This is a genomic window from Vreelandella vilamensis (assembly GCF_031451755.1).
Taxonomy (GTDB): Bacteria; Pseudomonadota; Gammaproteobacteria; order Pseudomonadales; family Halomonadaceae; genus Vreelandella; species Vreelandella vilamensis.
The window spans coordinates 1-53,688 of record NZ_JARWAN010000025.1; the positions used below are offsets into that span (position 1 = coordinate 1).

The window sequence follows — 53,688 nt, forward strand, 5'->3', positions numbered from 1 at the left end:
CGATACGTCGTTCGATAGCCTCAACGCGCCCACCATGCAGACGTAAAGCGCTAAATAATGGCCCTACCACTGCCGCGATGAATGAGGCGGGCTAACGCATCGCCTGACAGGCCCGAAATTGAGCGCTGGGGAGGCCGCAAAAAGTCTTGCATTTCATCGCTGCCTCGGTATCATACGCGCCACTTGCCCAGATGGCGGAATTGGTAGACGCGCTAGCTTCAGGTGCTAGTGTCCTTATGGACGTGGAGGTTCAAGTCCTCTTCTGGGCACCAATCATTGACGTAACAGCCCTTCTGTTTTATCGATTATTGGTGTCAACGCAAGGTTTGTGTTCGCCCAGGTGGCGGAATTGGTAGACGCGCTAGCTTCAGGTGCTAGTGACCGTATGGTCGTGGAGGTTCAAGTCCTCTCCTGGGCACCACGCGAACACAAATAGTGAAGAACTCTCTAAGATCGTATGTCTTATGCCCAGGTGGCGGAATTGGTAGACGCGCTAGCTTCAGGTGCTAGTGTCCGTATGGACGTGGAGGTTCAAGTCCTCTCCTGGGCACCAAGATATTTAGTCGCTCTTCGTTATCAATGCTTTCTTATTATTAATTCCTCCCTTTCAAACTGTTCTTTCGACTCATCCCCCCCACTATTACGATCACGCATAGAAAAACGCGACCATCCAGCGCCGCGCTTGTGATATCTATTTTTTGAGTTTATTGAAACCGTCCCGGCCGATTTGCTACTTGCTCGATAGCCCAACCCTGCGTTTGAACCGCCCCCTCTAGCGCCGATTCACGCGTGGTCGAAAGTTCATGGAAAAAGTCAAGCCCAGTGCGGGCTTCCACCTCGTCGATGGATACCAAGTAGTCGTCTAACGGCTCATTCCCCTGTACGTTCTGCGGCATGATAAAAGCCAGAGCCCTCGGGGACTCGGGGTGCGGTGAGACAATAATCTTGTAGAACGCTTCGGGTATCTCGACAAAGCCGACCCGGTTAAGCGCGTTATCCATAAAGTTTTCGGGATAAATCGGGCCTGTCACCACTTGCAGGCGATCATAACGTGGCGCGAAGTGATCCATTACCGCTTCTTCCAAACGCTGCCAAAGCTGTCGGTTTAAGTTTGGCCTCTGCGGCGACATGTTACTCATCAAAAACGTATCAACTTGCGCGCCACGCCCATGTACCGCGGCGATAGCGTAATTGGGCGCTAAATGGCCGCGATCATAACCGCTACCGGAGTAACTATCGGTGCCAATCGGCCAAAGAGTCCGCCAATCCGCCTTAAACCCGGGGCGAGAACCAATACTGGCATCGTCTACCGCTTCCACTTGATAGCTGACCCATAGCGCCCCCGCCCGCACATCGGACCACCCGACTAAATACCCCTCATTACGCAAAACACGATGAAACGAGGTCGGGGTCAAGCTTTCCCAGCTGGGCACTCCCATCCACGCATAGTCATCCCGATGCTGGCGCTCCTGATATTGCCAAAGCCCAGACCCCACCAGCACAAAAAGCAACGAAACGCCTACGCGGCGCCCTTGTCGACGCCAACGCAAAAACGACATACCCAAATGGCGACACTCCCTATGACGAAACAAAAAGACGCTATCACGAAACAACAAAATGTCTGGGACTTAGACACCCAGCATGAACTCACGTAAAACGATCGTTTGTTTCCTATCACCTAACGACGCAATATGCCTTACCATCCGAGCGAGAACATTGTCTCAAGGTCGTGGCGAGAATGAACCTGCATCGCATTGAGGGTTTCAGTGTCGCTAATCCCCTCAACGGTGTTTAAGCGTTCCGTCACCAGATCCGCCAGGCTTTCAAAATCGCGGGTGCGCGCAATGGCGACCAAATCGTAACGACCGCAGGTCGAATAGACTTCACTAATGCCTTCAACATCGGCTAAACGCTCTGCCACGGCCTTGACCTGGCCCTTCTCGGTATTGATTAGAATTACAGCATTTTGCATTTCACGACCTCACTTGCGCACAGGAAAGTTATCAAAAAAAGAAGCATTTTCAGAAGTATAACAGCGCCCTGCCAAGCCGCGTAACCTTGCAAGAAAGCCGTCTTTCGGATACCGCGCGTGGCGAATTGTCGCTACCACGCTAAGGTTATTCGCACTCTTAAGCGCCTTACGCTAACATAAGGTTGAACTCCGCTAAGCAGGTCTTGTCGGAGATTTGAAGAGGTGGAAAACCACCCGATCACCGTGACCAAACGTCAGACCGTGACAAGAAGGAGATATCATGGCTAATTATAGTCGTCGTGACTTTATGCGTAATAGCGTGCTTGGCCTTGCTGCTTTGCCGCTGGGTGCGGGCATCCTGTCGAAAACAGCTTTTGCCCAAGACCTGCCGCGCCTAGATCCGGCATCTAGCAACGCTCAAGCGCTTAATTACGTTGAAGTCGCCAGCGAAGCTAGCGATCACCCGGCTTATGAAGAAGGTGAACGCTGCGATAACTGCATGTTCTATACAGCAGAAAACCAAGGCTGCCAGCTATTCCCGCAGAACAGTGTTGAGCCGGCTGGTTGGTGCCAGTCCTGGACGTCAGCAGGTTAAAAATTAGCGCGAATATAACGCTAAACACAAAGAAGCCCGCCTATGCGGGCTTCTTTTTTTAAAAGCCTCGTGTTTAGAAAGCAAAAACCGTCATTTTCTCTCTTTATTCTTTTTGTTCCTGCGCATCTTCAACCGGCCAATGGTAACGACGCATAATACGTCCTTCTTGCAACGACACCAGCTGCACAGGGAATCCCCACAGCTGATGCAGATGACGCACCACCGGATAAACGCTACGCGCAAGCGGTCGGCGGCTGTCTTGAATATGATGCAAAATAAGCGAACGGTCGCCGCGAATCGCCGCTTTAACTACTTGAATATTGGGCTCGCGCACCGATAGCGCATACTGCGTCGCTAACGCCTCGCGCACACGGCGATAACCGCGCTCGTTATGAATGGCCGCTACATTCAGCATCTCTTCTTGGTCATCATCCACCACCATGAACAGTTTGAGATCGCGCATGACTTTGGGTGATAAAAACTGCTGAATAAACGATTCATCTTTAAAGTTACGCATGGCAAATTCCAACGTTTCTCGCCAAGAACTTCCCGCCATGTCCGGAAACCACTGGCGATCTTCTTCCGTTGGCGCTTCACAGATACGTTTGATGTCCATAAAGATCGCAAACCCCAGCGCATAGGGATTGATACCGCTGTAATAGGGACTATCAAAATCAGGTTGATAAATCACCGCCGCATGCGACTGCAAAAACTCCAGCATTAACCCTTCATCTACCTTCCCCTCATCGTATAAACGGTTCATCAGCGTATAGTGCCAAAAGCACGCCCAACCCTCGTTCATCACCTGGGTTTGCCGCTGAGGATAAAAATACTGCGCCAATTTACGGACGATACGCACAATTTCACGCTGCCAAGGCGCGAGAAGCGGCGCGTTTTTTTCGATGAAGTAAAGTAAATTTTCCTGCGGTTCCGGCGGGTATATGCCACCGGCGTGAAGTCCCAGCGGGTCGTCCTCCTGCGACAGCGAACCCGGCAGCGGCTCGCTGTCGTCGGGGGTATCCGGAATGGTTCGCCACAGCAGGTTCACCTGGGTTTGCAGATATGCTTCGCGCTCCCCTTGGCGCTTAGCCTCTTCTTGTGCAGAGATAGGCGATGGTCGTTTGTAGCGGTCCACACCGTAGTTCTGCAGGGCGTGACAGGCATCCAACAGCTGCTCGACCGCCGTCACGCCATGACGCTCTTCGCATTTGGCGATGTACTGACGCGCAAACACCAGGTAGTCGACGATGGAGTCTGCATCTGTCCACGTGCGAAACAGGTAATTCCCTTTAAAAAACGAATTGTGCCCGTAGCAGGCGTGGGCCATTACCAGCACCTGCATCATCAGCGTGTTCTCTTCCATGAGATAGGCAATGCACGGGTTGGAATTAATCACGAGTTCATACGCCAATCCCATTTGTCCGCGCTTGTACGCCTGCTCGACGGCCAAAAACTGCTTACCAAAGGACCAGTGGTGATAACCCACCGGCATGCCGACGCTGGCGTAAGCATCCATCATCTGCTCAGTGGTAATGATTTCCATCTGGTTGGGGTAGGTATCCAAACGATACTCGTCGGCAAGCTTTGCAAGCTCAGCGTCAAAGCGTTCCAACACGGCAAAATTCCAGTCAGAGCCGGTCGCGATGGGTCGGTGTTTGTTACTCCCAAGAGTACTCATCAAAACCTCCTTACCCAGCTTGGCTCAAGCGACGCTTGAATAGCTCGCGGAACACCGGGTAGATTTCACCCGCTTCGACAATCTTGCGCATGGCGAAACGCTCGGGAAATTGTGCTGCCACGTTTTCATACTCTTGCCACAAGGATTGATGGTCATGCGGCGTGATTTCGACGTAGGCGTAATACTGCAGTTGCGGCATTAACTCTTTGACCAGCAACTCGCGACAAGTGCCGGAATCATCGTCCCAATTATCGCCGTCGCTTGCTTGGGCCACATAAAGGTTCCACTGGTTCGGCGGGTAACGCGCTTCGACAATGTTGTTCACCAGCGTCAAGGCGCTAGACACGATAGTGCCCCCGGTTTCGCGGGAGTAGAAAAACTCCTCTTCACTGACCTCGCGAGCCGTGGTGTGGTGGCGCACAAACACCAGCTCCACTTTTTCGTAGTGTTTCTCCAAAAAGAGATACAGCAGCAAAAAAAAGCGCTTGGCGATATCTTTATGGTGTTGTGTCATCGAACCGGACACATCCATCACACAGAACATCACCGCTTTGCTGGAAGGCTGCGGCTGCGCTTGCAACTGGTGATAGCGCAAATCGTACGTGTCGATGAACGGCACGGCTTCAATGCGCTTTTTCAGCCGCTCGATTTCCGCTTTCAGCTCGCTGATCCGGGCCGGGTTGCGTAACGCCGGGTCTTTTCGCTCTTCTGCGGTTAGCGCCGCTTCTGCTTCTCTCAAGGCACGCTTAATCGGTGCGCGCATGGCGATACGCCGGGCGTAAGCCTCACGCATCGAGCGGGTAATGCTAATCCGCGACGGCACGCCCTCGCGCGCCAAGCCTGCCCGCACCATCTTGACCTCTTCCAACGATTTCAGCGGTTTGCGCTGCAGATGAGGCAGCTCCAAGCCATCAAAAACAAACTCCAGAAACTCTTCCCGGCTTAAGGTAAAAGCGAATTCGTCCATGCCTTCGCCCTGATTGGACGCCCCCCCTTCGCCTGCGCCACCACCGCCACCCTGACCGTCGGGGCGGCGAATTTTATCGCCCTCAACAAACTCTTTGTTGCCTGGCGCAACAACACGCCTCTCCCCGCCGTGCCCGTGCTGAAACACCGGCTCGGAGATATCTTTGGCGGGAATCGAAATCTTTTCGCCACGCTCCATATCGGTGATGGAACGACGATTAACTGCCTCCTCCACCGAGCGCTTGATATGCTTGCGATAACGCTCCAAAAAGCGCTGCCGGTTGACCGCACTCTTGTGCTTGGCGTTGGGGCGTCGATCAATAAAGTAGGTCATACGACCTCCTAAAACTGGCATCGAGCTTAAAACACGAAACCGCGTCTACTGCGATTTGCGTACACGCAGGTACCATTCGGAAAGCAGGCGCACCTGTTTTTCGGTGTAGCCGCGCTCTTTCATGCGTTCAACAAAATCTTCGTGTTTTTTCTGGTCGGATTTCGACGCCTTGGCGTTGAATGAAATCACCGGCAGCAGCTCTTCGGTGTTGGCGAACATCTTGTGCTCGATCACGCCTTTGAGTTTTTCATACGACTGCCAGCTCGGGTTCATGCCGTTGTTTTGCGCCCGCGCTCGCAGCACAAAGTTGACCACTTCGTGGCGGAAATCTTTGGGGTTGGAAATGCCCGCCGGCTTTTCGATTTTCTCCAGTTCTTCGTTAAGTGCCTGACGATCCAGCAGCTCGCCGGTTTCGGGGTCGCGGTACTCCTGGTCTTGAATCCAAAAATCAGCATAGACCACGTAGCGATCAAAAATATTCTGGCCATACTCGCTGTACGATTCCAAATACGCGGTTTGAATCTCCTTGCCGATGAAGTCGACGTAGCGCGGCGCCAGGAACTCTTTGATAAAGCCCAAGTAACGCTCAAACACTTCAGACGGCAGCTGCTCGCGCTCCAACGCTTGCTCCAGTACATACAGCAGATGCACCGGGTTGGCGGCCACTTCGGTGCTGTCGAAGTTGAATACTTTGGAGAGAATTTTGAACGCAAAGCGGGTCGAAAGCCCTTCCATGCCTTCGTCCACGCCCGCTGCGTCGCGGTACTCTTGAATCGACTTCGCCCGCGGGTCGGTGTCCTTCAAGTTTTCGCCGTCGTAAACCCGCATCTTGGAGTAGATGCTGGAGTTTTCCGGCACTTTTAAGCGCGAAAGTACCGAAAATTGCGCCAGCATGCGCAGCGTATCCGGCGCGCAAGGGGCATGGCGTAGCGAGGAGTCTTCCAGCAATTTTTGGTAGATTTTGATCTCTTCGGAGACGCGCAGGCAGTAAGGCACCTTGACGATATAAACCCGGTCGAGAAAAGCCTCGTTATTGCGATTATTGCGAAATGCCTGCCACTCGCTTTCGTTGGAGTGGGCGAGAATGATGCCGTCAAACGGGATCGCGCCCATGCCTTCAGTGGGGTTGTAATTGCCTTCCTGCGTTGCCGTGAGAAGCGGATGCAGCACCTTGATTGGCGCTTTGAACATCTCGACAAACTCCATCAGCCCCTGGTTGGCACGGCAAAGCCCGCCGGAGAAGCTGTAAGCGTCGGGGTCATCTTGGGAGTAAAGCTCCAGCTGGCGGATATCCACCTTGCCCACCAGCGACGAGATATCCTGGTTATTTTCATCACCCGGCTCGGTTTTGGAAATGGCGATTTGATTCAGTCGCGACGGATAAAGCCGCACCACGCGAAACTGCGAGATATCGCCGCCGTACTCTTTCAACCGTTTGGCCGCCCAGGGCGACATCACGCTCTTTGAGTAACGATGCGGAATACCAAATTCTTTCTCCAAGAGTTCGCCATCTTCCTCCGGCGAGAAAAGCCCCAGCGGTGATTCATATACGGGTGAGCCTTTAATGGCATAAAACGGCAGCCGCTCCATCAGAAGCTTCAAGCGCTCGGCAAGCGATGATTTACCCCCGCCTACCGGCCCCAGCAGGTAGAGGATCTGCTTACGTTCCTCTAGCCCCTGCGCCGCGTGACGATAGTAAGACACAATCTGCTCAATGGCCTCTTCCATCCCGTGAAATTCGGCAAAGGCCGGATAGCGGCGAATAACTTTGTTGGAAAAAATCCGTGAAAGCCGAGGGTCTTTTGCCGTATCAATGACCTCAGGCTCACCAATTGCTTCCAACATGCGCTCTGCGGCGCTGGCATACGTATGGGGGTCGCGTTTACACAGCGCCAGGTACTCTTCCAAGCTCATGTCTTCTTGCTGAACACGGGCGAAACGGTCTTGAACGTGGTCAAAGATGCTCATGGAACTCTCCTATAGCCCAGACTCGAAAGCGACAAACCCAGCGAGTGAATACGCTCCCAAGTATCGCTCTATCAGCTTAGCCAGCATTAGCGGAACGTGATGAGATTCCCTTCAACGCAGTGCTAAGTGAACGGTTACTAACGCTTAAGAGAGGCCAATAGGTGAATAAGTTGCGTTGAATGTGATAGTGCACATTGAACGCAGCACCGCCCCACCATGCGGCGACGCGAGTCAGGTGGGGAGTTTTACGTGTCCAAGGTCGCGCGTATATCGGCCAAAAGCTGATCCAGCAATGCCGTTGACGTATTCCAAGCGCATACAAAGCGAGCGCCACCCGCCCCAATAAAGGTATAGAAGGTCCACCCTTTAGCTTTCAACGCTTCAATAGCGCTCAGCGGCAATTCAACGAAGACGCTATTGGCTTCGACGGGAAACATCAGGGATGCGCCGGGCAAATCCGCCAGTCCATCCGCCAGGTAGCGCGCCATCGCGTTGGCGTGCGCGGCGTTATGCCACCACACATCATTTTCCAAAAGCCCAAGCCAGGGTGCGGCGATAAAGCGCATTTTGGAGGCGAGTTGCCCTGCCTGTTTACAGCGGTAGGCGAAATCCTCGGCGAGGTCACGGTTGAAAAACAAAATGGCTTCGCCAAAGGCCAGCCCGTTTTTGGTACCGGAAAAGCACAGCGCGTCAACGCCGACTTGCCACGTCAGCTCAGCCGGCGTGGCATTGAGCCCCACGCAGGCATTAGCAAAGCGGGCACCGTCCATGTGCAGGCGCAGATCATATTTATCCGCCATGGCGCGAATGGCAAGCAGCTCCTCACGGGAGTACACCGTGCCGACCTCGGTTGCCTGCGTGAGCGAGATCACTTTAGGCTTGGGGTAATGAATATCGCTGCGCTTAGTCACCAGCGCCTCGATTCCCTCTGGGGTTAGCTTGCCGTTAGCCCCAGGAGAGGTAAGCAGTTTCGCGCCGTTAGAGAAAAATTCCGGCCCGCCGCATTCGTCGGTTTCAATATGCGCCAACTCATGGCAAATCACACTATGGTAACTGCGCCCCATGGCGGAAAGCGCCAGCGAATTGGCCGCCGTGCCGTTGAAGACAAAAAACACTTCACAATCGTAGTCGAACATCTCGCGAAAGCGGTCCGCCGCGAGAGCTGTCCAGCGATCATTGCCGTACGCCAAGTCATCCTCGTGGTTGGCCTTCAGCAGCATTTCCATTGCCTCCGGGCACATACCAGAGGTATTGTCACTGGCCAAAAAACGCGGGATACACTCTGACGTCATGGGCAAAATCCTTATTATCTGAAAATGACTCGCGCCAGCTGGTTACCGAAAACGCGAACGGCTCCCCAATGAGAGACTGCGCAAAGAGAGCCGCGTTTTAAGCCTAGCGCGCTTTGTCCGTTGACGTCATCTGTGCACTGGCTTTTACATGGCCGCCGCCAAGCGTGTGCCTTGATCAATCGCCCGTTTGGCATCGAGCTCGGATGCCTCGTCGGCCCCGCCGATGACATGCACGTTGACCCCGCGTTGCTCAAGCGGCACCAACAGTTCACGCACCGATTCCTGCCCCGCACAAATGACGATCGTATCGACCGCCAAGGTCTGCGGCGTCTCTTCATGGGTAATATGCAGGCCATTGTCGTCGATGTTGACGTACTCGCACCCGGCCAGCATCGTCACACCATGCTGCTTGAGCGAGACGCGATGCACCCAGCCGGTGGTCTTGCCCAGGTGCTTGCCCGGTTTTGAGGTTTTGCGTTGCAACATGGTGACCTCGCGGGGCACCTGCGGCGGCTCGGGCACTTTGAGACCGCCACGCTGGCTAACGTTTAAATCCACGCCCCATTCGTCGCACCAAGCCGCGAGATCCAACGCCGTCGCTTCTTGGGTGACCAACAGTTCGGCCACATCGAAGCCAATGCCGCCCGCGCCGATAATCGCCACTTTATGGCCCACGCGCTCGGGCTGGGTAATCGCCTCGGCGTAAGACAGCACCTTGGGGTGGTCAGCACCCGGCAGCGCAAGCTCACGCGGCCGCACACCGGTGGCGAGCACGACGTCATCAAAATCCGCCAGTTGACCCTCGTTCGCCGCGGTATTGAGGCGTACCTCCACCGCGTACTTATCCAGCATCACGCGGAAGTAGCGCAGCGTCTCGTTGAACTCCTCTTTGCCAGGAATCTTACGCGCGAAGTTAAACTGCCCACCAAGCTCGGCATTGCGCTCAAATAGCGTCACCTGATGGCCACGGCTGGCAGCGCTAACCGCCGTGGCTAACCCCGCCGGGCCACCCCCGACCACCGCCACGCGCTTGGGCGCTGCGGCAGGTTCTAGGGCGAACTCGGTTTCATGACAAGCGCGCGGGTTCACCAAGCAAGAGGTCAGTTTGCCCGCAAAGGTATGGTCCAAACACGCCTGATTGCAGGCGATACAGGTATTGATCTCGTTCGCCTTACCGCGTTGGGCCTTAGCCACCCACTCAGGGTCGGCCAAAAACGGCCGCGCCATGGACACCATGTCGGCATGGCCCTCTGCCAGCACGCGCTCTGCAACCTCGGGCATATTGATACGGTTGGTGGTAATCAGCGGAATCTGCACCTCGGCGCGCAGTTTTTGCGTGACCTGCGTAAACGCTGCCCGCGGCACGCTCGTCACGATGGTGGGCACGCGTGCTTCGTGCCAGCCGATACCGGTATTGAGCGCATCTGCTCCGGCGGCCTCAATGGCTTTCGCCAAGGTCACCACTTCGTCCCAGCTGCTGCCTTCATCGACCAAATCGATCATCGAGAGGCGGAAAATCAGCGCAAAACGCTCGCCCACCGCTTCGCGCACTCGACGCACGATCTCGACGGCAAAGCGGCTGCGATTGGCGAAACTGCCGCCCCATTGATCCTCGCGATGATTAGTGCGGCGGCAAAGAAACTGATTGATCAGGTAACCTTCCGAGCCCATGATTTCCACGCCATCGTAGCCCGCTGCCTTGGCCAACCGCGCGCAGCGCACATAATCGTGAATCTGCTGCTCAACCTCGTCGCCGCTGAGCTCGCGGGGGGTAAAGGGGTTAATCGGCGCTTGAATCGGCGACGGCGCGACTAATTCCGGCGAGTAGGCGTAGCGGCCGGCGTGCAAAATCTGCATGCACAGGTGCCCGCCTTCGCGGTGAACGGCGTCCACGACGTGACGGTGCTCTTCTAGCTGCGTCTCATTGGTGAGCGCATTGGCGCCCTGAAACACCGCGCCTTGGGCGTTAGGCGCGATACCGCCGGTGACAATCAGCCCCACGCCAGCTCGCACTCGCTCAACGTAAAACGCCGCCAGGCGGGTAAAACCTTCTGGCGCCTCTTCTAAATTGGTGTGCATTGAGCCCATTAGCACGCGGTTGGGCAGCGACAGCGGGCCTAAGGTGAGCGGTTGAAACAGGTGGGGGTAAGCGTTCATCACGGTCTCCTGACGAGAAAATTGATATTATTTGAACTCGATTTAAACAAGCGTATGACATCCAACGCGTGGCGTACACCCCTTGCTGTCTGACGCCAGACACGTCACATTACCCGGCTAACAAAATAGGTGACACGATGCCGCTCATTTACTTTTTACCGCCCCTGGCCACGGTGTTGATCTGGTCGGGCAATATGACCATCAATCAGCTTACCGTGGGGACGATTGCGCCAAGCAGCATTGCCTTCTTGCGCTGGCTGCTCGCGCTTTTGGTGTTAACGCCGTTTGTGCTGCCCGCCGCGTGGCGCTTCCGTGCGGACATCCGCCGCGAATGGCCAAAGCTTGCGGTACTCGGCATGCTCGGCATGGGGCTGTGGCAAGGGCTTGCTTACGTGGCAGCGGAAACGACGTCTGCCACTAACATGGGCATTTTAGCTGCCATGGTGCCACTGCTCACGGTGCTATTGAGCGCGCTCATTCTGCGTGAACCGCCAACGCTTGGCGGTATTGCCGGCGGTATATTGGCGTTTTTTGGTGTCACCGTACTCTTGGGACAAGGCAATCCGCTATCGCTTATGCGCCTTGAGGTTTCACCAGGGGATGCGCTGATGGTCCTTGCCGCCACCTGCTACGCCCTTTATGGCGTCATGCTTAAGCGCTGGCAAATGGGGCTACCGCCGTGGGTCATGCTTTATGCGCAAGTCTGCTTTGCGGTGCTGTTTCTTCTCCCGCCGTACTTAATCGGACCGATGACACCGGTCGACAGCCACAATGTTTGGCTGATTCTGTATGCGGGCATACCGGCTTCGATCATTACCACGTTTTTATGGATGCACGCCGTGCGCCAGATCGGCGCCAGCCAAGCGAGTATTTTCATTAACCTGATGCCACTTTTTAGCGCCGTGATTGCAATGGTGTTTTTAGCCGAGCGTTTAGCCGTTTTTCATGTCATGGGGGGGCTTTTGATTTTAGCTGGCGTCATCATGGCACAACGGTTAACCCAGCCGCTAAAACAGGTGTTTGCTACGCGGCGCATCAAGCGCGCTCAGCAGTAAACGTCCACCAATGTTACGATGGCGACAATGTTAATGATTAACGGGAACCCCTGATATGTCCTTAGAAGACCTGCATTTAAACCTGCGCAACTTAACCTCTGAGGATTACCCTCAGTTAAAAATGCTGATGGATGCTGTCTATCACGACATTGGCGGCGCCTGGCCAAAGCACACCATCGACAAACTGATTCAAGAATTTCCCGACGGGCAGATTGCGATTGAAGACGACGGCATCATTGTCGGCGTCGCGCTCACCGTGCAGGTGGATTACGACGAGTTCTCCAACCCACACAAATACGACGACTTGATCGGTCATCGCGAGACGATTCTCAATAATGCCGATGGCGACGCCATGTACGGGCTCGATGTATTGATTCATCCCGATTACCGTGGCTACCGTCTCGGCCGTCGCCTCTACGAGGCGCGTAAAGAACTGTGCCGCTCGCATAATATGCGCGCCATTTTGGCCGGCGGGCGCATTCCTGAGTATTACCAGCATGCTCACGAACTAAGCCCCGCGGAGTACATTGAAAAGGTCTCGCGCAAAGAGATTCACGACCCCATTCTCTCCTTTCAGCTTGCCAACGACTTCCAGGTCAAACGTCTGCTGCGTAAATACCTTCCTGAAGACGAGCAGTCCAAAGGCTACGCCACGCTACTAGAGTGGAATAACATCCTCTTTGAGCCAGCGGAAAACGTGCTGGATACCCGCCCAACGCAGGTGCGCGTTGGCGCCGTGCAGTGGCAAATGCGCGAGTTTGACTCGGTGGACGCAGCCCTTCAGCAAATTGAGTACTTTGTCGATGCGCTTTCTGACTATCAAAGCGACTTTGCCGTGTTCCCGGAGCTCTTTAACGCTCCGCTGATGGGCCTGCAAGACCGCGCCGCGCAGCAGGATCAAATGGGCGCAATCCGCTTTTTAGCGGGTTTCACCGATAAGTTTAAAACTGAGCTCTCGCGCATGGCGGTCTCCTACAACATCAACATTGTAGGCGGCTCAATGATCGAGGTGGGCGAGGATGACCGCCTCTACAACATCGCCTATCTCTTCCACCGCGACGGCAACGTTGAGCGTCAAGCTAAGCTGCATATTACACCGCAGGAACGTCGCGATTGGGTTATCGAGGGCGGCGACGATCTACAGGTATTTGATACCGACGCCGGTCGCGTGGGAATTTTGATCTGTTACGACGTCGAGTTCCCCGAGGTTAGCCGGCTGCTGGCTGACCAGGACATGGACATCCTGTTCGTGCCTTTCTGGACCGACACCAAAAACGGCTATTTGCGCGTGCGCCACTGCTCTCAGGCACGTGCCATTGAGAACGAATGTTACGTAGTGCTGTGCGGCAGCGTCGGCAACCTGCCGTCGATCGAGAACTTGGATATTCAGTACGCCCAGTCGGCAGTGTTTTCCCCCTCTGATTTCGCCTTCCCCCACGATGCGGTACTGGCCGAAACCACCCCCAATACCGAGATGGTACTATTTTCCGATCTCGATCTAACGCGCTTGACGGTACTGCGCGCCGAAGGCTCGGTGACCAACCTGAAGGACCGCCGTAAGGATCTGTTCGATCTGCGCTGGCGCGATTGGTCGTGGAAATCCGGCGCCAATCTCGACGATCAGTAACGAAACGGCGGCTAAGGCCACATAAGATGCGCGGGGAGGCGGCCTTTAGCATCGGGCACCACGCCTTCCTCGCGCAGCTTTTCCAACTGGCGCGCCGCCCCGCCGTGATCGGCCACGCGGCGAGTGGCTGAAATCACTCGATGCCACGGCAATGTGTGCCCTTCCGGCAGCTTGCGCATCGCCGTACCCACCATCCGCGGCGTAGCACCCTCGGTCATGGCCGCAATACGCCCATACGTGGTGATCCGCCCCTCAGGGATTTGATCCACAATGGTGTAAATCTGCTCAAGAAGCTCGGCGCGTGGCATAGCGGCCTCCTATCCTGCCTCGACGTTTTCATCGGCATCGCCTTTATCTACGCGACTCTCGCACAGCCACTGCCATAACCGTTCGGCTTCGTCGCTAACGTGGCGTCGGCTGGCCGTTAAACACTTGTTAGCCGCCTAAACATTGCAAAACAGCCTATCCGTTAGTATAAGTTGATGTACGTCATTCCCTACCCGCGGCTCTCTCTGCTCTCGGCCCTATGCGCTCGACTAACAGGCTTACGCTTATGCTGTTTCGCTGGTTTAGCTCTCGCTCTTCCTCTGGAACGTTCCCGGCTGCTGATTGGCACGCCGCGTGCCAACGCGTCGCGCTGCTGCGCTCGCTATCAGAAGAAGAAGCGGAACGCTTGGGCCAGCGTGCCTGGCATTTTCTTGCGCGCAAACGTATCACGCTTCACCCAGCGCTTGAAGAAACGCCTTTCGACCGTCCGGCGCAGCTAGTATTGGCTGGGCAAGCCTGCCTGGTGACCCTCGGGTGGAGCGAGTTTGAACACACAGATGCCTTTTCTAACGTGCATGAGATTGTTGTGCTGCCTGATGGCTTTACGCGCGATGTAGAAGAGATGGATGAATTTGGTGTGGTTCACGCCTATACAGACACCCGCGCAGGCGAAACCTCATACCAAGGCCCTGTAGTGGTCTCCTTCACCGATCTGATGCAAAGCGGCAATTTCAACGGTTTTAACGTCTTGATACACGAGTTCGCACATAAGTTGGACATGGGCAACTCCATTGATACCGACGGCTTCCCGCCGCTCCCCAGCAGCATCACGCCAGCGGAGTGGCACGGTATCTTTTCCCAAGTGTGGAATGATCTGCAGCGCTGTCTCCATGAGGGTCGGCCCACCCTGATTGACGATTATGCGGCAAGCCATCCGGGCGAGTGTTTCGCCGTATGCTGCGAGACATTTTTCTGCGACCCCGCTCGGCTCGCCGATGCGTACCCCGACCTTTATGGGTTACTCTGTCGCTACTTTAATCAGCAACCACTCACCAGGATGCACCATGCTTAAACCGCTTGGCGTTGGCCTTGCCGCGATTTTTTTGCTTACCGGCTGTACGGGTATTCCCTCCGGCACCGAGCCGGTTACGGGCTTTGAGCTCGACCGTTATCTCGGCAAATGGTATGAAATCGCCCGTTTAGATCATTCCTTTGAGCGCGGCCTTGATTGCGTGACCGCCACCTATAGCCTTCGCGATGATGACGGTGTTCGGGTCATCAACCGCGGCTATAACACACAAGAGCAAGCGTGGGATGAAGCCGAAGGCCGCGCGTACTTTACTGAAGATAAAACGGTTGGCCGGCTGAAAGTGAGCTTTTTTGGCCCCTTCTTCGGCGGCTATAACATCTTGGAGCTCGATAACGACTATCAATGGGCGCTCGTGGCCGGCCCCAACCGCGATTATCTGTGGATTCTCTCGCGTACGCCGCAGATGAAACCCGACACCGAAGCGCGCCTTCGCGAACGCGCCGCTGAGCTTGATTTCCCCACCGATAAACTCATCGACGTAGCGCACGGCGAGGCCTGCCCGTCAGCCTGATGTTACCTTTTTATCCAATTTATTTTATCTCAATGGTTCAGACAGTTTCATGGCGCAATAGCGCCATAGTGGCATACCTTTTCAAAGCCGATTCGTAATTTCATGCAATTAAAGTCCGAACCATTCTGGCGAAAAGAGGGCTCAATATCTTACAAACTGGTTTTACATTCGCTATTTTCACTCATGAGGTAACAAGAAAACTGCGTTTTCTTGACATCACCTGTTGCTTAACCCACTTTCATGGGGCGCCAACTTACTGACCCGCAAGAGCATCGGTGCCTTAGCGATTAGATAGCATTTACGGAATATGAGCCAAAAGGACACCTCATTGCGACTCACATGGGTATTAATACTATTGGCTTTATTGGTCCCCACCTCAGTAAGCGCGCTATCGCTGGATGAGGCGTTGAAGATCGCGCGGGCACAAGCCACATCCCTACAAACCCTCGCCGCTGAGACCCAACAAGCAGAAGCTACGCATCAGCAAACGGCACAAGCTTATCTTCCCACGATTAGCGCTGATGCTACCTGGTTGAAAGCGGACTCTTCCTATATTACCGGTGTACCGGTGCCGACACTGAGCTTCCCCCCTTCCACCGAACGCCGTGATTTTGGCCCGGTTGAGGGAACGTTGTCGGGTATCCAGGTAACGCAGCCGCTATTTAATGCTGATGCCCTTCAAACGCGTCAAAGCGCGGCATTAAAAGTAGACGCCCGCCGCTATGCAGAACGCTGGGGACAGCAAGCCATTCGCTTGGAAGTTTCTCGGCGCTATTTCAACGTCATCCGAGCGCAGCAGCGCGAGCACGCCGCCCTGATGTCGTTACGCGCGGCTCAAGCCACTACTCGGCTTGCCCATGCTAACTATCGCGAGGGCTTGGCCTCGCGTCTGGATACCGAACAAGCCGATGCTGAGCTCGCCGCTACCCATGCGCAAAAAGAGCAAGCACTCGCGGAAACGCACCAAGCAACACTCATGCTAAAAAGCCTGCTGGGTATGGCTCCACACCAGACATTGGCGCTCTCCAGTACGCTGCCTACGCCACCGCCTCCCGCAGAACTCGACGCTTCACAGGAGCGCCGCGACCTGCGGGCAAAAGAAGTAGCCGTCGATGCCGCACGCTCCGAGGTAAAAGCGTCACAAGCGCAGTGGCTACCTAACCTTAACCTAATAGCCCGGCAACAATGGCTTGAGGGTGATCAACCACTGAATACCAGCGGCGATGGCTGGCTCGTGGCGGTTAACCTTCAATGGATACTTTTTGATGGACTCGGTCGCGAGGGGCGAATCGCCGAGTCCCAAGCGAAAGCACACCAGGCTCGGGTGGAACTCGATGAAGCGCAGCGACGTATTCAGCAAGAACAAGCTATCGCGCTAAGCCGTTGGGAAGCGGGTTGGGCAGGTTGGCATGCTGCGAAAAAAGCCGAGCAAGCGGCAGAAAGTGCGACGCAACTGGCGCGCCGGCGCTATGAAGAAGGTTTAGGTTCCATGACCGAGCTTCTGATAACTCAGGCCCGGCTTGATCGACAACGCTTTGCCCTGATCAATGCGCGCTACCAAAGTATCCTTTCCAGTATGAACTACTATCTTCAGCACGGTTACGATCCCCTTTTGGCACTAGAGGAACATCCTCTATGAAGGCGTTATGGCGCACGGCCAGGCGCGTTGTGGCAGGACTACTCACGGTGGGTTTACTCACGGCTTGCTCCGATCAACCCCCTGCTCCCCAAACAAAAAGCGCCGCAATACCTAGCGTTGAAGTAGGCGAAACCGTTGCTTGGGACTACCCCGAAACCCGCCATCTTCCCGGCGTGGTAAGCCCCGCTAAAAGAGCCGTACTAAGCACCCGCGTCGCGGGTGCCGTCACGTCGGTTTTTGTTCAAGCGGGCGAACAGGCAAACACCGGCGAATTACTGGCCAGCGTCGACGCCAGGGAGGTAGACGCGGCCATTGCCGTAGCGCAAGAGAAGATTACAGCAGCAGAAGCCGCTGCAGCGCAGGCTCGTCTAAACAGCCAAAGACTGCATCGGCTTTACGCTGAAGATTTGATTGCCCGCGTGCGAACCGAGCAGGCAGACGTCAAACTCAAGGAGCTAGAAGCGCAGCTACAGACCGCCCGTTCAGAGCTTAAGGCACAGCAAGCGAATCTTAGCTACACGCGCATAACTGCCCCGTTCGACGGGTATGTCACCGAAACATTGGTGGATACAGGCACGTTTGTCGGCCCTGGCCAGCCTATGCTGGTGTTTGAACAACGGCGCCAACTACATATCGACGTACCCATTTCGCGTGAACAAGCGGCGGCGTTGGTGACCGGTCAAAAACTCTCAATACTGACGGATACTCACGATGCAAACACCCAGGCTCGCCTGATAAGCGTGATCCCCGCGCTAACAGATGGAGGCACCGGCCAGCGTCTTAGGCTTATTGTTGACGCCCCGCCCGCAAGTTTGTCGCCCGGCCAGGTTGTTACTGTACGCGTACCTACTCCGTCACTCGGGCAGCAGGGAGAAAACGCCATTCGGGTTGGGCTCCCGCAGGCCGCGCTGATCAGACGGGGACAGCTTACCGGCGTGTTGGTGGTCGATATGTCTAGGGAAAAGCCCACCCTGCAGCTGCGCTGGATAAAGACCGCGACACCACCTGCAGGCGTTGATGATCATATTCCCGTCATTCAGGGCTTGAGCGTGGATGAGAAAGTGGTACTAAATCCCGACCCTACGCTTAAAGATGGCCAAACGGTCTCTGTCCAACCCGCCGCCCAACGCCCTGGGGAGACATAATTTGCGCTTGGGACTCGCCGGCCATATCGCCAATCGTTTGCTCGACTCGCCGGTGGTGCCGCTTTTTGTGGTGGCCTGCTTACTGCTCGGCGGTTATGCCCTTCTCGTCACCCCGCGGGAAGATCGCCCCGACATCGACACGCCTACCGCGACGGTACTTATTCCCTGGCCAGGCGCTGGGGTAGAGCGCGTTGACGAGCAGCTGGCACGCCGAACGGCCAGTTGGGTGCGGGAAATCGCCTCGGTCGAGGAGATACGCAGTGCAAGCTCAAGCCACGCGGCCTTGCTCACGGTAGAGTTTGTCGCCGGAACCCCCAAAGCGGAAGCCTTCTCTGAGCTAGAAGAAATTTTCCAAGCCCGTGCCGAGGAACTTCCCCAAGACACCACGCCGCCGCGAATTAATGTCTTCGGCGAGAGTCGTCTCGTGGTTTTTTTAGCCACTCTCAGTAGTAAAACCGTAAGCTTTGGCGGGCTAGAGGACATCGCGACGGAACTCGCAGCCAACCTTGAGCGAGTGCCCGGCGTACGCAGCGTCGAGTCCTTTGGCGGTGAACGCGCAGCCATTGAGGTGCTGCCGAAGCCGACAGAGCTTGCCGCCCGCGCTATTCCCTTGAACCGGCTTGCGCAAGCAATTGCTGGGGCGAACCAACAGCTGCCTATCGGCCGACTCGAAAATCCGCCCACAACCGACCTTCAAGTAGGCATAACGCTTAATACGCTTGAACAACTCAGCCGCATCCCCGTCGGAGAAGGTGACACAGGGCCGGTGTACCTAGACGAAGTGGCCTCTATTGAAAACGGCCGAATTGAGGAAAACCAGGCGGTTTTACATTGGCAACAAGACCAATCGGCCCCTTTTCCGGCCGTTACGTTGGCAGTCACAACCCTTGAAGGTATGAACGTAAGCGATGTCACGCAAAACCTGCAGGAAAAAGTAACGCAGTTTTCCAACCGCTCTCTGCCTTCGGAAGTAGCGCTTTCGGTAAGCCACGACGCGGGCATTGACGCCACCCAGCGGGTTTATAATGTCTTGGTACAGTTGTTGACAGGCACTCTCGTAGTAGTTGGCATTATCTGGTTAGGGCTTGGCTGGCGCGCCGCGGTGGTAATCGCCATTATGATGCCCGCATCGCTCTCTATCGTGCCGTATCTTTACAACCGTTTCGACTTTACCCTCAATCCCGTGTCAATCGCGGCCATGATTCTGGCCATCGGTATTCTCTCTGACGACGCCGTGGTAATGCTGGAAAATGTTGCTCGCCACTTTCGTCGTGCGGGTGAGAAAAGCCGCGAACTCACGGTGAAAGCCGTTAACGAGGTGGGCAACCCAACCATTTTAGCGGATATCTTGGTGGTCGCGACGCTGCTCCCGACCGCCTATATTAGCGGCGAAATGGGCCAGTATGTCCGAGCCATTCCCATTGGTGCTTCAGCGGCGGTGCTGTTCTCACTGCTGGTTGCCCTCACCATAACGCCTTATTTTGGCTTACGTTTGCTCCGCGTCGAGGGGGATAAATCCCAAAGCCGCGCTGATAGCGATGAAAAGCAGCGCGAAGCCGTATGGGTCGGTTATTATCGCCGTTTGCTCTCAGCGTTTATTACTTACAATTCTCTGCGCTGGTTGTTTTACCTCATCTTGATGGCTTTACTGCTGGCGAGTTTATCGCTCATCGGTCTGCGTATCGTTCAGGTTGGGCTCACGCCTTTGTTAGATCGTAACGTGTTCGCGGTCAATATCGAGCTCCCTCCCGAATCAACGCTAAGCGAGTCGCTCACTGCCGCCTCGGCGCTAAATCGCCACCTCAAGGATATCCCGGAGGTCAAAGCCGTTACCCTGTATTCGGGTCTCGCAGCACCGATGATTTACCCACCTGAAGCGCTTACCTCGCCTGAGGAGAAAGCGCCTCGAGACCTAACCCTTCACGTTGAACTCGTTGAGGAAGAGCAGCGCGATCGCCAAAGCTATGAGATCAACCGAGAAATCGCGCATAACCTTAAGCGCTGGCTGGCGCCTTACGCCGGACAAGGCCACATTAGCCGCATTCCATCCGGCCCTAGTAGCGATCGGGCCATTACCGCGGAAATTTACGGCGCTGACCCCGCTAAGCGCCAAGCTACCGCAGACCGCGTTGAGCAATGGCTTAGCGAGCAACAGGGCATTGTATCAACGCAACAGCAAGGGGCGTCGCCGCTGCCTTTGCTGCACTTGGAGGTTAACCCTGAACGCGCCGCGACCTTCGGAGTGCTTCCCGCCGACGTGGCCCGCACCCTGGCACTCGCGATTCATGGCGAAACGCTGGGGAGCTGGTCAGGTATGCCCCATTCCCGCGAACCTATCCCGATCGTGTTACGCCTGGCCAAACCCGATCGAGTTAGCGAACAGGCCATCAAAAGCCTTTATGTCACAAGCGTTAATGGCCGCTCCGTCCCCCTGGAATCGTTAATGGACTTTCGCCCCACGCAAGGGGAGCAGGCGCGTTTTCGTCGAGGACTTATGCCGGTCACTACCGTATATGCCGATTTGGATCGCTCAGTCGCTCAACCGCTGACCGTACAGTTTGAGTCTCTGCGCGGCATCGGGGAGACAGAAATGGATATCCGCTGGCTTTCACCGCCCAACCAAGCCAGCGAGCCGGTGCTCTACTGGTCAGGCGAGTGGGAGATGACGCGAGATGTCTACCGCGACTTGGGCGTGGCGGGTCTTGCGGTCATGGTGTTAATTTACGTACTGCTGGCCGGCTGGTTCCGCTCCTATCGCTTACCGATCTTGATCATGCTGCCAATTCCGTTGGTGTTTATCGGTGTGATACCGGCGCATTGGGCTTGGGGCATCAATATTGCCGGCACCGGCATTCTCGGGGTCATTGCCCTCGGGGGTATCGTGACGCGCAACGCCATCTTACTGGTCGACTTTATTGAAAAGCGCCTCGATGAAGGCATGGCGTTAAAAGAGGCCGTCATCCAAGCCGGCGTACAACGCACTCGCCCTATCCTTTTGACCGCCGCCACCGTCATGTTTGGCAGCGGCGTACTTGTGTTTGAACCGTCGCTAAAACCGCTGGGTCTCACCCTGGCAAGCGGCGTTCTGATCTCCACCGTATTGACGCTAGTATTGATCCCGCTGCTTTATTTCCATGCCTTCAGCTGCAGATCTCAACAAGAGGACGGGCAAACCCATTAGCCGGTTTCTTCCTACTTGGGTCTGGACTTCAATCGTCTAAAATCCCGACCCGACTTTGACGAGTTGTGCCACTACGGCGCTATCGCGTCATGAAACTGTCCGAACCATTGCTACTTTATCCACTTCAGGAGAGCGACATGTCACAGCGTATTGCTGTCATAGCCGGTGACGGTATCGGTAACGAAGTCATGCCCGAAGGCGTGCGCGCCCTCGACGCCGCCGCCAAGCGTTTCAACCTTGATCTCGACTTTCATACCTTTGACTTTGGCAGCTGCGATTACTACCTCGAACACGGCCAAATGCTGCCGGACGACTGGTTTGAGCAACTGAAGGATTTCGACGCGCTCTTTTACGGCGCGGTGGGTTGGCCAGCAACGGTGCCGGATCACATCTCGCTGTGGGGCTCGCTTTTGCAGTTCCGCCGCCAGTTTGATCAGTACATCAACCTGCGCCCGTGTAAATTAATGCCGGGGATTAAAAGCCCACTGGCAGGCCGCGCGCCGGGCGATATCGACTTTTACGTGGTGCGCGAAAATACTGAAGGTGAGTATTCAAGCGTCGGCGGCAAAATGTTTGAAGGCACCGAACGCGAAGTGGTGATGCAAGAGACGGTAATGACCCGGACTGGCGTCGACCGCGTGCTGAAATACGCCTTTGATTTAGCACAAACGCGCCCGCGCAAAAAGCTTACCTCGGCGACCAAATCCAACGGCATCTCGATCACCATGCCCTACTGGGATGAACGTGTGGCGAAGATGGCGAAAAGCTACCCAGAGATCGCCGTGGATAAGTTCCATATTGATATTTTAACCGCCAATTTTGTGCTGCACCCAGACTGGTTTGATGTAGTGGTGGGTAGCAACCTGTTCGGCGATATTCTCTCTGATTTAGGGCCTGCGTGTACTGGCACTATCGGCATTGCGCCGTCGGCCAACATCAACCCGGAAGGCAACTTTCCGAGCCTATTTGAACCGGTCCACGGCAGCGCGCCGGATATCGCCGGCAAAGGCATCGCCAACCCCATTGGGCAAATCTGGTCGGGCGCGATGATGCTGGAACATTTGGGTTATAAAGCAGCGGGTGATGCGATGGTCACGGCCATTGAAGAAGTGCTCAGCGCAGGTGATAGCCAAGCTCTCACCCCCGATGTTGGTGGCCAAGGCACTACGGAAAGCCTGGGTAAGGCGATTGCAGAGCGTATCGCCGGATAACCCTATAAAAAAACCTCGCCGAGTTTTACCGGCGAGGCTTTTAGCATAATAAGCCCCAATAAACGGGTAATCAGTGAGCCAATTTTGCTGCTGTTTTCGCAACCAATTCGCCCTGAAAACGCGCAATTTTCAGCTCACGCTCATCCGGTTGACGCGCACCATCGCCACCGGCGATCGTCGCTGCGCCATAGGGCGTACCGCCACTTACCTTGGAGATATCGAACTGCTCATCAATGCCGTAACCGATGGGCACAATCACCATGCCGTGGTGGGCGAGCGTAGTCCAAGTGGAGGTAATGGTCTGCTCGTCGCCGCCACCAGTGCCCGTGGAGGTAAACACGCTCGCCACCTTGCCGCGTAGCGCACCACTTGCCCAAAGACCACCGGTTTGATCGAAAAAGGTACGCATCTGGCCTGCCATGTTGCCAAAACGCGTCGGCGTGCCAAAGATAATGGCGTCATAATCGGCCAGCTCCTGGGGCGTGGCTTCCGGGGTAGTGAAATCCTGCTTGCCGCCGGCATTTTTGAAGGCATCGGCTGACATGGTTTCCGGCACACGCTTAACGGTCACCTCGACGTTATCAACGCTTTTCGCGCCTTCTGCCACGGCGTGTGCCATGGTGTCGATGTGACCATACATGGAGTAGTAAAGCACCAATACCTTTGTCATCGTTAACTCCTTTACAGACGTTTTTATTGAATAAAATGTATGTGCTTTACAATAGCCAACCCACAAACAGATAAAAGCGAATGTTTTCGACAGAGAACATCGAATTACTTCACAGGAGCTTGCCATGCTGAGCGAATGGCTAGATTGGACGCTTGAAGGCGCACCGACGTCGCATCGCCAAGGCCCGCTTCCGTCGGGCCACTACACACTGCTCGCCCCTGGCGTGCTGGAGCTAACGCCGTTCACCCCTAGCGAAAACGCCCAGGCCTGCGTTTTCTCCGCGGCGATTCACGGCAATGAAACCGCGCCGGTCGAGCTTATCGGTGAGCTGCTCGCGCGCATTGAAGCCGGCGTGTTAACGCTGGGCGCCCCCGTGTTGGTGATACTCGGTAACTTGCCGGCGCTGCGTGCTGGTCAACGCTTTATCACGACCAATCTTAATCGTTTATTCGAGCGCGGTTTATCCGCCACCGGGCATGAGCCGGCTCGTGCCCGCGAGCTGATGGCACACGTGGATGCGTTTTACGCCCGCCATGCCAAGCTACCCCCGCTGCACTACGACATGCACACCGCCATTCGCGCTAGCCAATATCCGCGATTTGTGGTCGAGCCGTATGCTGACACCGCCACCGAGCCACGTCAGTGGCGCTGGCTTGCCGCCGCCGATATGCAAGCCGTGTTGCACCAACGCGAGCCAAGCGACACCTTTTCTCGCTACAGCAAGCACTATCACGGGGCGCAGGCGTTCACGTTTGAACTCGGGCGCGTCGCCCCTTTTGGTCATAATGACCTCGCCGCCTTGGCGCCGATGCTCGCACTACTCAGTGCATTAGCAAGCGGCCAAATCCCGGCGCAAGCCACACCCGAGCACATGGTATTTTTCCGCGTAGCACGCGAAATCAGGCGCCAAGCCGAGGATTTCCACCTCTGCTTTGCCGATGACACGCCGAATTTCACCGCCTTTGCCCCCGGCACGCTTCTTGCAAAGGACGGGCAGCAGGGAGACATCTACGTTGATGACACGCCCCTGCACGTGGTCTTTCCCAACGCCGACGTAGACATTGGCGCCCGGGCGGGCTTGTTAGTAACATCGAGCACACCCCCACATAACGAAAATCAATGATAGAATCGCCCCCTTTTTCGTGCCGGCTGCTATTTCACTAGAGTAACCGCGTTTGCTGAGCCGTCCCCGTTCTTGGCGCTCACATTTTTGGAGCCTATGTTCTTGGCGCTCACGTTTTAGAGCCAATGTTTTGGAGCCTCGCTATGGCCACAACGCCAATACCCCTTGAAGTGCGCAATATAAAAAAGCGCTTTGGCGAAACGGAAGTCCTAAAAGGGCTGTCTCTCCAAGCTCATAAAGGCGATGTCATCACGCTGATTGGCGCCTCCGGCTCAGGCAAAAGCACTTTTTTGCGCTGCATGAACTTATTAGAGCAACCCGACGAGGGTGATTTGATCGTTCACGGCGAAGAAGTGCGCTTTAAAACCACCAAGCGTGGGCGCGAGCCAGCTGATTGGAAACAGGTCGTGCGCATGCGCGCTCGGCTATCGATGGTGTTTCAAAGCTTTAACCTGTGGGCACACATGACGCTTCTGGAAAATATCATCGAGGCGCCGATTTACGTACTGGGTAAACCCAAACGCGAGGCCATCGAACACGCCAATGCGCTGCTTGAGCGGGTGGGGCTTTCTCACCGCGCTGACGCCTACCCGGCGCAAATGTCCGGTGGGCAGCAGCAACGTGGCGCCATCGCCCGAGCGCTGGCCATGGACCCGGAAGTCATGCTGTTCGACGAGCCGACATCCGCGCTTGACCCGGAACTGGTCGGCGATGTGCTCAAGGTCATGCACGACCTTGCCGACGAGGGTCGCACGATGATTGTCGTCACCCATGAAATGAGCTTTGCCCGCGACGTTTCAAGCCAAGTCATTTACTTGCATCAAGGCTTGGTGGAAGAGTCAGGGGCACCCGCCGATGTCTTAGGCAACCCGCAATCGCCGCGCTTAAAGCAGTTTTTAGCGCCTAAATACTGACAGCTAAATAACCACACGATTTGTGAGGCTCACCATGCTCGACCTTCACGGTTACGGCCCGCGTTTGCTTGAGGGGGCGGGGGTGACGATTTCGCTCGCCCTGCTCGCGTTGGCACTGGCGATTGTGCTGGGACTTGTGACCGCCAGTGCCAAAATGTCGCGCAGTTGGCTTGCGCACCATATCGCCACGTTTTACACCACGGTGATTCGCGGCGTGCCGGATCTCGTGCTGATGATGCTGCTGTTTTTTGGCGGCCAGATCGGCGTCAACGTCATCACTGACTTTCTCTATTATGAGTTTGATATCGATATCTTTATCAATATCAACGCCTTTGTCGCCGGGGTGGTGACCATCGGGCTAATTTTTGGCGCCTACATGGGCGAAACTTTTCGCGGCGCGTTTATGGCGGTGGATCAAGGCCAAATTGAAGCGGGGAAAGCCTACGGCATGAGTGATGCGCTGGTGTTTCGGCGTATTCGCTTTCCGCAGATGATGCGCCACGCTCTGCCTGGGCTTTCCAACAATTGGATGGTACTGCTCAAAACCACGGCACTCGTCTCGGTCATCGGCCTATCGGACATGGTTCGCATCGCCGCTGAAGCGTCGAAAGCCACCCGCGAGCCGTTTATCTTTATGATGACCGTCGCGGTGATTTACCTTTTAATCGCCAGCGTTTCCGAATGGATGTTTGCCCGCCTGCAAAAGCGCTATAACATCGGCTATGGGGAGGCGGACTAATGGAAGCATTGCTAAACCGGCTGGAAGCGCTGCTCGCCGAGAACAGTATCTTTACCCTGCAAACGCTCTCCTATTACGGCGAGGGGCTTACCACCACCGTTCAGCTCGTTTTTCTCTCACTGCTCATCGGGCTGGTTGCCGCGGTGCCGCTGGCCATTGGTCGCGGCTCCAAACGGCGCTTTATCAAGTGGCCCATTTTTACCTACACCTATGTGTTTCGCGGCACGCCGCTTTTAATTCAGCTGTATTTGATTTACTACGGTGTCGTGTTTGTCGATGGCATTCAGGAAACCTGGCTTTGGGTGATTTTAAAAGAGCCCTTCGTGCCTGCCTTAATTGCGTTCACCCTCAACACGGCCGCCTACACCACCGAAATTTTTCATGGCGCCATTAAAGCGACTCCCAAAGGGGAAATCGAAGCCGCTCGCGCCTACGGCATGTCCCCGGCGCTCACCCTGCGACGCATCGTGATACCCAGCGCTTTTCGTCGCGCCCTGCCCGCCTACGGCAACGAGGTGATTTTTATGCTCCACGCCAGCGCCATTGCCAGCGTGGTGACGATCATGGACCTTACCGGTGCCGCGCGTTTTGTTTATGCGCGTTTCTATGCCCCGTTTGATGCATTTTTGTTCGTCGCAGCTATCTATCTGTGCCTCACCTTTGCGATTCTCTACTTCTTTCGCTACTTGGAGAAAAAGCTACTCGCCCATTTGCGGCCCATGGGGTGATGCCCTTCCCTCGATCCCCTTCGACACGCTCAAGGTGATCGGTTTAAGGCTAACCCGGCGGTCGTTCGTGTAAAGCGGTGCGCGGTGCGCCGTTCGCGCTGAGCCTGTCGAAGCGTCTGTTCGTATGCTGGGCTTTGACTCAACGCAAAGCTCGGGTAAATTGATGATGCTCACCGTTAGGTGAACCCATTACTTTTGGAGAAATTTTATGAGTCACTTTATGCCAAGCAACACCGTGAAAAAAGTGCTGTCACTGTCCGTTCTCAGCTTAGCCGTTGCCGCTACCAGCGCCCAGGCGCGCGATTACGATGAGATCCGCATCGGCGTGGACGTGCCTTACGAGCCGATGGAATACCGCACGCCTGACGGTGAGTTGACCGGTTTCGATATCGATCTTGGTAACGCCCTATGCGCCGAAATCGGTATTCAGTGCGAATGGGTAGTGCAAGGCTGGGACGGCATCATTCCTGGCCTAATGGCCCGCAAATACGACGCTATCATGTCGTCGATGACCATCAATGATGAGCGCCGTGAGCAAGTACTCTTCTCTGAGCCATACTTCACACCGCCTTCTGCCTGGTTTGCGCCAGCAGGCAGCGCACTTGAAGAAACCACCGAAGCATCGCTTGAAGATCTCACCATCGGCGTTCAGCGCGGTACGCTCCAGGACAACTACGTCACCGACATGTACGGCAATGTGGCTAACGTCAATCGTTATGCCACCGCTGACGATATGGTGCTCGATATGGAAGCCCAACGACTCGACATTCTCTTCCTCGACTACCCGGTGGGCAAAGCAACGCTTCTCGACAGTGAGAACCGCGACTACAAAGTGATCGGCGAAATGATCACCGAACCGAAAGAGTACTTTGGCGATGGCTTTGGTATCGCCTTCCGCCAGCGCGATGAAGCACTCGCCGCGCAATTCAATGAGGCCCTTAACACGCTGCAAGAAGACGGCACTTACGACGAAATTCACCAGCGTTATTTCGGCGAAGAGTAAGTAACACACACCTCCCCAGCCCGCTGGGGAGGTGTGTTTCATAGAGAGCACTTCAGGCAAATCGCACTTTTTTTCAGCGACAACTTTCCTTACTTAGCCCACCCCTTATCAGCCAGAAATACCGGCATCTCAATGGCTGGCATAGGTCTTGCGTAAAGAAACCCCTGCGCCAAATCACAGCCCAACTCTTTCACCAAACGATGTTGATCATCTGTTTCAACGCCTTCCACCACCACCGTCAAATCAAGACAGTGCCCAACCGTAATGATGGCCTCCAAGATAGCCATATCACTCTCATTTTCCATGGCATGGTGAAGGAAGTTTGTATCAATCTTGAGGCTGCAAACGGGTAAATGTCGCAAATAAACCAGAGATGAATACCCCGTCCCAAAGTCATCAATGGAAATATTCACACCCGCCTGTTTCAGCCGCTTAAGTTGCCTTATTTGCTCCCCTTCAACACCAATCACTTCATTTTCTGTCAGTTCCACGCCTAATTGAGAAGGAGAGAGATCATGGTCATATAGTGTCTGCAGGATATAGTCGGCTAAGTGCTGATTGGTCAGTTGCCGACCCGATAAATTAATGTCAATGCGCACTCTTTCAAGCGCTGTCCCCTGCCAGGCTTTAAGCTGTCTGCAGGCCTTTTCAATCACCCAATCGCCAATACGATTAATGAGCCCTAACTTTTCCGCTATGGGAATAAAAACAGAAGGAGAAACCGGTTGTGTATTTCCATCAAAACATCGCAGCAAGGCCTCACAGGAGTGTATTTCCCCGTCTTGCAAATCAATTTGCGGCTGAAAATAAAGTTGTAGGTTGTCGGCATCGAGGGCGCGTCGAAGCAGTTCCGTCACTTCTTGATAATGAACTAGTCGATCATTAATATCTGAGGTGTAAAAACAAATGCTGTTTTTCCCCGATTCTTTCGCCTGGTACATCGCGGCATCAGCGTTGCCCATAAGCTCTACCACTGTTGAGCCATCCCCAGGAAACAGGCTCACACCGAAACTGGCCGTTACCTGATAACGAACGTCATCCAGAATAAACCCGCGATCTAGCACATTAATCAAACGCCGAAGGAGTTCATAAATACGCTCGTTTTCACCAAAATCAAATAACAACAATACAAACTCATCACCACCAAATCGGCTCAGTAGATCGCCACTACGAATTTCTTTTTTAAGACGCTCAGCAACCTCTCGCAAAAGATCGTCACCACAATGATGCCCAAGCGTGTCATTGATCAACTTGAAATTGTCCAAATCAATAAACACAACAGCAACTTCACTCTTCGGCCGTCGCTCTGCAACGGTAAGATACTTTGACAACTCATACTCCATTAACCTTCTGTTGGGCAATTGAGTTAAATCGTCAAAGTTTGCCATCCTATGTAGCTTTTCATTGGCCTTTTTTTGTTCTTGCAGGCTGATATCAATGCAAAACATTTCGTAGTCATCGGTATCTTGCCTAATCATCACATGGCTTGAATACACAGGGACCAGGTGACCATCTTTGTGCTCAAGCTCAATTTCCTCTGCGGGAATGCCAATATTGTTATGTATCCAATTTTGGTGAGCCGCAATGACGCCTTCGCGCATATGCTTGGGGATAATCAAGTCTTCCAGTAACTCTCCCTGTGCTTCTTCCCGGGTATAGCCATAAAGACGCCGGCTTGCTTCATTCCAATAAATGACTTCGCGTTTTTTGTTATAGCCTTGTACTGCGACCATTGGCAGGTTTTCAATCAACTCATAGAAATTCTGCACACTTCTTGAGTCAGCCATTAGCGGGTATGTATCGCTCTTCGTTGAGGAAAGAGGAGTTTTGTGGCCACGTTTTTCTGGCATTGTCTTGCCTCCTAGCATTTCCCCAGGAACCAATAGCCCATTAGGACCAACGGCCGAGCTGAGTCACATAGGACCGATTCTAGAAACTCTTTTACTTATCGTTTAATCCGGATGTCTTAAGATACACATACAGGCAAGCTTCGCAGATCAACCCCGTTGACGCTAGAGCCCTCACTAAAAGAAATTAGCAGTATGCCTAAAACATAGGCTGGCAAAGCGTTAACGCTAAGGCGTGGTATCCCGCTCGGCATCGCGCTGAAAATCATCGCGCATCTCGGGCTGATAACGGCACATGCGGTCACGTCCAGCGCTTTTCGCCCGGTACATAGCAATGTCCGCCTGTTTGAGTGCTTCTTCGTGATCACATTTGGCACTGTTGATACAGGTGTACCCGATACTCGGCGTAACATCGACCCAGCGGCTCTCCAGACGATACGGCGCGGAAAGCGCCAACTGCACACGCTCGGCATAAGCCATGGAGTGAGCCTCAATGACGGTATTGTCTAAAGCATTATCAAAACGCACGAGCAGCACAAACTCATCGCCGCTTAACCGCGCGGCAATGTCTTCCCCGCCGAGACAGTCATCCAGCCGGCGGGCGACTTGTACCAGCAAATCATCTCCGGCGGCATGCCCTAACGTATCATTGATCAACTTGAAGCGATCCAAGTCCAGAAACATCAGCATGCCACGGCATGGCGTTGGCGAATGCCATAGCGACTCAAGGCGCTCAATAAATAGCCGCCGATTAGGCATGTCGGTCAGCGCATCGTAGTAGGCTTGGCGGTAAATAATCGCCTCGTAGCGCTTACGCTCGGTAAAGTCTTCGATGATCGCCACGCCACCGACTTTCTCATCGCCCGCACTATGGACGGCATTGAAGAAGGCTCGCAAGGGCGTGCCCTGCTCAGCGTTGGGTAATACGTAAGTGCCTTCGTAGTAGCCTGTGCCCTGGGATAAGGCATCATGCACCCCTTTAGTCACGCCTTCGTCGGCTGAAGACGACAGCATGCAGTACCCCATCATCTGCCCGCGCTCCACGCCCAGAATTGTTAGCAACTTGTCGTTGCAGTCGGTCACTCGTCCATCGCAGTCAAAATGCAGCACCCCAAGGGGTGAATGGTTAAAGATCGAGCGGTAGCGGTTTTCACTCTCTAAGAGCATGGCTTCACGCGCTGCCATGCTAACGCGCAGGGCAATATTGTCGTGAATAATGCGGCTAAAGCGCTGGCTGGCCACCACGATGAGCCCCAAAAAAAGCACAAGCATTGTTCCAATCAACAGTGCCAGGGGCGTACCAAGCAAGAAAAACTGCACTAAAAGGGGCAGCATAATAGGCAGCACAAACCCAAGCGCCACCCACCACACAGCGGAAAGCGTAATCACGCCTCCTGCGGCAATACCCGCCATCACAATAGCAAGTGCCGCGACTTGGCTGCTGTGTTGCGGCGTAAACAGTAACCAGCTTCCCGCTCCCCACACGCAGCCAGCGGCGATGGCTCCGGCACTGAACCGCCACAGCCAGCGCTTGCATTGCTGCTGCATGACAGGCAGTTGATGGTAGCGGTACGCAATACCCAAACGGAGCGCAGACACCAAGGCCACTGCACCCAACCAGCCTAGCAATATCTCCGCTGACACGACCGGCCACATCGCGGCTACCAGCAAAATTGCCGCGATTACGCTAGTCAGCACCGGCTGCCAAAACTTGTCGTACAGTAGGCACACTTTTTCACTACGAAGCCGCTTGAGCGTGACATGGTGGTCACGGCGAAAATCACTGCGCAACCCTGACGCTGTCGCAGTGAATAAAGCGTTAGGCATACAAACTCCGTTTTTTATGCACTGACATCCGACGCTAATATTCGATCAATGCTTATTGTTTTATACCAAAAGCTAAAAGTTTTATACCAAAGACGATAGGCCTTCAGAAAAAATGTTTAAGTCGAACATCTCAGCCAAAACTTCTCATTCAAAACACATTAGACAATTCAAGCCGCCCCTCAGTCGGCTTGACCAGATAGTCAACTATGTTTAGCGCAAAACAGAAGCAAATGCCAACGACATGCTCGTTAGGGCACAAAATGAAAGGCAGGTGCCGGGGCATCGGGTAGCAAAGCCGCGCACGCCTGAACTCGGTTGAGCAATTCCGCGTGGCTGCTAGCCACGAGATTGATGTGCGCCAGCTTGCGCCCGGCCCGTTCACTCTTGTCGTAGCGGTGCAGGTGCGCGTTTTCGATACGCAGCACCTCGGCGCTTTGCGGCTCTCGGCCGATCACATTCACCATGCAGGTCGGCGCGATGGCACTTGTGTCACCCAGCGGCAAGCCTTGCACCGCGCGTAAGTGATTTTCAAATTGGCTGGTGACCGCACCGTTCATGGTCCAATGGCCGGAATTGTGGACACGCGGCGCCATCTCGTTGGCTAACAAGCTACCATCGCGGGTCTGAAACAGCTCCAGCGCCAGCACGCCCACATAGTCGAGCTCATCAAGCAGCGCGCGAATGTAATTATCCGCTGTCTGCTGTACCGCCGCGTCAAGGTCCGGAAGTGGCGCCACCGAGTAGCGCAAAATGCCGTCAACGTGCTGGTTTTCCGCCATAGGGTAGAACTTGACCTCGCCGTCACGGCCTCGCACAGCAATCATCGAGACTTCACGGGCAAAATCGACGAAAGCTTCAACAATGAGTTGCGTATGATTGATGCTAGCCCACGCCTCACGCGCCTGGGACGGCGTTTTCAGCACGGCTTGGCCTTTACCGTCGTAGCCTTCGGTGACCGATTTCGCCACCACTGGGCAGCCCAGCTCGCGGGCGGCAGCCTCTAGTTGCTCGGCGCTTTCCACCACACGATACGCCGGCGTGGGAATGTTCAGCCGATCAAACAGCGCTTTCTCTTCCACGCGGTTTTGGCATACCTCAATGGCACGACTGCTGGGGTAGACCGGTTTGTGCTTTTCGATTTCGCGCACAAGCGTGACCGGCAGATGCTCGAACTCGTACGTCACGACATCGACGTTAGCGAGAAACTCCGCTAAATGCTGGTTATCAGGGTCAATGATCACGTCACCGATACCGGCGCTCGGCTTGCCGGTGGTATCCAAAAAGGTGAAGCGGTTGCCCAGCGGATAACCCGCTAGCGCCAGCATACGCCCGAGTTGGCCTGCGCCTAAGACGCCAATATTCATAGTCGCCTCCTTTATTCTGCGTCAGGGCGCGGGTCAGGGTTATCGAGCACGGTGCGAGTTTGTTCCGCCCGGAATGCGTCGACGGCCTCGCGCACGGCGGGGTCTTGCAAGCCCACGATTTGCGCGGCCAGCAAACCGGCGTTGGTCGCGCCCGCTTTGCCAATCGCCAAGGTTCCCACGGCGATACCACCGGGCATTTGCGCAATAGAAAGCAGTGAGTCGAGCCCTTTCAACGCCTTCGACTCCACCGGCACACCCAACACAGGCAACGGCGTTTGCGAAGCCACCATACCCGGCAAGTGCGCGGCACCACCGGCACCGGCGACAATGACCTGTAGCCCTCGCTCAGCCGCGCCTTTAGCGTAATCAAACAGTAGATCGGGTGTGCGGTGCGCCGACACCACGCGCGTTTCATACGCCACGCCTAGCCGATCGAGCATGGCAGCGGCATGCTCCATGACAGGCCAATCCGATTTAGATCCCATAATCACCCCCACTTTGGGCGCGCTGTTTGACGACATTTTTGACTCCTCGGCGATTTTAACGCCACGTTAAAAATAAGGCCGATAGTCTACCAGAGCACACCCCCATGCGGGCGCTTTCAAAGAACATCAAATTTACCGCTCACAGGTATTGAAAAGCCTGACACTAAGCGGCATTGTATCGATGTCATTTCAGACCTGATGGAGCCTCATGAGTACGGCACGCTCATATGCAAATGCGGAATTGACTGACCCTCCGCGAAGCTGCCCTGACGAACTTGACGTCAGGGAGTTAGAAAAACGTACGCGTCTAATGCGTATTATTATCCGCCTTATCGCCGTCTCCGATCTCGGCAGCCGTGACATTGCTCGACGGGCGGGTCTACCGGTGCAGAAGGTCAGCGATCTTCTCGCCGGAAGACTTGAGCACCTTAACGTAGAAGAACTCTACGATTTGCGTCGCACATTAGAGACGGAGGCGCCACTGCATTAACGCGCCCTGAAAAAGAGCCCCTCATCGGGTAAAAGCCAACCGCCATGCGGTTGGCTTTTTTTGTTAGCAATCAACCTCTTACTCACAAGATTAAGGGAGCATTAAAAAACCCGGCATAAGCTATTGATGCGTATCAACTTTTGTCTACGTCACACCCCCTATCCTGAACGCTAACCCAACGTTTCACCCCGCAGAGCGATCCTCTGCAACGTTCAGGAGGCGCTATGGATCCCATCCGCCGCTCGCTACTTGGTCAACTCGCCCGCCTCAGTGCGGGAGCGGCATTCGTGCCGCTGGCAAGCGTTGCCCAAGCTGGCATTAATCAACAGCCGCTTCGCCGTGAAGGCGACCCCAATAAACGCTACGGCATGCTGATTGACCTGCGTCAGTGCATCGGTTGCCAGGCGTGTACGGTGTCGTGCCATATCGAAAACGACGCCCCGCTGGGTAAATTTCGCACCACCGTGGCGCAATATGAAGTCGAGAATCAAGAGAACGGCGAACTCGCCACCTTTATGCTGCCCAGGCTGTGCAATCACTGTGAGAATCCGCCTTGCGTCCCCGTTTGCCCGGTTGAAGCAACTTATCAACAGCGCGACGGCATCGTGGTAGTGGATAGCGACCGCTGTGTCGGCTGCGCCTACTGCGTCAACGCCTGCCCTTATGACGCCCGTTTTATCAACGATAAAACCCAAACCGCTGATAAGTGCACGTTCTGCGCTCACCGCTTAGAAGCCGGCTTATTGCCTGCGTGTGTTGAAAGTTGTGTGGGCGGCGCGCGGATCATCGGCGATATGCGTAACCCAGAAAGTCAGATTAGCCGCATGATCGCCGACTACCGTGATGAGCTGATGGTGTTACAGCCGGAAAAAAACACCGTGCCCCAGGTCTTCTATCTCGGTATGGACGAGCGCTTTGTCACGCGCCCGAATGCTGAGCCGGTTGCCTTAGAAGTGTTAGACCCACAAGGTCAGGAGATGGGCTATGAATTCCACCATTGAGCTACTCGCCCCACGCTACGATATCGCTTGGTACCCCTGGGCGGTGCAGTACTTTTTTATGATCGCGCTCTCCTACGCCACGCTGTGGCTCGCCGCTCCTGCGCTGGTGCTTGGCAAAAAAGCGTGGCTACCTACCGCGCGGCTGGCATTGTTAGCCTGCATCTCCACCACGCTTGTCGCCCCGGTGGCCCTGCTGGCGGATCTCCATCAGCCGCTGCGCTTCTGGCATTTCTACGCCTACGCCACGGACAGCTCGTGGATGTCGATTGGCAGCCTGATTCTGCCGCTTTATGTGGTTAGTGTGCTGGCCCTCACCTGGCTTGCTTGGCGCCCGGCGCTACAGGAAAGCCGTAACGCGCCGGGTATTCGCGGTTTTATCGCGCGCCTACTTGCGTTCGGCAGTGGCGCTACCCCACGTGCCTTAGTGGCCTTGGTTGGGCTTGTCGCTTTGCTGCTCTCCAGCGGCATCATGCTTTACACCGGCGCGGAACTTGCCATCGTCAAAGCGCGCCCGCTTTGGCATACCGCGTGGCTACCGCCGATGTTAGTGGCCACCGGTTTTATTACGGCGGCGGGGTTGCTTCTCGTGCTCAACCGGGTAAGCGGTATCCGCGAGCACGCCACAAACACACAAATGTTAAAGGTTTTATTAGGCGCCTGTGCAATTGCCGGACTGATAGCGCTGACCTGGTTGCTCGACGGTATCAATGCCAATGTTGGCTCGGTCGCCGCCGCACTGGAATCTGTTCGCCACAGCCCCTCTTGGCGTAATACCGCGCTATGGGGATTACTATCAGGGGTCTTATTGTTAGGTGTTGTGCTATGGATGCTAACGCGCCGTGGGGATCAGCAACGCTCGCTATTGCATTGGTCTTGGCTTGTGGGCCTCTTCGCCATTCACATGGGGTGGATGTTCCGCTGGGTGGTACTGATGGACGTACAAACCGTTGCGCGTCATAGCGCCGGCTTTCATCACTATGGCATTCCTGCCGGCTCATCCGGGCTGCTCGGCATTGTTGGCACCTTCGGCCTGTGGTTAGCGGCGGTTCTGGTCATTGACCTCTTTATCCCCTGGCGCCACGCACAGCAAGGCGGCCATGCCCCAGCTAACCCCGTTAACGATTCTGATCACGCTGCTGTCAAAGGAGCCGTCCACCATGGCTAAGTCTTCCGTGAATTCGTCACGTCGTCGCTTTCTTAAAGGCGCTGCAGCCGCTGGGGGCGCTGCCACCTTTGTTGCTGGTTACGCCGACCCGCTGATGAAGCTGGCCAAAGGTACCACCGGCAGCGCCGGGGAAACGCCCAACCACCCCATTCATGGCAACTCGCTTGCGCCGGAATATCGCGTCGACCTGGATAGCGGTGAGCTAACCCTCAACCCGGATCAACGCACCGCCTTTACCATTTGCTACGGCTGCACCACTAAGTGCGGCGTGCGAGTACGCATCGATAACACCAGCGATAAAGTGCTGCGTGTCGCTGGCAATCCTTACCACCCACTTTCTGCCGACGAGCAACTGCCCATGCGCACGCCGGTGGTTGATGCGCTGCGTAGCGTCAGCGCCTACGCTGATCAAGGCCAGACCAACCGCTCCACCGCCTGCGCACGCGGCAACGCCATGATGAGCCAGCTGGACAACCCCTTTCGTGTTGACCACTGCCTCAAGCGTGTGGGCGGCCGAGGCGAGCGACGCTGGCAAAAAATCTCGTTTGAGCAGCTGATCGAGGAGATCTGCGAGGGAGGCGATCTGTTTGGTGAAGGCCATGTTGACGGCCTGCGTGCTATCCACGACCACGACACGCTGATTGACCCGGAAAACCCCGAGTACGGCCCCAAGGCCAACCAGCTGATGGTGATGGAAGCGACCGATTACGGCCGCTCAAGCCTGCTCAAACGCTTCGCTTTCAACGCCTTCGCCACCCGCAACTACGGCCACCACGGCTCCTATTGTGGCCTGGCCTTTCGCATGGGCTCGGGCGCGGTAATGAACGATTTCGCCAAAAACGCTCACGTGAAGCCAGATATTCAGCATGCACGCTTTATTATGTACATCGGCACCGCGCCCAGCCAGGCCGGCAACCCGTTCAAGCGCCAAGGGCGGTTGATTGCCCAAGCGCGCGCTGCGGGCACGCTTGAATACGTGGTGATCGATCCCGGCTTGAATGCCGCTGCCTCGCACGCGGATGATCATAATCGCTGGGTGCCGATCACACCGGGTACCGACAGTGCCTTTGCCATGGGCGTGATTCAATGGCTATTAAATCACCAAGGCTATGCTAAGGCATTTTTAGAACTACCGGGTAAAGCCGCCGCCGATGCCGCCGGCGAGGCGACCCACTCCAATGCCACGCACTTAGTCATCGACAGCAAGGATCACCCCCGCCGCGGTCACTTTCTACGCGCCAGCGACCTTGGCCTGGCTGACGCCGGAAGCGACAATGACGCCCCCATGGTGATGACGGCTGGCGAGCTCACTAACAGCGAAGACGTGATGGCCGCCGAGCTTTTTGTCGATCGCGACGTCGCGTTGGCAGATGGCGAGCGTGTGCGCGTCAAAAGCAGCATGACCTTACTGCGTGACGCGGCGAACGAGTATGACCTTGCCACCTACGCCGAGCACTGTGGCATACCGGAAGCCACCATTGTCGAGCTGGCCACCCGTTTTGCTAAGCACGGACGCCGCGCTGCGGTGAACTGCCACGGGGGCATGATGTCCGGCAACGGCTTCTACGCCGCGTTCGGCGTGCAGATGCTCAACTTGCTGGCGGGCAATTACAACATGAAAGGCGGCAGCGCCGAAGGCGGCGGCTCCTTCAACGGTACCGGCGCAGGCCCGCGTTATGATCTGGCTAATTTTCCCGGCAAACGCGGCCCGCAAGGCGTTTTTCTCTCCCGCTCGCGCTTCCCCTACGAGAAGTCATCAGAATACCAGCGCAAAGTCGCCGCCGGGGAATCCCCCTATCCCGCCAAAGCACCGTGGCGCTCTTTCGCGCCGCCAACGCTCACCGAGCACTTGCCTTCAGCGCTTGACGGCTATCCTTACCCGATCAAAGCGGTGATTGGCTGCATGGCCAACCCGATCTACGGCCAGGCAGGGCTCGAAGCGCTGATTGCCGATAAACTCAAGGACCCCAAACGCCTCGGGTTATTCGTTGCGGTCGATGGCTTTATCAACGAGACCAATCGCTACGCCGACTACATCGTGCCGGACTCGGTAATGTACGAGGTATGGGGCTTTACCGGGGCATGGAAAGGCGCATTAGGCAAGATGACCACTGCCTGCTGGCCGGTAGTGGAACCGCGCCAGCAAAAAAGCGCCGAGGGCGAGCCAGTCTCGCTGGATAGCTTCTTTATTGCCGTCGCCAAGCGTTTGGGACTTGCCGGCTTCGGCGATGACGCCATCCCTGATGCCGAGGGTAACCTGCACCCGCTCAACCGCGCCGAAGATTACTACTTGCGCGCCGCGGCCAATATTGCCTTTCAAAACGACCCCCTGCCGGAAGCTGACGATGCCGATATTGCCCACAGCGGTATCGCGCCTTTGCTGCCCAAAATTGAGCGCGCTTTAAAGCCCGAAGAGCGCGGCCGCGTGGCTTATCTGTATGCGCGGGGCGGACGCTTTGAAGATTTTAACGATTACTTCAAAGGCGACCGGTTAACAAATGCCTGGCGCCGCACACTCTGCATTTACAACGAAACCGTGGGCACCAGTATCGACACCACTAGCGGCAAGCCTAATCGTGGTGTGCCCTATCACAGTCTGCCGCTTCTGGCGAACAAGCAGACTATGCGTGAAGTATTCACCGAAGAAGACTGGCCGCTGCTGGCGTTCTCATTCAAGTCGAACTTGATGAACTCCTACGCCATCGGCAACGAGCGGCTGCGTATGATCAAGCCTTATAACCCGGTAAAAATGCACCGCCAAGACGCCGAGCGCTTCGGCATCGCCCACGGTGACACCATTCGCATCGAAAGCCCCGGCGGTAGCGTGATTGGGCTAGCACTGGTGAGCGAAAGCGTGATGCCGGGTTCGTTAGGTATCGAGCACGGCTACGGCCACCGCGACCTTGGCGCCACGCCGCATGTGATCGACGGGGAGTCCCAGCCTGATATGCCGTGGATGCGCGCGGGGATTAATATCAACGATCTGGGTTTCAAAGACCCAACTCGCAACGTCGATGGCACCTGGCTTGAACCCATCAGCGGCGCCAGCGTGCGCCAGGGGCTGCCGATAAAAGTCAGCCGCGCCTGATGAAAGCGCAGACGCCTTAGCGGGACGCTAAGACAAACGGCTCCAGAACGCAGTTCACCTAATGCGCTCTGGGGCCGTTTTTTGTGCCGAGCCTTTGGCGAATAATGTTTTGAAAGCCATGCTTAAGGAGCAATAACAACCCCGCCCGAAGCCAAAACGATCACCACGGCCCACGCGGGCAGCTTCCACACGGTCAGCAGTAAAAACCCGGTCAGCACCAGCGCAAACTCGTACGAGCCGAGAATCGCGCTGGTCCATACCGGCTGATACAGCGCCGCGGCTAAAATACCGACCACCGCGGCGTTGGCGCCGCGCATCAACCCCAACGCAAAGCCTACCTGGCTGCTCGCCGGGCCCGGTAGAAACTGACACAGCGCGACCAGGTCGGCGTAGGCGCTTTCGCTCAGCCACTTCCGCCGCGCAACAAACTCAGTGCGGAAGTAACCCAGGTGCGCCACCGGCCCGCCAAAGGACGTTACACCCAGCAACAAAAACGCCTTAAAGACCTCGCTGAGCCGCGATGCCTGCATCCTTCAAACCCTTAATTGCGCAAATAAAAACGCCAGGTTAACCCTGGCGTTTGACAACCACATGACAACGTGACTCTTCGTTACCCTTTACTCTTCGATATCAGTCACTGCGCCGGTGCTAGCGGAGCTGACCAACTTGGCATACTTCGCCAATACACCGCGGCGATAACGTGGTTCTGGCTGCTTCCAAGCCGCGCGGCGGCGCGTTAGCTCTTCGTCGGAAACATCCACTTCGATGGTATCGGCCACCGCGTCAATAGTGATCGCGTCGCCGTCTTCGACCAGCGCCAGCGGGCCGCCTTCAAACGCCTCGGGCGACACATGGCCGACCACAAAGCCGTGGCTACCGCCGGAGAAGCGGCCATCGGTAATCAACGCCACGTCGCTGCCCAGGCCGCGGCCCATAATCGCCGAGGTAGGCGTAAGCATTTCGCGCATGCCGGGGCCGCCCTTGGGGCCTTCGTAGCGAATCACCACCACGTCACCCGCGACCACCGTGCCGTCGTTAATCCGCGCCTGGGCTTCTTCCTCAGAGCCAAACACCCGTGCCGAACCGCTGAAACGCGTGCCTTCCTTGCCGGTAATCTTAGCCACCGCGCCCTCCGGCGCTAAGTTACCGAACAAAATACGCAGGTGGCTTTCAGCTTTAATCGGGTTGCCTAGCGGCGCGATGATTTGCTGATCCAGCGGGTACGGCTCAACGTCGGCCAGATTTTCAGCCAACGTTTTGCCGGTAACCGTCAGACAATCACCATTCAGCAGCCCCGCCTCCAGCAGGATTTTCATCATTGGCTGAATGCCGCCAATCGCCACCAGCTCGCTCATCATGTAGTGGCCGCTAGGGCGCAGGTCAGCGAGTACCGGCACGCGTTTACCAATCTCGGTGAAGTCGGTAAGCGAGAGCTCCACATCAAGGGTGCGCGCCATACCGATTAAGTGCAGCACGGCGTTGGTCGAGCCGCCAAGTGCAATCACGACGGTAATCGCGTTTTCAAATGCCTGGCGAGTCATGATATCAGAGGGCTTGATATCGTTTTCCAGCAGCGCCAGCACGGCTTCACCCGCCGCTTGGCAGTCTTCACGTTTATCGCGGGAAATGGCGTTCTGCGCCGAGCTACCCGGCAGGCTCATGCCCAGCGCTTCAATGGCTGAGGCCATGGTGTTGGCGGTGTACATGCCGCCGCAGGAGCCGGGGCCGGGAATCGCCGTTTCTTCAATGTTTTTGAGTTCGATCAGGTCGATATCGCCGCGCGAGTGCGCGCCCATGGCCTCAAACACCGACACAATATCGGTATGCCCTTCGCCGGGCATGATGGTGCCGCCATAGACAAACACGCTGGGGCGATTGAGCCGCGCCAGGCCCATCACGCAGCCGGGCATGTTCTTGTCGCAGCCACCAATCGCCACCAGGCCGTCAAAGCCTTCGCAGCCCGCCACTGTCTCGATGGAGTCGGCGATCACTTCGCGCGACACCAGCGAGTACTTCATGCCCTCGGTGCCATTGGCAATACCATCGGAAATGGTGATGGTATTGAAAATCACGCCCTTGCCACCCGCCGCGTCAGCGCCGTCGCGAGCAAACTCGGCCAGCTCGCCAATGTGGCTATTGCATGGCGTCACCATGCTCCAGGTCGACGCAACGCCCACCTGAGGCTTTTTAAAATCGTCGTCGTTAAAACCTACGGCGCGCAGCATCGCACGGCTAGCGGCTTTACCGGGGCCATCAACCACCGCGGCGGAATGGCGGCGGGTATTATTCGACGGTTCAATCATGTGACATATCTCTCAGCTGTGTTAACGGTATCGGCATAGCTTGGCGATGCCATCACTTTCGCGCAAGACTAAAAGGGACATAAGTTCATTATTGCCAGGAACGTGCGTTACGAGGCAGATCAACGTGCGGATCGTAGGCTTCTAATAAATCACTTTCTGTCAGATTATCAGTATAAAGCACGAGATTCGTCCCTAACGGGTTTGCCAAAGAAGGAAACAGAACGCCTTTCGTCCCTTGTGCTAATGCCATATCGCCTAATAGCCAGCTCGGTGGCTCGATATGTTCATTGAACCAAAGCTTGCGCCAGTCGCAATAAAGTTCCTGCCAGAGGGAGTCCCATTGCATGCTATAACCGTTACGAAAATCGACAAGCTGAGTAACGCTTATTGTATAGCTGACGATTAGGCCTGGCGGCATCAAGGCAGACAGCTGCTTGTACTCGGCCAAGGCTGTTTGATCATCAAGCGCCAAATATACAGCAGCCATGCCGGGGCGGTTTAATCGACCACCATGCTCTCTCGCTCCAGCACCGCTAGTGGGCGAAAATGCCCATTTTGGCACATGCACACGATAGGCCTGAGTATTTAGCGCTGGCAGTACAATCATCCCACCACACCAGCTTGTAACGCTTTGACATACCGAAGAAGGTCATCGGCGCGGCCTTCGCTCACTAATTGCTCAGGCGTTTTATAATCAAAGGCACCGATAGGCTCATTGCGAAACCAAAACAACGCATCATGGAAGTCACCATTAATATCAGCCGCTGCACCCAATACCCTAAGTGCTTCACGAAGAAAGCGTTGAAGTTTCTCTGCGCCCTGCGCTCTATAGATGGTTGTGCGATGCACGTGCGCGTGACTGGCCAGCGTTTGAATATCCATGCTCAGCGCGCTGGCAAACAGCTTAGGGTTGATGAGCGGCTGGCGTTCTTCACGCGCGACACCTTTCAAGTCAGCAAGAAAGCGCGCAAAGGAGTCTGGGGCTTGATAGCCCATCGGTTCACTATGTGATTCTTCTATCGCTATTGTCATGACAAGCCTCCCGCTGCACTTATGCAACTAAAAAACAACTTATATTCATCATAGCAGTTAAAAGCCAAGAGGCTAATGCATTGAGCGTTGGCCAACCACTTATGGCACCATAGATCTAGCCACCACCACTGCCGTGAAGGAACCTCGTGCATGCCCGCCAATTCGCTGCTTTCGCAAACGCCGTTAACGCCCGGTTTTATGGTGGTTCACGGCAACCGCCTGGAAGATTTACGCGGGCTGGCGGTGGAGTGGATGCGCTTGCACCCGCTGGGGCCGCTGGAAAATGAAACCATTCTGGTGCAGAGCAACGGGATCGGGCAGTGGCTGAAATTGGCGCTGGCGGAAGACCCGGAAAATGGCGGCGCAGGGATCGCCGCGGCGCTGGACGTGATGCTGCCCGCACGGTTTTTGTGGCAGGCCTACCGCACGGTGCTGACTCACGTATCGGATAATGCAGACGCCGTCCCAGAAACCTCGCCGTTTGATAAGTCGCGGCTGGTCTGGCGGCTGTTACGCCTGCTGCCGACGCTTGCTGAGCAAGAGGTCTTTGCCCCGCTGGCGCAGTTTCTGGAAGTCGACCGTGACCAGCGCAAGCACTACCAGCTGGCCGAGCGGCTGGCGGACCTGTTCGACCAGTACCAGGTGTATCGCGCCGACTGGCTGGACGCCTGGGCCAACGGCGACGACGTACTGATTACCGCCAAAGGCGAAGCCCGCCCGCTGGAAGAACACCAGCGCTGGCAGCCTGCGCTGTGGCGCATTCTGCGTGAAGACGTTGCTGCCACCCAGGGCGAAGCAGGCCTCAACAGCAGCCGCGCCCAGGTGCATCGGCGCTTTTTGAAAGCCACCGAACAGCTTGACGGCCAGACCTGCCCACCGGGCCTGCCCCGGCGGCTGATGATTTTCGGCATCTCGTCGCTGCCCCAACAAACCCTGGAAGCCCTGGCGGCGCTGTCGCGCTGCTGCCAGGTGGTGCTCTGCGTGCACAACCCTTGCCAGTACTACTGGGCGGATATCATCGAGCACAAGGACTTACTGCGCGCCAGTCGCTACCGCCAGCGGCGCAAGTCCGGCATGCCGGAAGCGCTGGATGTGCTCGGCACCGGCGACGCCGTTGATGCCCTGCACCTCCACGCCCAGCCGCTGCTCGCCGCCTGGGGCAAACAGGGTCGCGACTACCTGCGCCTATTGGATGAACACGACGACACCGGCGACTACCAGACCCTGTTTGAGCAGCAGGCGCTGCGCATTGATATGTTCGAGCCGTTCTCAAGCGAACAGGGCTGCCTGCTGACACAACTCCAGGACGACATCCGCGAATTGCGCCCGGTGGCGGAAACAAAAAACCACTGGCCCGCGCTCGCCCCGGCAGATGACTCCCTGGTGTTTCATATTGCCCACGGCCCGCAGCGGGAAGTGGAGATTCTTCACGACCAGCTGCTGGCCGCCTTCAGCGCCGACCCCAATCTACGCCCGCGGGATATCATCGTCATGGTGCCGGATATCGACCGCTACGCGCCGCATATTGAAGCCGTGTTTGGCCAGCTCGCCAGCGACGACCCGCGCCATATTCCCTACACGCTTTCCGACCAAGCCAGCCGCCACCGCCTGCCGCTGATGATTGCGCTGGAAAAGCTGCTGCGCCTGCCGGAGCTACGCCTCTCGGTCAGCGACCTGCTGGATCTGCTCGACGTGCCCGCCCTGCGTCAGCGCTTCGGTCTGGAGGAGCGCGACCTGCCGGTACTGGAACGCTGGATGGAAGGCGCGGGTATCCGCTGGGGGCTCAACGCCAGGCAGCGCCAGACCCTGGAGCTACCCGGCGGGCTGAGCCAGAACACCTGGGCCTTTGGCCTACGCCGCCTGCTCTTGGGCTACACCGTGGGCGAAGGCGATGCCTGGCAAGGCATCGAACCGTTTGACGATATCGGCGGGCTGGAAGCGGGCCTGGCCGGGCCGCTGGCGACTCTGCTGGAAAAACTTGAAGCCACCTGGGAGACCTTCCGCCAGCCCACCGATGCCGCCAGTTGGGTGGCGCGGCTGCGTGGGCTTCTGGAAACCTTCTTCCTGACCGACGACGCTCAGGAAAGCGTGATGCTCACCAAGCTGGAAAACGGCCTACAGCAAATACTCGAAAGCAGCCGCGAAGCCCGGCTAGAGGAGCCGCTGCCGCTTTCCCTGGTGCGCGAACACTGGCTGGCGCAGATCGATGAGCACAGCCTTTCCCAGCGCTTTTTGGCCGGAGCGGTCAATTTCGCCACGCTGATGCCCATGCGCGCCATCCCCTTCAAGCGGGTGTGCCTGCTGGGCATGAACGACGGCGAATACCCTCGCTCCCAGCCGCCGCTGGACTTTGACCTGATGGGCAGCGACTACCGCCCCGGCGACCGCTCCCGCCGGGAAGACGACCGCTACCTGTTTCTCGAAGCGCTGCTCTCCGCTCGCGACCAGCTCTACATTAGCTGGGTCGGCCGCAGCCAGATCGACAATACCCCGCTGCCGCCCTCGGTATTGGTCGGCCAGTTGCGCGACCACCTGGACGCCGGCTGGCGCTTTGAACACGGCGCGCCGCTGCTGGATACCCTGACCACCGAGCACCCGCTACAGCCGTTCAGCCGCCGCTATTTCGAAGACAGCGCTGAGTCCGACCGACTGTTTACCTATGCCCATGAATGGCGCGACGTTCACGCCCCGAGAACGCCACCGTCTCAGCCAGAAAAGCTGCCCCCACTGGAAAACACCCCTGCTAGCCTATCCCTCGGCCAACTCGGCGGTTTTCTCCGCGAGCCGGTGCGTAGCTTCTTCAACACCCGGCTGGGGGTGTATTTCGAGCAGGAAGCCATCGCCGAGCTGGACGCCGAACCCTTCGCGCTGGATGGCCTGCAAAACTGGCAGCTGCAGGACCGGTTGATCGCCGCCCAGCGCCACGCAGTCGACAACGGCGAGCCGCGCTTGGAAGCGCTCGACGCCCAGCTGGAACGCTTTCAGGGCCAGGGCGTGCTCGCCATGGGGGCCTTTGGCGAGCGCATGCGCGAGTCGCTGGCCGAGCCCATGGATGACCTGTTCAGCGCCTACGAAGAAGCATTGGCCCAATGGCCCATCGCCTTACCCGCGCCTGAGCCCGTTCGCGTAGAAAGTGCCGATGGCATCGTGCTGGAAGATTGGCTCAACGAGCTGCGCCAGAACGAAGCGGGCGAACGCTGCCGCCTGCTACTACTCAGTAGCAGGCTGATCAGCCAGGGCATCGGGCGCGGCCAATACCGCTGGACCCACCTGCTACGCCCCTGGGTCGCGCACCTGGCGGGCAATCTCAGCGGCCCGATGACCACCCAACTGCTATCCAAGGCGGGTAACATCACGCTGGACCCCATCGCCTCCGACACCGCCCGCGCCCACCTGGAAACCCAGATGGCGGCCTGGCAAGCGGGCCTCAACGCCCCGCTGCCGCTGGCGCCCCAGGCCGCGTTTGCCTGGCTGACCAAACAAGGCACGCCCGAAATGGCAGACGAAAAAAGCCGGGAAAGCGACGCCTACGCCGCCGCCGAAACCGTCTATGACGGCGGCCGTTTCCAAACCGGCGAAGTTGCGCAAAGTGCCTATCTGGCCCACCAGTGGCCCCGCTTCGAGCGGTTGTTCAATGACCACCGCGAACCGGAAAGTGGCTTCGCCGCACTGACCGAGGCGCTCTACGCCCCGCTGTTTTATGCGGTCAAAAATCCCGCTGGCAAAGACACAGGAGCCGCCCAATGAGCCAGGATGCCACCAGCGTATCGCCGCTCAACGCGCTCACCCTCCCCCTCCACGGCAGCCGGCTGATTGAAGCCAGCGCGGGCACGGGCAAAACCTTCACCATTGCGCTGTTATACGTGCGCCTGGTGCTGGGCAGTCAGCACAGCGAAGACGACACCGCCTTTGTGCGTCCGCTCACGCCGCCGGAAATCCTGGTCGTTACCTTCACCAACGCCGCCACCCAGGAACTGCGCGAACGCATCCGCAACAGGCTGGTAGAAGCCGCTGGGGTGTTTCGGGCTGGCACCGCCGACGAGGGAGCTGATTCACTCCTTCTAGAGCTCCGCGACCAATACGATGAAGCCACCTGGCCCGCTTGCGCCCGCCGCCTAGAGCTGGCCGCCGAATGGATGGACGAAGCCGCGGTTTCCACCATCCACAGCTGGTGCTACCGCATGCTGCGCGAACACGCCTTCGATAGCGGCAGCCTGTTCTCCCTCAACCTGGAAAACGACCAGCACGAGCTGGAACAGGAAGTGGTGCGCGACTACTGGCGCACTTTCTACTACCCGCTGGACGCCGAGGCACTCGGTCACATTACCCGCTACTGGAAATCCCCCGACGAGCTGCACGCCCAGGTCGCCCGGCTGCTCGCCGAAAGCGACGCCCTCGGCAGCCAACGCCCCGACCCGGCGGAGACCCTGAGCGCCGCCGAGGCCGAACGCCAGGCAACGCTGAGCACCCTGAAAGCCCCCTGGCCCGCCTGGCTGGACGAGCTGGTGCCCGCCCTGGAAGACGCCGCCAAGCGTAAAGCCTTCAAAGGCCAAAGCTTCAACGCCAAAAGCCGCGCTAACTGGCTGGGCGCGCTGCGCGAATGGAGTGAAAGCGACCTGGAACGCCCCGCGCTGACGCCCGCCGCCTGGAAACGCCTCACCCCGGACGGCATGGCCGAAATCTGGAAAGACGGCGCGCCACCCTGCCCAGCCGCCTGGGAAGCGCTGGCCGAGCTGCCCACCGCGCTCGCCAACCTGCCCGAACCGCGCAACGACCTGCTGATTCACGCCGTGCAGTGGTGCAAGGTACGCCTGGAACGCGAGCAGGAACGCCGCGCCGAAATGGGCCCCAATGACCTGCTCAGCCACCTGGACCGCGCCCTGCAAGGGCCCAACAAAGACGCCCTGGCCGCGCAAATTCTGCGCCAGTTCCCCGTGGCGCTGATTGACGAATTTCAGGACACCGACCCCATCCAATATCGCATCTTCAACGCGGTGTATGAGGTCGCCAAGCCCCGCCGCGACGCCGCCATTCTGCTGATCGGCGACCCCAAGCAGGCCATCTACGCCTTTCGCGGCGCGGATATCTTCACCTACCTGCAGGCCAGAAGGCACACCGCCGGCCGCCACGTCACGCTGGGCACCAACTTCCGTTCCAGCCGCGCCATGGTCGAGGCCGTTAACCACTGCTTCGCGTACGCCGACCGGCAACCCGCCGGGGCGTTTTTGTTCCGCGAAGAAGGCAGCGACAACCCGTTGCCCTTCCAGCCGGTCACCGCCAAAGGCCGCGACGAACAGCTGGTACACCAGGGCCAACCGCTGCCCGCCATGACGCTCTGGGCGCTGCCAAGCGACGAGCCGCTATCCAAAACTGCCTACCAGACCGAAATGGCCGAGCGCTGCGCCTCGCACATGACCGAACTGCTCAGCGCCGGCCAACAGGCAGAAAGCGGCTTCAAGGAAGACGACCAGCTCACGCCGCTCACGCCTTCCGACATGGCGGTACTGGTCAACGGCCTGCAGGAAGCCCGCGCCATTCGCCTGGCGCTGGCCAGCCGCGGGGTCAAAAGCGTTTACCTTTCCGACCACGACAAGGTGTTCAGCTCGCCCATGGCCTCGCAGGTGGAGCGCTGGCTGCGCGCCTGCGCCGATCCGCTGGTCAGCTCCCGCCAGGCTGAAGCCCATCTGCGCGCCGCCCTGGCGACGCCGGTGCTGGGGCTCAGCCTGGCCGACCTGGACCACCTGCAACAAAGCGAGCTGGCCTGGGAAGCGCGGGTCGAACAGTTCAGCCACTACCACCGGCTGTGGCAGCGCCAGGGCGTGCTGCCGTTGGTTCGCCGCATGATGGTGGATTTCGACATTCCCGCCCGCTTGCTGGCGGCGTTCGAAGACGGTGAGCGCTTGCTAACCGACTTGCTGCACCTGGGCGAACTGCTCCAACAGGCCAGCCAGGAACTGGACGGCGAACACGCACTGATTCGCTTTCTGTATGACGCCATCGCCGATCCGGAAAGCCACGGCGACAGCCACAAGCTGCGCCTGGAAAGCGACGCTGACCTAGTCAAGGTAGTCACCATCCACAAATCCAAGGGGCTTGAGTACCCGTTGGTGTTTTTGCCGTTTATCGCCAACCACCGCCCGGTCAGCGACAAGGACCTCCCGTTGCGCTGGCACGACGCCCACGGCCACCTCCAGCTCAGCCTGAGCGCGGATGAAGACACCCTGGCCACCGCCGACCGCGAGCGCCTGGGCGAAGACCTGCGCAAGCTCTACGTCGCGCTCACCCGCGCCCGCCACGCCACCTGGCTGGGGCTGGCGCCGCTCAAGGGGCTGGAAAACAGCGCCATCGGCCACCTGATCAACGGCGGCAAGACCCTCACGCCAGAAGCACTCGCCACCAAGCTGGCAGAGTTGACTGAAGGCAGCGACATTCGCGTTAATTCGCCGCCCGAGCCCACGGCGCTGCGCCTTGCGCCGCCCCAGCAAACCACCACCCTGGGGCACGCCCGCACGCCCAAACGCCCCGCCAAGGAACACTGGTGGATTGCCAGCTACTCGGCACTGCGCCTTTCCGGCACGCTCACCGCCCCTGTAGCCACGCCCCTGGAACCCACCACCGCCCAGGAAGCCACGGCGTTTGAAGTGCTGGATGAACCACAGGAGCTATCTCAGTTGACCCAGCAGGAAGCGTTTCACCTGCACAAGTTTCCGCGTGGCCCCGGCCCCGGCACCTTCCTGCATGGCTTGCTGGAATGGGCCGGCAGAGAAGGCTTTGACAGCGCCGCGACCGACAGCGATGCCCTTGACGATATGCTCTGGCGACGGGTGCAGTTGCGCGGCTGGCAGGCGTGGCAAGCACCGCTGGCCGGTTGGCTAACGACGCTGCTGACCACGCCCTTACCGCTGAACCAAAGCGACAGCGTGCCGCTCACGGAGCTTGGCAGTTATCAGGTTGAGCTAGAATTCTGGTTCGCCGCCAAAGAGGTCAACACCCAGGCCATCGACGCCCTGGTTAGCAAGCACTTACTGCCAGGTGTTGAGCGCCCCGCGCTGGATGCTGACACCCTGAACGGCATGCTCAAAGGCTTTATTGATTTGGCCTTCGAGCACCAGGGGCGCTTCTACGTGCTGGACTGGAAATCCAACTATTTGGGGCCGGATGACAGCGCCTACGAACCCGAGGCCCTGCGCCAGGCGCTACTGACCAAACGCTACGACCTGCAGGCCGCGCTATACCTGCTGGCCATGCACCGGCTGTTAAAAGCGCGCCTGCCAGACTACGACCCGCACCAGCACCTGGGCGGCTCGATGACGGTCTTTCTGCGCGGCAGCCGCAGCCCAGGGCGCGGGGTCTTTGCCGAGCCCGCCCCGGTCGAGCTGATCGAAGCCTTGGATGCCCTGTTTGCCGGCGAGTCATTTTCCACCACGTCGCAAGAGGCCACGCTATGAGCCGCAAACGCACCAACGGCCACCCAGGCGACACCCACACGTTTGACCTGTTCGACGACACCGCCGCCGAAATGAGAGAGCAGAGAGAGCAAAGAGAGCCGAGCGAGCCAACGCCCACGGCGGCTACCGAGCAAGTAAGCGCTTACCTTGCGCTCAGCGACACGGCCGAACTACTGGCGCTGTGCGAGCGCTGGGTGGCGCGGGGTTGGCTGCGGGATTTGGACCGCGCCCTGGTGCGTTTTTTCGCCATGGAAGCGCCAGACGCCCCGCCGCTACTGCTGCTCGGTGCCGCGCTTGCCAGCCACCAGCTAGGCCGCGGCCATGTGTGCCTGGATCTCAACGCTACGCTCAGCGCGCCGGACTTTGCGCTCTCGCTACCGCCGGAAGGCGACGATTTAACCGACCCGCCGCCGCTGCCCAGCCAAGTGCTCGCCCCGCTCACGCTTGCTGACTGGCAAGCCGCGCTCAACCACCCATTGCTTGCCAGCGACGGCCCCGGCAATACGCCGCTCGTGGTCAGCAACAACGGCAACACCACCAAGCTCTACCTGCGCCGCTACTGGCAATACGAGCAAACCCTGCACCAGGAAATCGCCCATCGTCTGGAAGCAATGAACGCCGACGGCGAATCGGCGTTGCTCCCCGATGCGCTGACGATTCTTTTTGACAACACGGGCACCCTGGACTGGCAAAAAACCGCCTGCGCCCTGGCCGCCCGCAACCGCTTTGGCATTATTACCGGCGGCCCCGGCACCGGCAAAACCACCACCGTGGTGCGCCTGCTCGCCCTGTTGCAAACCCTGCAACTGGCAGCGCCCGATGACCAGCCGCTACGCATTCGCCTCGCCGCGCCCACCGGCAAAGCCGCCGCCCGGCTGAATGAATCCATCGCCGGGCAAGTGAATAATTTGCCGATTGATCAGCTAGAGCAGCTCTTAACGAATCGCGTCATGAGCGAAGATGAGACAAGGCGAAGCGCGACGAAAACGCGGAGTTTACATCCTGTAAATAAGCAGTTTGAGGAGCGGTTCAACACAGTATCATCGAGCGCAATAGCGATTCCCACTGAGGTGACCACGCTTCATCGTCTCCTAGGCGCTCACCCCGACACCCGCCACTTCCGCCACAATGCCGCCAACCCGCTGGCGCTGGACGTGCTGGTGATCGACGAAGCCTCGATGGTGGATATCGAAATGATGACCGCCGTGCTGCGCGCCCTGCCCGCCCAGGCGCAGCTGGTGCTGCTGGGGGATAAAGACCAGCTCGCCTCGGTGGAAGCCGGTGCCGTACTGGGCGACCTGTGCCGCCGAGCCGAGGCCGCCCACTACACGCCGGAGACCGCCCAATGGCTGGAACATGCCACCGGCCAGCCGCTGCCGCCGGACTACATCGACGCCCAGGGCCAGCCCCTCGACCAGGCGATTACCATGCTGCGGGTCAGCCACCGCTTTAACGAGCACAGCGGCATCGGCCAACTGGCCCAGGCGATCAACCAGCCAAGCCACAACCATCGTCCAGAGGAAAAACACCAGGCAGTGAACCAGGTGCTGCGCCACGGCTACCCGGACCTGCACCACCTGACGCTGACCGACGACGCCGCGCTGGATAAGCTGGTCATTCACGGCAGCCCCGACAAATTTATCAACGGTGGCGAAGGCCGCACCGACCATAACGGCGCCCCCATCGCCCCACCCACCGGCTACCGCCACTACCTGAACGTGCTGAACGCCCAGCGCCCGCGCGGGGAATCGTTTGAGGAAAGCGCAGACGCCTACAACGACTGGGCAGACGCGTTACTCAGCGCCTACAGCCACTTCCAGCTGCTCTGCGCGCTGCGCAAAGGCCCGTGGGGGGTCGAAGGACTGAACCTGCGCATCGCCAAAACATTGCGCCACGAAAAGCTGCTGTACGGGAGTGATTTCACGCTGGAGAAAGGCTGGTATGAAGGCCGCCCGGTGCTCGTCACCCAAAACGACTACGGCCTGAAACTGATGAACGGCGATATCGGCATCACGCTAGCGGTGCCCGACCCGCGCACGCCGGGCAAAACACTTTTACGCGTAGCCTTCCCCACCAGCGACCCGGAAAAGCCCATCCGTTGGGTACTTCCCTCACGCCTGCACGCGGTGGAAACCGTGTTCGCGATGACGGTACACAAATCCCAGGGCTCGGAGTTCAAACACACCGCCCTGCTGCTACCGCCCACCATCAACCCCATTCTCACCCGCGAGCTGGTCTACACCGGCATCACCCGCGCCCGCGATTGGCTTACGCTGATTGAAGCAAAACGCGGGGTAATGAATGAGGCGGTAACTAGGGAGGTTATGAGGGTTAGTGGGTTGGAAGGAATTTAACGCCCGGCTCACGCGCCGGTTTGGAGCCACAGCGCGGCGGAAAATCGGTCGCTGTGCAGCCGATTGTTAACTGCTGATGCTCAACGTCAATGGTATGTGGTCACTTATTGAAATCCAGTCGTCGTGCCGACCGACCTGCAAAGTACATTCTTTCGTAAAATCAGACGAGGTGAAAACGTAATCAATGTGATACGCCTTCTGGCGGTTCCGCTGTAAGAAAAATGTTGGGCTGGTTTCGTTTCCCTGCTCTTCTTCGAAGACTCTGTGATACTGGCTCTTGAAACCCATCTCGTTAAGCTCGGCAATTACGTCCGAGTGATTCCACCAACGGTCAGGCTTATCCCAGCGAACATTGCTATTAAAATCGCCAAGAATGACTGTTTTTGGCCGGCAAAGGTCTTCACGATGAATCTGAAGATACTTCCAAAATTGCCCCATATAACCAAATGATTCTTCATTTCTCCCCTTCGTCCATACGGCTAGTGCCGTGAAATCTCCGTCAATGGTGAAAGGCAGAAAAAGCCTGAGATCTTCCGTGTTCCAATTCAGTGTTTCACTTTTGCTGGACAGCCCAGATACAGAAAAGCTGCCGTTCCAATCTAACTTTTGAACTCGATGACCGTTTCGTGGAAAAATGCCGATACCACGATTTTTTGACTCGCCCACCCACAGGTAAGAACCTGCCCACTCCCTGTAAGCGGGGGTCGATAGCGCAGGGTCTTCACATTCCTGAATCACCAAGACATCAGCTTCCAAGCTCTCTGCTTCAGCAAGCTTTCGTCGCAGTGCTCCATTACAGTTCCAGGTTACAACTTTCATAGGTAAATACAGTTAACGCAGAGCACACCGGCGCACTTTAGTGCGTCCGAATGACGTGATTAGTTATTTGTGGGGCCAGAAACGTTCTTCCACAGCACATCCGGATGCGAGTCCGGGAAAAGATCAGGCGGGAGGTCGACCCCACTGCAAATATAAGCCCAGTTATCTTGAATGTTGTCAGGTGCGAGTCCTAGACCGATGAGAAGCCTCACATGTGCCCACCAGCCAAAGCGAACTCCCTTGTATACCGACTCAAAATCTATAGATCGAACCTTTTCGAGCCTCTTTTCGGTGTAGGGATGCAAATGAGTTAACGGAATGCGGAATTCTTTGTAAAACTCATCTTTATATTTCAGAAATTCACGATCTGGTTGATTCAGGACTTTTAAGGCTGCTTGCCAATCCTTAGCGAAACCGTTGCCCTTGGAAACCTTCCGGACTGAATCGTTTATTGACACAGCATTTGAGATAATCGCCTCCATTGAGGCTTGATATAGGACTACTGTTGCTCAATGGTTCGGACAGTTTTAAAGAAAGCCTGATGCTCAGATAATGGGGTCTCTGACAACATCACCACCCGAGCACAGGCTTTCATGGAAA

39 protein-coding genes, 3 tRNA genes and 1 pseudogene are annotated in these 53,688 nt (G+C 57.0%); 24 read left to right on the top strand and 19 right to left on the bottom strand.

All coding sequences use genetic code 11. The annotated features are described in order from the left end of the window. Window positions 1–185 precede the first annotated feature (185 nt). From QC823_RS13490 to QC823_RS13500, 3 genes are all read left to right on the top strand, one after another. A tRNA-Leu gene (locus tag QC823_RS13490) sits at window positions 186–272 on the top strand. Window positions 273–334: 62 nt separating this feature from the next. Then, window positions 335–421: transfer RNA gene (locus QC823_RS13495), tRNA-Leu, on the top strand. Between the two features lie 45 nt (window positions 422–466). Further along, window positions 467–553 (top strand) — tRNA-Leu (locus tag QC823_RS13500). A gap of 151 nt (window positions 554–704) precedes the next feature. Here QC823_RS13500 and QC823_RS13505 read toward each other — a convergent pair. Beyond that, window positions 705–1,559: a DNA/RNA non-specific endonuclease gene (locus QC823_RS13505; RefSeq protein ID WP_309656911.1), complete on the bottom strand. Its 855-nt coding sequence runs from the start codon at window positions 1,557–1,559 to the stop codon at window positions 705–707. A 137-nt stretch (window positions 1,560–1,696) separates the two neighbouring features. After that, window positions 1,697–1,972: an Lrp/AsnC family transcriptional regulator gene (locus QC823_RS13510; protein WP_179928859.1), complete on the bottom strand. Its 276-nt coding sequence runs from the start codon at window positions 1,970–1,972 to the stop codon at window positions 1,697–1,699. 280 nt (window positions 1,973–2,252) lie between these two features. Between QC823_RS13510 and QC823_RS13515 the strand changes: the two genes are divergently transcribed. Continuing rightward, complete coding sequence (locus QC823_RS13515; RefSeq protein WP_309656875.1) at window positions 2,253–2,567, top strand: high-potential iron-sulfur protein; 315 nt, start codon at window positions 2,253–2,255, stop codon at window positions 2,565–2,567. Between the two features lie 103 nt (window positions 2,568–2,670). On the opposite strand, the gene QC823_RS13520 is transcribed toward QC823_RS13515, so the two are convergent. From QC823_RS13520 to QC823_RS13540, 5 genes are all read right to left on the bottom strand, one after another. Beyond that, entirely contained in the window at window positions 2,671–4,245 is a 1,575-nt protein-coding gene (locus QC823_RS13520; RefSeq protein ID WP_309656876.1) for a SpoVR family protein, read from the bottom strand. 10 nt (window positions 4,246–4,255) lie between these two features. Next, window positions 4,256–5,545, bottom strand: coding sequence for a YeaH/YhbH family protein (locus QC823_RS13525; protein ID WP_309656877.1), 1,290 nt, complete (start codon window positions 5,543–5,545; stop codon window positions 4,256–4,258). 45 nt (window positions 5,546–5,590) lie between these two features. Next, entirely contained in the window at window positions 5,591–7,513 is a 1,923-nt protein-coding gene (locus QC823_RS13530) for a PrkA family serine protein kinase (protein WP_309656878.1), read from the bottom strand. A gap of 245 nt (window positions 7,514–7,758) precedes the next feature. Then, complete coding sequence (locus tag QC823_RS13535) at window positions 7,759–8,805, bottom strand: threonine aldolase family protein (RefSeq protein WP_309656879.1); 1,047 nt, start codon at window positions 8,803–8,805, stop codon at window positions 7,759–7,761. A 144-nt stretch (window positions 8,806–8,949) separates the two neighbouring features. Further along, window positions 8,950–10,962: an NADPH-dependent 2,4-dienoyl-CoA reductase gene (locus QC823_RS13540; protein WP_309656880.1), complete on the bottom strand. Its 2,013-nt coding sequence runs from the start codon at window positions 10,960–10,962 to the stop codon at window positions 8,950–8,952. A 137-nt stretch (window positions 10,963–11,099) separates the two neighbouring features. On the opposite strand from QC823_RS13540, the gene QC823_RS13545 reads away from it, so the two are divergent. Further along, window positions 11,100–12,017, top strand: a complete 918-nt coding sequence (locus tag QC823_RS13545; protein ID WP_309656881.1) for a DMT family transporter — start codon at window positions 11,100–11,102, stop codon at window positions 12,015–12,017. Window positions 12,018–12,072: 55 nt separating this feature from the next. Further along, on the top strand, window positions 12,073–13,644 hold the full coding sequence (locus tag QC823_RS13550; protein WP_309656882.1) for a GNAT family N-acetyltransferase: 1,572 nt from the start codon (window positions 12,073–12,075) through the stop codon (window positions 13,642–13,644). Between the two features lie 11 nt (window positions 13,645–13,655). On the opposite strand, the gene QC823_RS13555 is transcribed toward QC823_RS13550, so the two are convergent. Further along, window positions 13,656–13,952 carry an MGMT family protein gene (locus tag QC823_RS13555; protein WP_309656883.1) on the bottom strand — a complete coding sequence of 99 codons (297 nt, stop codon included), beginning with the start codon at window positions 13,950–13,952 and terminating at the stop codon, window positions 13,656–13,658. A 245-nt stretch (window positions 13,953–14,197) separates the two neighbouring features. Between QC823_RS13555 and QC823_RS13560 the strand changes: the two genes are divergently transcribed. From QC823_RS13560 to QC823_RS13585, 6 genes are all read left to right on the top strand, one after another. After that, entirely contained in the window at window positions 14,198–14,983 is a 786-nt protein-coding gene (locus QC823_RS13560) for a M90 family metallopeptidase (RefSeq protein WP_309656884.1), read from the top strand. Beyond that, window positions 14,976–15,512 (top strand): lipocalin family protein, encoded by a 537-nt coding sequence (locus tag QC823_RS13565; RefSeq protein ID WP_309656885.1) that lies wholly within the window; start codon window positions 14,976–14,978, stop codon window positions 15,510–15,512. Before QC823_RS13560 ends, QC823_RS13565 begins: the two co-directional genes overlap by 8 nt. Before the next feature lie 328 nt (window positions 15,513–15,840). Further along, window positions 15,841–17,151 carry a TolC family protein gene (locus QC823_RS13570; RefSeq protein ID WP_309656886.1) on the top strand — a complete coding sequence of 437 codons (1,311 nt, stop codon included), beginning with the start codon at window positions 15,841–15,843 and terminating at the stop codon, window positions 17,149–17,151. Beyond that, window positions 17,148–18,296 (top strand): efflux RND transporter periplasmic adaptor subunit, encoded by a 1,149-nt coding sequence (locus QC823_RS13575; RefSeq protein ID WP_309656887.1) that lies wholly within the window; start codon window positions 17,148–17,150, stop codon window positions 18,294–18,296. Before QC823_RS13570 ends, QC823_RS13575 begins: the two co-directional genes overlap by 4 nt. Continuing rightward, entirely contained in the window at window positions 18,244–21,477 is a 3,234-nt protein-coding gene (locus QC823_RS13580; RefSeq protein ID WP_309656888.1) for an efflux RND transporter permease subunit, read from the top strand. The genes QC823_RS13575 and QC823_RS13580 overlap by 53 nt, the downstream gene beginning before the upstream one ends. 137 nt (window positions 21,478–21,614) lie before the next feature. Further along, window positions 21,615–22,688, top strand: coding sequence for a tartrate dehydrogenase (locus QC823_RS13585; protein WP_309656889.1), 1,074 nt, complete (start codon window positions 21,615–21,617; stop codon window positions 22,686–22,688). Window positions 22,689–22,758: 70 nt separating this feature from the next. Here QC823_RS13585 and wrbA read toward each other — a convergent pair whose 3' ends face one another. After that, complete coding sequence (wrbA, locus tag QC823_RS13590; protein ID WP_309656890.1) at window positions 22,759–23,358, bottom strand: NAD(P)H:quinone oxidoreductase; 600 nt, start codon at window positions 23,356–23,358, stop codon at window positions 22,759–22,761. A 124-nt stretch (window positions 23,359–23,482) separates the two neighbouring features. Here wrbA and QC823_RS13595 point away from each other — a divergent pair, with 124 nt between their 5' ends. The 5 genes from QC823_RS13595 (at window position 23,483) to QC823_RS13615 (ending at window position 27,865) form a co-directional block, all read left to right on the top strand. Continuing rightward, window positions 23,483–24,481 (top strand): succinylglutamate desuccinylase, encoded by a 999-nt coding sequence (locus tag QC823_RS13595; RefSeq protein ID WP_309656891.1) that lies wholly within the window; start codon window positions 23,483–23,485, stop codon window positions 24,479–24,481. Between the two features lie 143 nt (window positions 24,482–24,624). Beyond that, on the top strand, window positions 24,625–25,395 hold the full coding sequence (locus QC823_RS13600; RefSeq protein WP_309656892.1) for an ABC transporter ATP-binding protein: 771 nt from the start codon (window positions 24,625–24,627) through the stop codon (window positions 25,393–25,395). 34 nt (window positions 25,396–25,429) lie between these two features. Continuing rightward, the gene (locus QC823_RS13605; RefSeq protein WP_309656893.1) at window positions 25,430–26,134 is read left to right on the top strand and encodes an ABC transporter permease; all 705 of its coding nucleotides are present in this window, start codon (window positions 25,430–25,432) and stop codon (window positions 26,132–26,134) included. Further along, window positions 26,134–26,862 carry an ABC transporter permease gene (locus tag QC823_RS13610; protein WP_309656894.1) on the top strand — a complete coding sequence of 243 codons (729 nt, stop codon included), beginning with the start codon at window positions 26,134–26,136 and terminating at the stop codon, window positions 26,860–26,862. Before QC823_RS13605 ends, QC823_RS13610 begins: the two co-directional genes overlap by 1 nt. A 235-nt stretch (window positions 26,863–27,097) precedes the next feature. After that, window positions 27,098–27,865, top strand: a complete 768-nt coding sequence (locus QC823_RS13615) for a transporter substrate-binding domain-containing protein (protein WP_309656912.1) — start codon at window positions 27,098–27,100, stop codon at window positions 27,863–27,865. A gap of 89 nt (window positions 27,866–27,954) precedes the next feature. Here the strand turns inward: QC823_RS13615 and QC823_RS13620 are convergent, their stop codons facing one another. The 4 genes from QC823_RS13620 to purE all read right to left on the bottom strand — a co-directional run bounded on the left by QC823_RS13620 (window position 27,955) and on the right by purE (window position 33,424). Next, window positions 27,955–29,715 carry a putative bifunctional diguanylate cyclase/phosphodiesterase gene (locus QC823_RS13620; RefSeq protein WP_309656895.1) on the bottom strand — a complete coding sequence of 587 codons (1,761 nt, stop codon included), beginning with the start codon at window positions 29,713–29,715 and terminating at the stop codon, window positions 27,955–27,957. A gap of 225 nt (window positions 29,716–29,940) precedes the next feature. Next, on the bottom strand, window positions 29,941–31,539 hold the full coding sequence (locus QC823_RS13625; RefSeq protein WP_309656896.1) for a sensor domain-containing diguanylate cyclase: 1,599 nt from the start codon (window positions 31,537–31,539) through the stop codon (window positions 29,941–29,943). Between the two features lie 248 nt (window positions 31,540–31,787). Then, window positions 31,788–32,903: a 5-(carboxyamino)imidazole ribonucleotide synthase gene (locus QC823_RS13630; protein WP_309656897.1), complete on the bottom strand. Its 1,116-nt coding sequence runs from the start codon at window positions 32,901–32,903 to the stop codon at window positions 31,788–31,790. 11 nt (window positions 32,904–32,914) lie between these two features. After that, window positions 32,915–33,424, bottom strand: a complete 510-nt coding sequence (purE, locus tag QC823_RS13635; RefSeq protein ID WP_309656898.1) for a 5-(carboxyamino)imidazole ribonucleotide mutase — start codon at window positions 33,422–33,424, stop codon at window positions 32,915–32,917. 172 nt (window positions 33,425–33,596) lie between these two features. On the opposite strand from purE, the gene QC823_RS13640 reads away from it, so the two are divergent. The 4 genes from QC823_RS13640 (at window position 33,597) to QC823_RS13655 (ending at window position 39,132) form a co-directional block, all read left to right on the top strand. Then, a complete protein-coding gene (locus tag QC823_RS13640; RefSeq protein WP_309656899.1) occupies window positions 33,597–33,878 on the top strand; it encodes an XRE family transcriptional regulator in 282 nt (93 codons plus the stop codon). A 224-nt stretch (window positions 33,879–34,102) separates the two neighbouring features. Next, complete coding sequence (gene dsrO / locus QC823_RS13645; RefSeq protein WP_309656900.1) at window positions 34,103–34,879, top strand: sulfate reduction electron transfer complex DsrMKJOP subunit DsrO; 777 nt, start codon at window positions 34,103–34,105, stop codon at window positions 34,877–34,879. Then, window positions 34,863–36,044 (top strand): NrfD/PsrC family molybdoenzyme membrane anchor subunit, encoded by a 1,182-nt coding sequence (nrfD, locus tag QC823_RS13650; protein WP_309656901.1) that lies wholly within the window; start codon window positions 34,863–34,865, stop codon window positions 36,042–36,044. The genes dsrO and nrfD overlap by 17 nt, the downstream gene beginning before the upstream one ends. After that, window positions 36,037–39,132 (top strand): molybdopterin dinucleotide binding domain-containing protein, encoded by a 3,096-nt coding sequence (locus QC823_RS13655; protein ID WP_309656902.1) that lies wholly within the window; start codon window positions 36,037–36,039, stop codon window positions 39,130–39,132. Before nrfD ends, QC823_RS13655 begins: the two co-directional genes overlap by 8 nt. 269 nt (window positions 39,133–39,401) lie before the next feature. On the opposite strand, the pseudogene QC823_RS13660 reads toward QC823_RS13655, so the two are convergent. From QC823_RS13660 to QC823_RS13675, 4 genes and pseudogenes are all read right to left on the bottom strand, one after another. Beyond that, a pseudogene (locus QC823_RS13660) lies at window positions 39,402–39,662 on the bottom strand (chromate transporter); the annotation flags it as partial. An 87-nt stretch (window positions 39,663–39,749) separates the two neighbouring features. Then, complete coding sequence (gene ilvD / locus QC823_RS13665; protein WP_309656903.1) at window positions 39,750–41,435, bottom strand: dihydroxy-acid dehydratase; 1,686 nt, start codon at window positions 41,433–41,435, stop codon at window positions 39,750–39,752. An 88-nt stretch (window positions 41,436–41,523) separates the two neighbouring features. Further along, window positions 41,524–42,042, bottom strand: coding sequence for an RES family NAD+ phosphorylase (locus tag QC823_RS13670; protein WP_309656904.1), 519 nt, complete (start codon window positions 42,040–42,042; stop codon window positions 41,524–41,526). Beyond that, the gene (locus QC823_RS13675; RefSeq protein WP_309656905.1) at window positions 42,039–42,467 is read right to left on the bottom strand and encodes a DUF2384 domain-containing protein; all 429 of its coding nucleotides are present in this window, start codon (window positions 42,465–42,467) and stop codon (window positions 42,039–42,041) included. The genes QC823_RS13670 and QC823_RS13675 overlap by 4 nt, the downstream gene beginning before the upstream one ends. A gap of 150 nt (window positions 42,468–42,617) precedes the next feature. Here QC823_RS13675 and recC point away from each other — a divergent pair, with 150 nt between their 5' ends. The 3 genes from recC to recD are packed head-to-tail and all read left to right on the top strand — an operon-like array spanning window position 42,618 to window position 52,269. Beyond that, the gene (recC, locus tag QC823_RS13680; protein ID WP_309656906.1) at window positions 42,618–46,214 is read left to right on the top strand and encodes an exodeoxyribonuclease V subunit gamma; all 3,597 of its coding nucleotides are present in this window, start codon (window positions 42,618–42,620) and stop codon (window positions 46,212–46,214) included. Continuing rightward, window positions 46,211–49,915 (top strand): exodeoxyribonuclease V subunit beta, encoded by a 3,705-nt coding sequence (gene recB / locus QC823_RS13685; RefSeq protein WP_309656907.1) that lies wholly within the window; start codon window positions 46,211–46,213, stop codon window positions 49,913–49,915. The genes recC and recB overlap by 4 nt, the downstream gene beginning before the upstream one ends. Beyond that, window positions 49,912–52,269 (top strand): exodeoxyribonuclease V subunit alpha, encoded by a 2,358-nt coding sequence (gene recD / locus QC823_RS13690; protein WP_309656908.1) that lies wholly within the window; start codon window positions 49,912–49,914, stop codon window positions 52,267–52,269. The genes recB and recD overlap by 4 nt, the downstream gene beginning before the upstream one ends. Window positions 52,270–52,335: 66 nt before the next feature. Here the strand turns inward: recD and QC823_RS13695 are convergent, their stop codons facing one another. Next, complete coding sequence (locus QC823_RS13695) at window positions 52,336–53,088, bottom strand: endonuclease/exonuclease/phosphatase family protein (protein WP_309656909.1); 753 nt, start codon at window positions 53,086–53,088, stop codon at window positions 52,336–52,338. A gap of 59 nt (window positions 53,089–53,147) precedes the next feature. Further along, window positions 53,148–53,570, bottom strand: a complete 423-nt coding sequence (locus QC823_RS13700; RefSeq protein WP_309656910.1) for a hypothetical protein — start codon at window positions 53,568–53,570, stop codon at window positions 53,148–53,150. Window positions 53,571–53,688 lie beyond the last annotated feature (118 nt).

Excerpts from the sequence above, each read along its gene's own strand:
- QC823_RS13595 (WP_309656891.1), top strand. The coding sequence starts at position 23,483 with ATGCTGAGCGAATGGCTAGATTGGACGCTTGAAGGCGCACCGACGTCG.
- QC823_RS13630 (WP_309656897.1), bottom strand. The coding sequence starts at position 32,903 with ATGAATATTGGCGTCTTAGGCGCAGGCCAACTCGGGCGTATGCTGGCG.
- QC823_RS13525 (WP_309656877.1), bottom strand. The coding sequence starts at position 5,545 with ATGACCTACTTTATTGATCGACGCCCCAACGCCAAGCACAAGAGTGCG.
- QC823_RS13550 (WP_309656882.1), top strand. The coding sequence starts at position 12,073 with ATGTCCTTAGAAGACCTGCATTTAAACCTGCGCAACTTAACCTCTGAG.
- QC823_RS13610 (WP_309656894.1), top strand. The coding sequence starts at position 26,134 with ATGGAAGCATTGCTAAACCGGCTGGAAGCGCTGCTCGCCGAGAACAGT.
- QC823_RS13695 (WP_309656909.1), bottom strand. The coding sequence starts at position 53,088 with ATGAAAGTTGTAACCTGGAACTGTAATGGAGCACTGCGACGAAAGCTT.
- wrbA (WP_309656890.1), bottom strand. The coding sequence starts at position 23,358 with ATGACAAAGGTATTGGTGCTTTACTACTCCATGTATGGTCACATCGAC.
- QC823_RS13675 (WP_309656905.1), bottom strand. The coding sequence starts at position 42,467 with ATGACAATAGCGATAGAAGAATCACATAGTGAACCGATGGGCTATCAA.
- QC823_RS13600 (WP_309656892.1), top strand. The coding sequence starts at position 24,625 with ATGGCCACAACGCCAATACCCCTTGAAGTGCGCAATATAAAAAAGCGC.
- QC823_RS13510 (WP_179928859.1), bottom strand. The coding sequence starts at position 1,972 with ATGCAAAATGCTGTAATTCTAATCAATACCGAGAAGGGCCAGGTCAAG.
- ilvD (WP_309656903.1), bottom strand. The coding sequence starts at position 41,435 with ATGATTGAACCGTCGAATAATACCCGCCGCCATTCCGCCGCGGTGGTT.
- QC823_RS13655 (WP_309656902.1), top strand. The coding sequence starts at position 36,037 with ATGGCTAAGTCTTCCGTGAATTCGTCACGTCGTCGCTTTCTTAAAGGC.
- QC823_RS13560 (WP_309656884.1), top strand. The coding sequence starts at position 14,198 with ATGCTGTTTCGCTGGTTTAGCTCTCGCTCTTCCTCTGGAACGTTCCCG.
- QC823_RS13555 (WP_309656883.1), bottom strand. The coding sequence starts at position 13,952 with ATGCCACGCGCCGAGCTTCTTGAGCAGATTTACACCATTGTGGATCAA.
- QC823_RS13625 (WP_309656896.1), bottom strand. The coding sequence starts at position 31,539 with ATGCCTAACGCTTTATTCACTGCGACAGCGTCAGGGTTGCGCAGTGAT.
- QC823_RS13700 (WP_309656910.1), bottom strand. The coding sequence starts at position 53,570 with ATGGAGGCGATTATCTCAAATGCTGTGTCAATAAACGATTCAGTCCGG.
- QC823_RS13670 (WP_309656904.1), bottom strand. The coding sequence starts at position 42,042 with ATGATTGTACTGCCAGCGCTAAATACTCAGGCCTATCGTGTGCATGTG.
- QC823_RS13575 (WP_309656887.1), top strand. The coding sequence starts at position 17,148 with ATGAAGGCGTTATGGCGCACGGCCAGGCGCGTTGTGGCAGGACTACTC.
- dsrO (WP_309656900.1), top strand. The coding sequence starts at position 34,103 with ATGGATCCCATCCGCCGCTCGCTACTTGGTCAACTCGCCCGCCTCAGT.
- nrfD (WP_309656901.1), top strand. The coding sequence starts at position 34,863 with ATGAATTCCACCATTGAGCTACTCGCCCCACGCTACGATATCGCTTGG.
- purE (WP_309656898.1), bottom strand. The coding sequence starts at position 33,424 with ATGTCGTCAAACAGCGCGCCCAAAGTGGGGGTGATTATGGGATCTAAA.
- QC823_RS13520 (WP_309656876.1), bottom strand. The coding sequence starts at position 4,245 with ATGAGTACTCTTGGGAGTAACAAACACCGACCCATCGCGACCGGCTCT.
- QC823_RS13505 (WP_309656911.1), bottom strand. The coding sequence starts at position 1,559 with ATGTCGTTTTTGCGTTGGCGTCGACAAGGGCGCCGCGTAGGCGTTTCG.
- QC823_RS13640 (WP_309656899.1), top strand. The coding sequence starts at position 33,597 with ATGAGTACGGCACGCTCATATGCAAATGCGGAATTGACTGACCCTCCG.
- QC823_RS13580 (WP_309656888.1), top strand. The coding sequence starts at position 18,244 with ATGGCCAAACGGTCTCTGTCCAACCCGCCGCCCAACGCCCTGGGGAGA.
- QC823_RS13585 (WP_309656889.1), top strand. The coding sequence starts at position 21,615 with ATGTCACAGCGTATTGCTGTCATAGCCGGTGACGGTATCGGTAACGAA.
- QC823_RS13515 (WP_309656875.1), top strand. The coding sequence starts at position 2,253 with ATGGCTAATTATAGTCGTCGTGACTTTATGCGTAATAGCGTGCTTGGC.
- recD (WP_309656908.1), top strand. The coding sequence starts at position 49,912 with ATGAGCCGCAAACGCACCAACGGCCACCCAGGCGACACCCACACGTTT.
- QC823_RS13545 (WP_309656881.1), top strand. The coding sequence starts at position 11,100 with ATGCCGCTCATTTACTTTTTACCGCCCCTGGCCACGGTGTTGATCTGG.
- recB (WP_309656907.1), top strand. The coding sequence starts at position 46,211 with ATGAGCCAGGATGCCACCAGCGTATCGCCGCTCAACGCGCTCACCCTC.
- QC823_RS13565 (WP_309656885.1), top strand. The coding sequence starts at position 14,976 with ATGCTTAAACCGCTTGGCGTTGGCCTTGCCGCGATTTTTTTGCTTACC.
- QC823_RS13620 (WP_309656895.1), bottom strand. The coding sequence starts at position 29,715 with ATGCCAGAAAAACGTGGCCACAAAACTCCTCTTTCCTCAACGAAGAGC.
- QC823_RS13530 (WP_309656878.1), bottom strand. The coding sequence starts at position 7,513 with ATGAGCATCTTTGACCACGTTCAAGACCGTTTCGCCCGTGTTCAGCAA.
- recC (WP_309656906.1), top strand. The coding sequence starts at position 42,618 with ATGCCCGCCAATTCGCTGCTTTCGCAAACGCCGTTAACGCCCGGTTTT.
- QC823_RS13540 (WP_309656880.1), bottom strand. The coding sequence starts at position 10,962 with ATGAACGCTTACCCCCACCTGTTTCAACCGCTCACCTTAGGCCCGCTG.
- QC823_RS13535 (WP_309656879.1), bottom strand. The coding sequence starts at position 8,805 with ATGACGTCAGAGTGTATCCCGCGTTTTTTGGCCAGTGACAATACCTCT.
- QC823_RS13605 (WP_309656893.1), top strand. The coding sequence starts at position 25,430 with ATGCTCGACCTTCACGGTTACGGCCCGCGTTTGCTTGAGGGGGCGGGG.